The organism is Reyranella aquatilis, from assembly GCF_020880995.1.
Taxonomy (GTDB): Bacteria; Pseudomonadota; Alphaproteobacteria; order Reyranellales; family Reyranellaceae; genus Reyranella; species Reyranella aquatilis.
In genome coordinates, this window is record NZ_JAJISD010000002.1 from 449,420 (window position 1) to 493,152 (window position 43,733).

At 66.9% G+C, this 43,733-nt stretch carries 42 protein-coding genes and 2 pseudogenes (1 of these 44 cut by a window edge); 19 read left to right on the top strand and 25 right to left on the bottom strand.

What is annotated here, in order from left to right; all coding sequences use genetic code 11:
- The 4 genes from LJ725_RS07975 to LJ725_RS07990 form a co-directional block, all read left to right on the top strand.
- Positions 1–392: the 3' end of an SDR family NAD(P)-dependent oxidoreductase gene (locus LJ725_RS07975; protein ID WP_230550104.1), read on the top strand. 427 nt of this gene lie to the left of the window's left edge; the window shows 392 of its 819 coding nt (coding positions 428–819); its start codon lies beyond the left edge, outside the window; the stop codon is at positions 390–392.
- A gap of 108 nt (positions 393–500) precedes the next feature.
- Positions 501–1,055: a carboxymuconolactone decarboxylase family protein gene (locus LJ725_RS07980; RefSeq protein WP_230550105.1), complete on the top strand. Its 555-nt coding sequence runs from the start codon at positions 501–503 to the stop codon at positions 1,053–1,055.
- A 1-nt stretch (position 1,056) separates the two neighbouring features.
- A complete protein-coding gene (locus tag LJ725_RS07985) occupies positions 1,057–1,857 on the top strand; it encodes an SDR family NAD(P)-dependent oxidoreductase (protein ID WP_230550106.1) in 801 nt (266 codons plus the stop codon).
- Positions 1,858–1,885: 28 nt separating this feature from the next.
- A complete protein-coding gene (locus LJ725_RS07990) occupies positions 1,886–2,644 on the top strand; it encodes an SDR family NAD(P)-dependent oxidoreductase (protein WP_230550107.1) in 759 nt (252 codons plus the stop codon).
- On the opposite strand, the gene LJ725_RS07995 is transcribed toward LJ725_RS07990, so the two are convergent.
- Positions 2,598–3,509: a LysR substrate-binding domain-containing protein gene (locus tag LJ725_RS07995; protein ID WP_230550108.1), complete on the bottom strand. Its 912-nt coding sequence runs from the start codon at positions 3,507–3,509 to the stop codon at positions 2,598–2,600. The two genes, LJ725_RS07990 and LJ725_RS07995, sit on opposite strands and share 47 nt — an antisense overlap.
- Positions 3,510–3,627: 118 nt before the next feature.
- Between LJ725_RS07995 and psrA the strand changes: the two genes are divergently transcribed.
- From psrA to LJ725_RS08020, 5 genes are all read left to right on the top strand, one after another.
- The gene (gene psrA, locus LJ725_RS08000; protein WP_230550109.1) at positions 3,628–4,740 is read left to right on the top strand and encodes an iron-containing alcohol dehydrogenase PsrA; all 1,113 of its coding nucleotides are present in this window, start codon (positions 3,628–3,630) and stop codon (positions 4,738–4,740) included.
- Positions 4,741–4,776: 36 nt separating this feature from the next.
- The gene (gene phnD, locus LJ725_RS08005; RefSeq protein ID WP_230550110.1) at positions 4,777–5,652 is read left to right on the top strand and encodes a phosphonate ABC transporter substrate-binding protein; all 876 of its coding nucleotides are present in this window, start codon (positions 4,777–4,779) and stop codon (positions 5,650–5,652) included.
- 28 nt (positions 5,653–5,680) lie between these two features.
- Positions 5,681–6,532, top strand: coding sequence for a phosphonate ABC transporter ATP-binding protein (gene phnC / locus LJ725_RS08010; protein ID WP_230550111.1), 852 nt, complete (start codon positions 5,681–5,683; stop codon positions 6,530–6,532).
- A gap of 2 nt (positions 6,533–6,534) precedes the next feature.
- Positions 6,535–7,329, top strand: a complete 795-nt coding sequence (gene phnE, locus LJ725_RS08015; protein ID WP_230550112.1) for a phosphonate ABC transporter, permease protein PhnE — start codon at positions 6,535–6,537, stop codon at positions 7,327–7,329.
- Between the two features lie 71 nt (positions 7,330–7,400).
- Positions 7,401–8,993 (top strand): ABC transporter substrate-binding protein, encoded by a 1,593-nt coding sequence (locus tag LJ725_RS08020; RefSeq protein WP_230550113.1) that lies wholly within the window; start codon positions 7,401–7,403, stop codon positions 8,991–8,993.
- 30 nt (positions 8,994–9,023) lie between these two features.
- Here LJ725_RS08020 and LJ725_RS08025 read toward each other — a convergent pair whose 3' ends face one another.
- Entirely contained in the window at positions 9,024–9,278 is a 255-nt protein-coding gene (locus LJ725_RS08025; protein WP_230550114.1) for a hypothetical protein, read from the bottom strand.
- Positions 9,279–9,442: 164 nt separating this feature from the next.
- Here LJ725_RS08025 and LJ725_RS08030 point away from each other — a divergent pair, with 164 nt between their 5' ends.
- Positions 9,443–10,444, top strand: coding sequence for a Bug family tripartite tricarboxylate transporter substrate binding protein (locus tag LJ725_RS08030; RefSeq protein WP_230550115.1), 1,002 nt, complete (start codon positions 9,443–9,445; stop codon positions 10,442–10,444).
- A 25-nt stretch (positions 10,445–10,469) separates the two neighbouring features.
- Here the strand turns inward: LJ725_RS08030 and LJ725_RS08035 are convergent, their stop codons facing one another.
- Entirely contained in the window at positions 10,470–11,198 is a 729-nt protein-coding gene (locus tag LJ725_RS08035) for a DUF1194 domain-containing protein (RefSeq protein WP_230550159.1), read from the bottom strand.
- Positions 11,199–11,284: 86 nt separating this feature from the next.
- Entirely contained in the window at positions 11,285–13,837 is a 2,553-nt protein-coding gene (locus LJ725_RS08040; protein ID WP_230550116.1) for a hypothetical protein, read from the bottom strand.
- Between the two features lie 349 nt (positions 13,838–14,186).
- On the opposite strand from LJ725_RS08040, the gene LJ725_RS08045 reads away from it, so the two are divergent.
- From LJ725_RS08045 to LJ725_RS08065, 5 genes are all read left to right on the top strand, one after another.
- Positions 14,187–14,957, top strand: coding sequence for a ferredoxin--NADP reductase (locus LJ725_RS08045; protein ID WP_230550117.1), 771 nt, complete (start codon positions 14,187–14,189; stop codon positions 14,955–14,957).
- A 107-nt stretch (positions 14,958–15,064) separates the two neighbouring features.
- Positions 15,065–16,204 carry a CaiB/BaiF CoA transferase family protein gene (locus LJ725_RS08050; RefSeq protein ID WP_230550118.1) on the top strand — a complete coding sequence of 380 codons (1,140 nt, stop codon included), beginning with the start codon at positions 15,065–15,067 and terminating at the stop codon, positions 16,202–16,204.
- Entirely contained in the window at positions 16,201–18,294 is a 2,094-nt protein-coding gene (locus tag LJ725_RS08055; RefSeq protein ID WP_230550119.1) for a hydantoinase/oxoprolinase family protein, read from the top strand. Before LJ725_RS08050 ends, LJ725_RS08055 begins: the two co-directional genes overlap by 4 nt.
- A 144-nt stretch (positions 18,295–18,438) precedes the next feature.
- Complete coding sequence (locus LJ725_RS08060) at positions 18,439–20,178, top strand: hydantoinase B/oxoprolinase family protein (protein ID WP_230550120.1); 1,740 nt, start codon at positions 18,439–18,441, stop codon at positions 20,176–20,178.
- A 114-nt stretch (positions 20,179–20,292) separates the two neighbouring features.
- Positions 20,293–21,255, top strand: coding sequence for a Bug family tripartite tricarboxylate transporter substrate binding protein (locus tag LJ725_RS08065; protein ID WP_230550121.1), 963 nt, complete (start codon positions 20,293–20,295; stop codon positions 21,253–21,255).
- Positions 21,256–21,258: 3 nt separating this feature from the next.
- Here the strand turns inward: LJ725_RS08065 and LJ725_RS08070 are convergent, their stop codons facing one another.
- A complete protein-coding gene (locus LJ725_RS08070; protein ID WP_230550122.1) occupies positions 21,259–21,978 on the bottom strand; it encodes a retropepsin-like aspartic protease family protein in 720 nt (239 codons plus the stop codon).
- Between the two features lie 259 nt (positions 21,979–22,237).
- Here LJ725_RS08070 and LJ725_RS08075 point away from each other — a divergent pair, with 259 nt between their 5' ends.
- A complete protein-coding gene (locus tag LJ725_RS08075; RefSeq protein WP_230550123.1) occupies positions 22,238–22,600 on the top strand; it encodes a hypothetical protein in 363 nt (120 codons plus the stop codon).
- An 84-nt stretch (positions 22,601–22,684) separates the two neighbouring features.
- Here LJ725_RS08075 and budA read toward each other — a convergent pair whose 3' ends face one another.
- Entirely contained in the window at positions 22,685–23,521 is an 837-nt protein-coding gene (gene budA, locus LJ725_RS08080) for an acetolactate decarboxylase (RefSeq protein WP_230550124.1), read from the bottom strand.
- 89 nt (positions 23,522–23,610) lie between these two features.
- On the opposite strand from budA, the gene alsS reads away from it, so the two are divergent.
- Positions 23,611–25,272: an acetolactate synthase AlsS gene (gene alsS / locus LJ725_RS08085; RefSeq protein ID WP_230550125.1), complete on the top strand. Its 1,662-nt coding sequence runs from the start codon at positions 23,611–23,613 to the stop codon at positions 25,270–25,272.
- A gap of 20 nt (positions 25,273–25,292) precedes the next feature.
- Here alsS and LJ725_RS08090 read toward each other — a convergent pair whose 3' ends face one another.
- Genes LJ725_RS08090 through LJ725_RS08105 form a run of 4 tightly spaced genes read right to left on the bottom strand, consistent with a single transcriptional unit; the run spans position 25,293 to position 29,385 of the window.
- Complete coding sequence (locus tag LJ725_RS08090) at positions 25,293–25,805, bottom strand: anthrone oxygenase family protein (RefSeq protein ID WP_230550126.1); 513 nt, start codon at positions 25,803–25,805, stop codon at positions 25,293–25,295.
- A 37-nt stretch (positions 25,806–25,842) separates the two neighbouring features.
- Positions 25,843–27,021, bottom strand: coding sequence for a 3-hydroxybenzoate 6-monooxygenase (locus tag LJ725_RS08095; protein WP_230550127.1), 1,179 nt, complete (start codon positions 27,019–27,021; stop codon positions 25,843–25,845).
- Positions 27,008–28,222, bottom strand: coding sequence for a CoA transferase (locus tag LJ725_RS08100; protein ID WP_230550128.1), 1,215 nt, complete (start codon positions 28,220–28,222; stop codon positions 27,008–27,010). Before LJ725_RS08100 ends, LJ725_RS08095 begins: the two co-directional genes overlap by 14 nt.
- 41 nt (positions 28,223–28,263) lie before the next feature.
- A complete protein-coding gene (locus LJ725_RS08105) occupies positions 28,264–29,385 on the bottom strand; it encodes an NADH:flavin oxidoreductase/NADH oxidase (protein ID WP_230550129.1) in 1,122 nt (373 codons plus the stop codon).
- 79 nt (positions 29,386–29,464) lie between these two features.
- Between LJ725_RS08105 and LJ725_RS08110 the strand changes: the two genes are divergently transcribed.
- Positions 29,465–31,171, top strand: a complete 1,707-nt coding sequence (locus LJ725_RS08110; RefSeq protein ID WP_230550130.1) for an N-acyl-D-amino-acid deacylase family protein — start codon at positions 29,465–29,467, stop codon at positions 31,169–31,171.
- Between the two features lie 84 nt (positions 31,172–31,255).
- Here LJ725_RS08110 and urtE read toward each other — a convergent pair whose 3' ends face one another.
- From urtE to LJ725_RS08175, 14 genes and pseudogenes are all read right to left on the bottom strand, one after another.
- Positions 31,256–31,951 carry an urea ABC transporter ATP-binding subunit UrtE gene (urtE, locus tag LJ725_RS08115; RefSeq protein WP_230550131.1) on the bottom strand — a complete coding sequence of 232 codons (696 nt, stop codon included), beginning with the start codon at positions 31,949–31,951 and terminating at the stop codon, positions 31,256–31,258.
- Between the two features lie 2 nt (positions 31,952–31,953).
- Positions 31,954–32,700, bottom strand: a complete 747-nt coding sequence (gene urtD, locus LJ725_RS08120; protein ID WP_230550160.1) for an urea ABC transporter ATP-binding protein UrtD — start codon at positions 32,698–32,700, stop codon at positions 31,954–31,956.
- Between the two features lie 11 nt (positions 32,701–32,711).
- A complete protein-coding gene (urtC, locus tag LJ725_RS08125; RefSeq protein ID WP_230550132.1) occupies positions 32,712–33,830 on the bottom strand; it encodes an urea ABC transporter permease subunit UrtC in 1,119 nt (372 codons plus the stop codon).
- 10 nt (positions 33,831–33,840) lie between these two features.
- A complete protein-coding gene (gene urtB / locus LJ725_RS08130) occupies positions 33,841–35,457 on the bottom strand; it encodes an urea ABC transporter permease subunit UrtB (RefSeq protein WP_230550133.1) in 1,617 nt (538 codons plus the stop codon).
- Between the two features lie 77 nt (positions 35,458–35,534).
- A complete protein-coding gene (gene urtA, locus LJ725_RS08135; RefSeq protein ID WP_408015729.1) occupies positions 35,535–36,821 on the bottom strand; it encodes an urea ABC transporter substrate-binding protein in 1,287 nt (428 codons plus the stop codon).
- A 109-nt stretch (positions 36,822–36,930) separates the two neighbouring features.
- The gene (locus tag LJ725_RS08140; protein ID WP_230550135.1) at positions 36,931–37,503 is read right to left on the bottom strand and encodes a HupE/UreJ family protein; all 573 of its coding nucleotides are present in this window, start codon (positions 37,501–37,503) and stop codon (positions 36,931–36,933) included.
- 27 nt (positions 37,504–37,530) lie between these two features.
- Positions 37,531–38,154: an urease accessory protein UreG gene (ureG, locus tag LJ725_RS08145; RefSeq protein ID WP_230550136.1), complete on the bottom strand. Its 624-nt coding sequence runs from the start codon at positions 38,152–38,154 to the stop codon at positions 37,531–37,533.
- Positions 38,151–38,567: a DUF3995 domain-containing protein gene (locus LJ725_RS08150; RefSeq protein ID WP_230550137.1), complete on the bottom strand. Its 417-nt coding sequence runs from the start codon at positions 38,565–38,567 to the stop codon at positions 38,151–38,153. The genes ureG and LJ725_RS08150 overlap by 4 nt, the downstream gene beginning before the upstream one ends.
- 8 nt (positions 38,568–38,575) lie before the next feature.
- A complete protein-coding gene (locus tag LJ725_RS08155; protein WP_230550138.1) occupies positions 38,576–39,259 on the bottom strand; it encodes an urease accessory protein UreF in 684 nt (227 codons plus the stop codon).
- Complete coding sequence (locus tag LJ725_RS08160) at positions 39,252–39,740, bottom strand: urease accessory protein UreE (RefSeq protein ID WP_230550139.1); 489 nt, start codon at positions 39,738–39,740, stop codon at positions 39,252–39,254. Before LJ725_RS08160 ends, LJ725_RS08155 begins: the two co-directional genes overlap by 8 nt.
- A gap of 3 nt (positions 39,741–39,743) precedes the next feature.
- Entirely contained in the window at positions 39,744–41,501 is a 1,758-nt protein-coding gene (gene ureC / locus LJ725_RS08165; RefSeq protein WP_408015730.1) for an urease subunit alpha, read from the bottom strand.
- Positions 41,502–41,546: 45 nt separating this feature from the next.
- A pseudogene (locus LJ725_RS29300) lies at positions 41,547–41,789 on the bottom strand (urease subunit beta); the annotation flags it as partial.
- A gap of 11 nt (positions 41,790–41,800) precedes the next feature.
- Positions 41,801–42,103 carry an urease subunit gamma gene (locus LJ725_RS08170; RefSeq protein ID WP_230550141.1) on the bottom strand — a complete coding sequence of 101 codons (303 nt, stop codon included), beginning with the start codon at positions 42,101–42,103 and terminating at the stop codon, positions 41,801–41,803.
- Between the two features lie 52 nt (positions 42,104–42,155).
- On the bottom strand, positions 42,156–42,986 hold the full coding sequence (locus tag LJ725_RS08175) for an urease accessory protein UreD (RefSeq protein WP_230550142.1): 831 nt from the start codon (positions 42,984–42,986) through the stop codon (positions 42,156–42,158).
- A 30-nt stretch (positions 42,987–43,016) separates the two neighbouring features.
- Here LJ725_RS08175 and greB point away from each other — a divergent pair, with 30 nt between their 5' ends.
- Positions 43,017–43,568, top strand: coding sequence for a transcription elongation factor GreB (gene greB, locus LJ725_RS08180; protein ID WP_230550143.1), 552 nt, complete (start codon positions 43,017–43,019; stop codon positions 43,566–43,568).
- Positions 43,569–43,631: 63 nt separating this feature from the next.
- Here the strand turns inward: greB and LJ725_RS08185 are convergent.
- Positions 43,632–43,733 (bottom strand): annotated as a pseudogene (locus LJ725_RS08185) (IS110 family transposase); the annotation flags it as partial.

Consider the following 43,733-nt stretch of genomic DNA (forward strand, 5'->3'; position numbering starts at 1 on the left):
CTGCCAAAGGCGGCGCGATCGTGAACATCTCGTCGATCTCGGCGTTGCGGCCGCGCGGCCTCACCACCTACACGACCTCCAAGGCCGCCGTGATCGGCCTCACCCAGGCGATGGCGGTCGACCATGGCCGCGACAATATCCGCGTCAACTGCATCTGCCCCGGCCCTGTCTACACGCCCATGGTCTACGCCCGCGGCAACGGCATGAGCGAGGCCGCCCGCGCCCAGCGCGCCAGCGCCTCCGTGCTCAAGACCGAGGGCACCGGCTGGGACGTCGGCCATACCGTGCGCTTTCTGCTGAGCAACCACGCCCGCTACATCACCGGCCAGGTCATCGTCGTCGACGGCGGCGTGACCCTGCAGGGCCCGGCGTGCGATTCGCAGGATCACTGACGCCCATCATCCGCGACGGTCGCCCCGTGCACCGCGGGGGATCTTCGCGGCAACAATCAAGGATCCCGCGTCCTTCGGCTCGGGATGACAATGAGGAGGAAACTGACGATGGCCCGCCTGCCCTATCTCGAGCCCGACCAGGTCGCGCCCGAGTATCGCGACATGCTCAAGCGCAACACCAACCTGCACAAGCTGCTGGTCAACTCGCCCGACATGGCGCGGGCCTTCAGCGGGCTGGGCGGCTACATCCGCTTCAAGAGCAAGCTCGACACGCGCCTGCGCGAGCTCGCCATCCTGCAGGTCGGCTGGCTGGAGAAGTCCGAGTACGAATTCACCCATCATGTGAAGATCGGCAAGGAATTCGGGGTCACCGACGAGGACATCAAGGGACTGATGGCCGAGACCGAGGGCAAGCCCTCCAATCTCGAACCGCTGACCAAGGCCGTCCTCAGAGGCGCGCGCGAGATGGTGAAGGACCTCGCAATGTCCGACGCCACCTTCGCCGAGATCAAGAAGGACCTGTCGGACGAGCACATGACCGATCTGGTGCTCACCATCGCCTTCTACTGCGCCGTCGTCCGCGTGCTCGCCACCATGAAGATCGACAACGAGCCGCAGTACAAGGAAGTGCTGAAGCAGTATCCGATCCCGGGAGTTCAGTAACATGCGCCTGAAAGACCGCGTCGCCATCGTCGTCGGCGCCGGGCAGAGCCCCGGCGAAGGCATGGGCAACGGGCGCGCCACTGCCCTCACCTTCGCACGCGAAGGCGCCAAGGTCCTGTGCGTCGATCACAATCTCGCCTCGGCGCAGGAAACGGTTGAGATGATCGGAGTCAACCAGGGTACCGCGGTCGCCTTCAAGGCCGACGTGACCAAGGGAGACGAGCTCGAGGCCATGGTGGCCGACGCGCATGCGCGCTGGGGCCGTGTCGACATCCTGCACAACAATGTGGGCGTCTCTCTGGCCGGAGGCGACGCGGAACTTCTCGACATCACCGAGGAGGCCTTCGACCGCTGCACGGCGATCAACCTCAAGAGCTGCATCTTCGCGGCCAAACACGTGCTGCCGATCATGCGCGCCCAGCAGAGCGGCGTGATCATCAACATCTCGTCGATGGCGGTGATCACCACCTATCCCTACGTCGCCTACAAGGCGACCAAGTCGGCGATGGTGTCCTTCACCGAGCAGCTGGCCTATCAGAACGCCCAATACGGCATTCGCGCCAACGTGATCCTGCCGGGTCTGATGAACACGCCCATGGCAGTCGACACGCGCGCCCGTACCTTCAAGAAGAGCCGCGCCGAGGTCGAGGCCGAGCGCGATTCCAAGGTGCCGCTGCGCAAGAAGATGGGCACCGGCTGGGATGTCGCCAACGCCGCGCTCTTCCTTGCCTCCGACGAGGCGAGCTTCATCACCGGGGTCACCCTGCCGGTCGCCGGCGGGGCCAGCGTGCGGCGCGGCTAGAGGCACGATCCTTGCGTTGCACGGCCCCATGAACAGACTTGCCGGCAAGACCGCCCTCATCACCGGCGCCTCCTCGGGCATCGGCCGTGCCATCGCGAAGAAATTCCACGCCGAGGGCGCGACGCTCCTGCTGATGGACATCACGGAGGCGGTCGTCGAGGGCGGCGAGCCGACGCACAGGATCCTGAACGTGCCCTTCTTCCAGGGCGACGTGTCGAACGAAGCGGATGTCGAGGAAGCCGTGCGCCGGGCGGCGCTGCCGACCGGCCGGCTCGACATCGTGGTCAACGACGCCGCCATCCGCTCGGCCAAGAAGCTCACCGATACCGGTCTGGAGGAGTGGAACCGGGTGATGGAGGTGAACGTCACCGGCGTCTTCCTGATGTGCCGCGCCGCCGTGCGCCGGATGCTGGCCCAGGAGATCCGCAACGAGGCGCGCGGGCGCATCGTCAACATCTCCTCGCAGCACGGCATGATCTCCTCGCCCGAGGATTTCTCCTACGGCGTCTCGAAGTCGGCGGTGGTCTACATGACCCGGCAGATCGCCTCCGACTACGGTCGCGACAGCGTCATCTGCAACGCCGTGGCCCCGGGCAAGATCCTCACTGGCAAGACCGGGCGGGCGATCGAGCCGCGCTGGATCGACTATTCACATGCCCGCACACCCCTGCCACGCCTCGGCCGCTCAGAGGACGTCGCCAACGCCGCCCTCTTCCTCGCCTCCGACGAGGCGACCTTCATCACCGGCGAGAATCTGATGGTCGACGGCGGCTGGATGGCGAGCTGACCGGCAGCAATCCGGCCAGCACCTGAAGGAAGGCGCGCACGAGGCGCGCGTTCTGTCGCTCCCGCAGGTGGACGACGTGGGCGTAGGTATAGATCTCGGCATCCACGATCGGCAGTGGCTTGATGCGCGGATCGGGGATGAACTCGGCTTCCGACACCACGCTCATGCCGATCCCCTTGGCCACGGCCTCGCGAATCGATTCTCGGCTGCCGATCTCCATCACGATCTTGGGCCGCACATTCGCCTCGCGCATAGCCTGGTCGAAAGCGCGACGGGTCGTCGAGCCCGCCTCGCGCAGGATCAGGCGCTGCCCTTCCATGTCGCGCACGCGAATGCCGCGACGCTGCGCGAACGGATGGTCGATATGGCAGAAGGCGATCACGCGGTGGCGGCGATAGGGAATGGCGACCAGCCGCGGATCGGGATCGACATGGGCGAGGACCGCGACGTCGGTCCGGTAGTCCAGCAGGTCGCGCAGCGTGTCGCGCGAATTGCCGACGGTCACCGAGACATAGAGGCCGGGATGGCGCGCGTTGAAGGCCGCCAGCATATCGGTGACGTGATAGGGGCCGACGGCGCCGACGCGCAGATGACCGGTTTTCAGTCCGCGCGTCTCGTTGAGATAGTCCGCGGCTTCCTTCTCGTCGGCGAAAAGCCGGCGCGTGATGTCGAGCAGGCCGCCGCCGGTCTCGGTGAGTTCGATGCGGCGGCCGCGGCGCACGAACAGCTCGACGCCGAACTCCTGCTCCAGCGACTTCACCTGGGTGGTGATGGTCGGCTGGCTCACACCCAGCTCACGCGCGGCGGCGGTGAAGCTCAGCCGCTGCGCCACCGCGTGGAAGGACCGGAGCTGCGTGTGCCTCATATTGATTTTCTCAATGTGACTTCGAGAATGTTTGAATTGGATAAATGTGAGAGCTGGCCGGAGGATTGTCAAAAGGCCGACAAGGCCAAGCCAGCAAAGCCAGGGGAGTGAAGCGCGGATGTGGCGCTATCGGAATCCGGTCGACGTGACGTTCGGCGCCGGCGTCTTCGAGACGCTGGGCAAGGTCCTAGCCGGCCGGCCCTACTGTCTCGTGACCTATGACGACGCCAATGGCGGCGGCGTCTTCGCCGACCTCACGCGCCGCGTCATTGCCCAGGCCGGCGCGCCTGCGGTCACGGTGAGCAACATCGGCCCCAACCCGGATTTCATCGGCCTCGCCGATTCCTGCCGGACCTACGCCGCCGCACCCCATCCCATCGAGGCCATCGTGGCGCTGGGCGGCGGCTCAGTCATGGATGCCGCCAAGGTCCTGGCCGCCGCCAGGGGCGACTTCGACACGGTGCGGCGCCATCTCGAAACCGGAAAGGACGGCGACACGCTCGGCCGCACGCCGATCATCGCCATCCCGACCACGGCTGGCACCGGCAGCGAAGTCACGTCCTGGGCCACGGTCTGGGACACGACCGCGATGAAGAAGTACTCGCTGGCGCGCGACACGCTTTATCCCGAGGCTGCGCTGGTCGACCCGCTACTCACGCTCGGCTTGCCGCGCGCCATCACCATCAGCACCGGGCTCGACGCGCTCAGCCATGCGCTGGAGAGCATCTGGAACGTCAATGCCAACCCGGTTTCGAGTTCGCTGGCCGAGGTCGCCGCGCGCGAGGTCATCGAGGCCCTGCCGTTGCTGGCCGACGATCTTCGCAGCGAGGCGCTGCGCACCCGGCTGGCACGCGCCAGCCTGTTCGCGGGCCTCGCCTTCTCCAACACCCGCACCGCGCTGGCCCACTCGCTGTCCTATCACCTGACCCTGCATCACGGCGTGCCGCACGGCATCGCCTGCTCGTTCAGCCTGCCGATGGTGATGCGGGCCGTCGCGGGCTGCGACGCCGCCTGCGACGCCTCGTTGCGCCGCATCTTCGGCAACGACCTGCTCGCGGGCGCGGCGCGTCTCGAGGCCTTCCTGAAGAAACTCGGCATCTCGCCCGACGCCACCGCCCACGGCATCGCCGCCCGCGACTGGGCGCGCCTGGTCGACGATGCGCTGGCGGGCGATCGCGGCCGTAACTTCATCGGACGCCGGGAGGCGCTGCTGGCCGAAATGGCCGCTTAGTCAGTCAAGGAAAAGAAAACCACGGAGGAAACAACGATGACCAGGATGACGCGTCGCGATTTCGGGCTCTTGACCGGCGGCTCGCTGCTGGCCGGCGGAACCGTTGCCACCGCCCAGGCCCAGCAGGTGCTCAAGGTCGGCCTGATCCCCTCCGAGGATTCGCGGGCGATGCTGGCCCAGAGCAAGGATATTCTCGACGCGGTCGAGAAGAATTCCGGCATGAAGGTCCAGGGCTTCGTCGCCACCGACTACAACGGCGTCATCGAGGCGCTGCGCGCCAAGCATCTCGACATCGCCTATCTCGGGCCGTTCTCCTACGTGCTGGCGACCACCGTGACGCCGGTCGAGGCCTTCGCCATCGCCGAAACCGCCAAAGCCGGACGCACCTACTATCACTCCAAGATCATCGCGCTGAAGTCGAGCGGCATCAAAACGCTGGCCGATCTCAAGGGCAAGAATTTCGCCTTCGTCGATCCGGCCTCGACCTCGGGCTATGCCTTTCCCCTCGCGGGGCTGCTCAAGGCCGGCATCGGGCCGAAGCGCGACTTCAAGACTGTGATCTTCACCGGTGCGCACGACGCCAACGCGCTGGCCGTCGCCAACGGCAAGGTCGATGCAGCGACCATCGCCGACCGCATCCTAGACGCCGCCATCGCCAAGGGACACATCAAGGCCGACCAGATCCAGGTCGTCTGGGAATCGCCGCCGATCCCGGAATCGCCGATGGTCTGGCGCAAGGATCTCTCGCCCGAGACGAAGGCGAAGGTGAAGGCCGCGTTCCTGTCGATCAAGGACCTCAACTGGTCCGACCAGGGCAAGCTGAACGGCTTCAAGGAAACCAGCGACCAGGCCTACGACGTCGTGCGCGAGACCGCCAAGCTCGCGAACATCGATCTCAAGAAGCAGAAGTAGCCGCAACACGAGCCCAGGGGATCGAGCCATGATCGAAATCCGCGGCCTCGCCAAATCCTATGGCGACCACCAGGCGCTGCACGATGTCAGCCTCTCGATCCGTCCCGGCGAATTCGTCGTCGTGCTGGGGCCTTCCGGCGCCGGCAAGTCGACGTTGCTGCGCTGCATCAACAGGCTGATCGAGCCGACGGCGGGCGATATCCTGGTAGATGGCACGTCGCTGTCGTCCAATCGCCGCGACCTGCGCCTGCTCCGGCGCAACGTCGCGATGATCTTCCAGCAGCACAATCTGGTGAAGCGCCTCAGCGTGCTGAAAAACGTGCTGGTCGGCCGCATGGCCGACCTCTCGCCGATCCTGAGCAGCCTGCAGCTGTTCCCTGAGGCCGACGTGAAGATCGCCATGCACTGCCTCGAGCAGGTGGCGATGTCCCACAAGGCCCGCAACCGCGCCGATGCGTTGTCGGGCGGCGAGCAGCAGCGGGTCGGCATCGCCCGGGCGCTGGCCCAGCAGCCCAAGTTCATGCTGGCCGACGAGCCGGTGGCGAGCCTCGATCCCAAGACCTCGCGCACCGTGCTCAACTACCTGAAGAAGAGCTGCAAGGAATCCAACATCGCCGTTCTCTGCAACCTCCACCAGATCGACTATGCGCTGGAGTTCGCCGAGCGGGTCGTCGGCCTCTCGGCCGGCCGCGTCGTCTATGACGGTGCGCCTGCCGGCGTGAGCGGCGACGTGATCCGCAGCATCTATCCCGGCCTCGACGATCCCAACGTGCTCGATGCCGCCCAGCGTCTCACCGAACGTCGCCGGGCTGCGGCAGAAGCCGAGATCGCCCTCGCGGCGACATCCGTCGCCACGACCTCCGTTGAAGGGAGGGCCTAGAGATGTCCCTGCAATTCGTCGTCAACAAGCCGCGCGGCCCGCTCGGCTGGTGGATCATGCTTCCGATCCTCGGTGCTGCAGTCGCAATCCTCTGGTGGTCGGCGCTCGGTACCCGCCTGAGCATCGCGGGCTTCATCGACGGCCTGCCCTGGATCGGCGACTTCATCGGCCGCATGCTGCCACCGAACTTCGCCTTCATGCAGAAGCTGGTGCAGCCCGCGATCGAGACGGTGCAGATCGCGCTTTGGGGCACCTTGCTCGGGATCGTCCTGGCGCTTCCAGTCTGCTTCTTCGCGGCACGAAATCTCTCGCCCTACGCCTGGGTATTCCATGGTCTGCGTCAGGTGCTGAACGTGATGCGCGGCATCAACGAGATCATTCTGGCGCTGATCTTCGTGGCGGCCGTCGGCCTCGGCCCATTCGCAGGCGTCCTTGCGATCGCGCTGCACGGTGCCGGTATGCTGGGCAAGTTCTTCGCCGAAGCGATCGAGGAGATCGACGAGGGTCCGCTCGACGCATTGCGCGCCGCCGGCGCGGGCACCCTGCAGCGAATCGTGTTCGGCGTGTTGCCGCAGGTCCTGCCGGCCTGGATCGGCGTGGTGCTCTATCGCTTCGAGACCAACATCCGGGTCTCGACCGTGCTCGGCATGGTCGGCGCGGGCGGCATTGGCTTCGAACTCATCAGCTCGATGAAGCTCTTCGCCTACGAGGACACGGCGGCCTGCGTGATCGTGATCTTGATCCTCGTGCTCGCCGCCGATCTCATGTCGTCGAAATTGCGCGCGATGATCCGCTAGCCGGACCGGGCCTCTCGACGGGGGACCGCCTCCGCGTCATCCTCTCTGCAACGGGGCATGGGAGGATAGAAATGCGGCTATCGATCGGACTTCTCGGCGCCTTGGCGGCGCTCGGTCTGTCAGCGGCGCCGGCGCTCGCGCAGAAGAGCGGCGGCACCCTCAAGATGTACTTTCCGGACAATCCGCCCAGCACCTCGATCCACGAGGAGGCAACGACCTCGACCGTCGTGCCGTTCATGGGCCTCTACAACAACCTCGTCGTCTTCGATCAGCAGATTCCGCAGAACAGTCTCGAGACGATCCGCCCCGATCTCGCCGAAAGCTGGGCCTGGAGCGAGGACGGCAAGAAGCTGACCTTCAAGCTGGTCGGCAATGCCAAGTGGCACGACGGCAAGCCCTTCACCTCGGCCGACGTGAAATGCACCTGGGACATGCTCGCCGGCAAGAGCGAGACCCACAAGCTGCGCAAGAACCCGCGCGCTTCCTGGTACTGGAATCTTCAGGAAGTCACGACCAACGGCGATCGCGAGGTGACCTTCCATCTCGGCCAGCCGCAGCCCTCCCTGCTCATCCTGCTCGCCTCGGGCTACAGCCCCGTCTATTCCTGCCACGTGCCGACGGCGCAGATGCGCACCAAGCCGATCGGCACAGGTCCCTTCAAGCTGGCCGAGTTCAAGCAGAAGGAGATCATCAAGCTGGTCCGTAACCCGGATTACTTCAAGAAGGGCAAGCCATACCTCGACGGCATCGAGATGCCGATCGTGCCGGCCCGCGGCACGGCGCTGCTGGGCTTCGTGTCGGGCCGCTACGACATGGCGCCGCCCTATGCCGTGACCATCCCGCTGCTCAAGGACATCAAGAGCCAGGCCGCCAACGCCGTCTGCGAAGTGGCGCCGATGAACAACAGCACCAACCTGATCGTGAACAGCGAAGCGCCTCCGTTCAACAATGCCGAGATCCGCCGCGCGATGCTGCTCACCATCGACCGCAAGTCGTTCATCGACATCCTGGCCCAGGGCGCGGGCGAAGCCGGCGGGGTCATGGAGCCGGCGCCCGGCGGCGTCTGGGGCATGCCGAAGGAGATGTTCGACACGGTCAAGGGCTACGGCCCCGATGTCGCGAAGAACCGGGCCGAGGCCCAGGCCATCATGAAGAAGCTGGGCTATGGGCCCGACAACAAGCTGAAGCTCAAGGTCGCGACCCGTAACCACCTGCTCTATCGCGACCCGGCGGTCATCCTGATCGACCAGCTCAAGGAAATCTACATCGAGGGCGAACTCGACCTGGTCGACACCGCGCTGTGGTTCAACAAGGTCGCGCGCAAGGACTACTCGGTCGGGCTCAACACCACCGGCAACGGCGTCGACGATCCCGACCAGACCTACTTCGAGCACTATGCTTGCAAGTCGGAGCGCAACTATGTCGGCTATTGCAATCCCGAGATCGAGAAGCTCTTCCCGATCCAGTCGGCGGAGCGCGACATCGAGAAGCGCAAGAAGCTCGTCTGGGAGATCGACAAGCAGATCCTGGAGGAGGGCTTCCGCCCGATCATCATGTGGAACGCCTCGGGCAGCTGCTGGCATCCCTACGTCAAGGGGTTTCGCCCGATGGTGAACAGCCTCTACAACGGCTCGCGCTTCGAGGACGTCTGGCTCGACAAGTAGGCCGAAATCGCGAACGACACGGCCGGGCCGCTACGAGCGGCTCGGCACCATGACCTGACGGTAGCCGCGCGCTTCCATACACGGCTTCTCGAACTCGTCGCGATCCATGTTCTCGACGTAGTTGCCGCCCATCGCGATCCAGCGACGCAGCTGATATTCCTGGCAGGCCTTGGTGTCGGCCTCGACCTGCTGGGGCGCGACGCCGGCCTTCTCGTAGGTGATGCTCTGGCAACCGCCGAGCATCCCCAGCACCACCATCGTCGCCGCAATCACACCGAGCTTCATGGCCGCATCTCCTTCACACAGGAGTCTACCGCCCCACGGTGGCGCGCGGCAGGCGACCTCAAGCGTAAGTGATGCCGACTGACACCGGCGCCCTCGCAGGCGTAGTGTCGCCCTCAATCAGACCCGGCCGCGAGCCGGGCAATCCACTCCGGGAGAAGTCGCCCATGGTTTCGCCACGACAGACTCTTTCACGCCGGCAGGCCATGACGGGCACGCTGCTCCTATCGCTGCCGCTGCTGGCGTCCGCGCCGGCACGGGCCGCCGACTGGCCGGAGCGCCCCATCCGCATGATCATCCCCTTCGCGGCGGGCGCCGGCGCCGACACGGTCGGGCGCACCTTCGGCGAGGAACTGGCCAAGGCGCTGGGCCAGCCGGTCGTGATCGACAACAAGGGCGGTGCCGGCGGCCTGCTGGGAACGGCCGAGGGCGCGCGCGCGCCGGCCGACGGCTACACGCTGCTGCTCACCTCGCAGGGCGCCACCGTGTTCAACATGGGCCTCTACAAGTCGCCGGGTTACGATCCGCTCAAGGATCTCATTCCGATCGCCACGACCGGCATCCTGACCAACGTCATGGTCGTATCGACCGCCAACCCGGCTAACACCGTCGCCGACGTCATCGCGCAGGCGCGCGCCAAGCCGGGCGAGCTCACCTACGGGTCGAGCGGCGTCGGCAGCAGCCTCCATATGTCCGGCGTGATCCTGGAGCAGCGTACCGGCGTGAAGCTGCAACATGTGCCCTATCGCGGCGCGCCGGCCGCCGTGCTCGCGGTGATCAATGGCGAGGTGACGATGGGCTTCTTCAACGCCCCGACCGTGGTCGGCCAGATCAAGGCCGGCAAGCTGAAGGCGCTCGCCGTCACGACCAAGGACCGATCGGTCATCATGCCGGAAGTGCTGACGATGATGGAGGCGGGCGTGCCCGACTTCGTCGTTGCGACCTGGCTCGGCTTCGCGGTGCCGAACGGCACGCCCGCGCCCATCGTGGCGCGCCTCAATGCAGAGATCGGCCGCATCGCGCAGATGCCGCAGGTGAAGGAAAAGCTCCTGGTCCAGGGTTTCGAGGTCCTGCCGCCCGACACGCCCGCGGCTGCCCGCAAGCTGATCGCCGACGATCAGGCGCTGTGGCTTCCCATCATCAAGCAGTCCGGCGCGACGGCGGAGTAGGACGGTCGCCGGATCTTGGGACTGGCTAATCCGCAGCCGCGAGGCTGTTGCGCGGCGCACCCGCGATCTCCTGGATCAGTTTCTTGGTCATGGCGCGGCCGAACGCGCCGTGGTTCTCGGCGACGATCGTGAAGGCGCCCGGCCCGCCGATGACGTTTTCCTGGAAGTACTTCTCCAGGCCGCCGGGCGGGTTGGTGTGCTCGGGGCGGAACGCCTCCTCGATCGGCGTCAGGATCACCAGCGCGTTGATCGTGATGTTGCGGGCGACGGCATCGTCCCGCGCATCCGTGACCAGGCGGCCGCCGATGTTATTGCCGTCGCCGGACACGTCGATCACCCTGCGGTCCGCCACGAATGGCGCGCGCTCGAGCTGCCTGACCGCGAAGTCGATGGCCGCGCTGATCGACGTGCTGCCGGCGAACGAGCGCGGCGTCTCGATCAGCCTGTCGCCGAACAGGCGCGCCGAGACGCCGTCGCCGATCACCATCCAGTCGATGACGACATTCTGCATGTTGGCCGAGGCCCATTCGACGAAGCAGATGGCGATGCGCCTGTTGGGGCCCGAGGTGATCGCCCTCACGACATCGGGATGGGTGATGGCAGCGGCGGCGCCTTCGCGCTGAAGCCTGAACTTGGGCTCTGTCACGCTGCGCGACACGTCCGCGGCCATCACCAGCAGCATGTCGACCGGTTGCGCCGCGCGCACGGTCGGGGAGACGAACGCCAACGTCAGGCTGAGCAGAGCCACCAGCATCTTCATCGCTCGGAACCTCGGTCACGGTTGGGCGGGAACGACGTCGCTCCGCAGTATGCAGAGATCGGGCCGTCCCGCGCCACGCCTTATGGCTTGTACCGACAATAAGCCCGCGGGTGCCCCAGCACCGGTTCGCAGCTCCAGCCCTCGGGGACCGGCCAGCCGGCCTCACTGCACCATTTCGTACCGGCGGCGTCATCCTCGGCGCGCCCCGACAGGCGGGTGAGACGCATGCAGAGGCGGAAGAACTCGAGCTTGTTGCCGCAGGGATCGGCAATGGTGCCGTTCGGTTCAGGATCGAGGCCGAGCATGCGGCGCATCGAATGCCAGGCCGTCCCCGAATCGTGCCAGCTCATGGTCGGGCTCTTTGCATCGGGCACACGGCACTGGCGGAAGTGGAAGAAGTCGGTGTGATCGTCGAGGCCGATGCGCGCCTGGACGGTGTCGGTTGCCGCCTGGATCGTCTGGTCCGTACCGGCCCGCAGCCTCGCCACCAGCCGGTCCCGGATCATGATGCGCGAGCCCTCGATGCGATCACGCAACGCCGTCGCGGCAAGCTCTCCGCGTGCCGTGCGTCCGTCGTACAGCGCCTTGATCGGGTCGACCATGAGCGTGGCATAGGAGGCGGCATCGACCGGACATTCCGGCCAGTCGTTGCCGGGGTGCGGAAGGGGCTTGGGTCCGACCGGCAGACAATCCGGCAACACGCCCTGCTTGGGCGTTCCGGGCCGCAGCTCGATCCGGTCGAGCGACGGATCGCTGCTGATGAGGATGGCGATGGGAACGACCGGCCGTTCGGTCCTCTGGGCTTCGCGGATGCGCTCGACGAGGTACCGGATGGATTCATCGGCCAGCACCGCGCCGAAGTTCTCGAAAAGGCCGCCGTCGATCACTCGGCCGATCAGCTGGCCTTTGCCGTCGCGCATGCCACCCGCAGTCGAGACGATCGGAAAGCGAGCGCTCATGGTGACTGCGGTACTGATCGGTATGTCGGCCTCCATGATGTCGAGGCCGTCGTAGCGATGGATGCCGCCCGAGATGTTCACGCCCGCGAGATGATCCTCCGTGGCGAAGCGGACGTTCGAGGTGATGATGCGTTTTCCCTTCTCCACCGAAGTGCCGTTCAGCGCGAGGATCGGCCACGGGCGACTCGCGTCGCGCGTGAAGGTACGGGTCAGTCCATCGGACCATCTGAAGCCGCCGGTCTGGCTGAGGCCGCTGTCGAGCCATGCCGTCTCCCACGCCTTTTCGAGCGCCACGGCGCGATCGTTGGGCGCCCATAAGCGGCGGAGAAAGGCGGCGGCGCTGAAAGGCCCGTCGACATAGAAGCCGACGCCGAGCGCCGGTCCCAGGAAGTCGTTGTCGATGAACTTCGCGCCGTCCGCCGCCGCCTGCGGCAACAAGGCCGATCCCGCCTGGCCGGGGGTCGCGCGCCGATCTGCCTCGACCAGCGAGCGGAAGATCGTCGTGCCGAGCGATCCACCCGACACCCCACTCATCAGGAACACGCGCTCGGCGAAGTCGGGCTCGCGCTTGGCGATCTCGCCGAGGACCTGGGTGGTGAAGTAGGCCGCGCGACTGGCGCCGCCTGCGCTCGCGACCACGATCAGCGGTGGCACCGTCACCTGCGAGGCCTTGCCCTCGATCGGCTTGGTGATTTTCGCGTTCGCATCGTACCATTTCGAGAAGACGTCGCGCACGAACGGCCGGGTCTTCGCGTCCTCCGCAAGACAGCTGCCGGTGGCGCCCGGCAGCTTCGCGAGATCGCGGCAGGTCCGGACGTCGTGGTTGTCGCCGAACATCCACGGCATCACGAGAAACGCCAGGCAGGCCAGGCCGAAGAACGGGAACTTGGTGCGAATCGACCAGATGACGAGGAAGCTCGGCGCCGCAATGGCGAGCGCAAGTCCCAGCAGGACGATGGTGACGGCGCTGCCCATGGCGGCGCTGGTATCGACGGGCGCCATTGCGAACAGCAGGAAGAAGACCGGCGAGGCCAACACGGAGCCGTAAAGAAGGGCGCGCGTGAGAGGCGCGATCTCGGCAAAGGCCTGTAAGGATTGCCGCCGCGGGACCAGCTTGCTGCGATCGGGATCTCCGCCCGCCGCGCGCACCAGCCAGGCCGCCAGTTCCCGGCGCCAGGCCACGACGAAATAGAAGACAACCGTTGCGACGAGATACGCGATGGCAGGACGGAGAAAGCCTTTGGCCGATTCGAAGTCGCCGTAGGCCGCGTAGATGTTATGCGCGCGCCAGAAGGCGAAGCAGACCGAGAAGATCGCTGCGGCGCCAATGAGGCGCGGAAGATTGTTGTTCCAGAAACGATGCCAGCGCGGCGCCCAGGCCCAGGCCGCGACATCGGGATCGACCGGTTGTTGCCACCTCGCCTGCTCGCCTTCCAGGAATTCCAGGGTGATGCGTGACCAGTACCAGGCGGTGACCGCCCACAGCAGCACGGTCAGCGGGATCGGCAGCCCGCGTTGCTGCGGCGACGCCGTGGCGATGACAATGTCGCGCGCCTGGTCGGTCGAGGCGATGAGCAGACCGCCGATGGCGACAGCCGCGAAAGGCGCGCGGCAGACCCAGACGAGATGGGCCAGGTCCGTCATTGCCCACCACGCCTGACGTAGCTTGAGCATGCACCAAGCCGAAACGCCCATGGTTGCCCTCTCCCCGTGATCGTCCGGGCCTCACAGGAACATTCAGGCTACGCGCAAACAATGTGCCGATGCGCATATCTCGGGGGAGTTGGTGCGGGCTCATGCCCGCCGTCACAGCCGATACAGGTCCAGAGGCTGCGACTGGATCCCAGCCTTCCACCATGAACATGCGTCTCGCCCCGCTCTTGGAAGGAAATCCTTCTGCCAACAGGCGCCGGGGTGAATGGATATGTTATTGCGAGTTAATCGCATATATGGAATTTAATGCTGCACTGCACTATATCCCTCCCTCCCGGCGTCGGGCCGGCCGTTGCGTAGGAGTATCCGCGTGAGCGCGTTGAGGAACGAAACCGTATTGTCGGTGCATCACTGGACCGACGAGTTGTTCAGCTTCAGGACCACCCGCGACAAGGGTTTCCGCTTCGCCAGCGGCCAGTTCACCATGATCGGCCTCAAGGTCGAGGGGAAGCCGCTGCTGCGGGCCTACTCCATCGCCAGCGCGCATTACGTCGACGAGCTGGAATTCTTCTCCATCAAGGTCCCCGACGGGAAGCTCACCTCGCGCCTCAAGGACCTGGCGCCGGGCGATCCCGTGCTGGTCGGCGCCAAGGCCACCGGCACGCTGCTGCTCGACAGCCTCACCCCCGGCCGCAACCTCTACCTGCTGGGCACCGGGACCGGCCTTGCGCCATTCCTGTCGATCGTGCGCGATCCGGAAGTCTACGAGCGCTACGAGAAGGTCGTCCTGGTCCATGGCTGTCGCCACGTGCGCGACCTCGCCTATCGTTCGGCCCTGGCCGACGAACTGCCGGCCGACGAGATCCTCGGCGACATGGTCCGCGACAAGCTCGTCTACTATCCGACCGTGACCCGCGAGCCCTTCAAGTATCGCGGCCGCATCTCGCACCTGATCGAGAACGGCACCCTGGCGAACGACGTCGGCCTGCCGCCGATGGCGCGCGAGACCGACCGCTTCATGCTCTGCGGGTCCGTCCAGATGCTGGCCGATACCCGCGCCCTGCTTGAAGGCATGGGCCTTACCGAGGGCAGCACCACGACTCCCGGTGAATTCGTCGTCGAAAAGGCCTTCGTCGAGTAAGCGGTTCCGCTTCGCGAGCCACCTGCAAGTAGCGTGCGACGGTCGCCGGCGGCTAGGATGCCGGCGATCGGAAACGCATGCCGCCAGGCTCGGGAAGAGGAACAGAAGTGACACTACCGCTCGAGGGAGTTCGCGTTATCGAAGTGGGCCAGGCGCTGGCCGGACCGCTGGCCGGCGTGCTGCTGGCCGACATGGGCGCCGACGTGATCAAGATCGAGAAGCCCGACGGCGGCGACGATGCCCGCATCTGGGGCCCGCCGTTCGGCCCCGACGGCAAGACCTCGCTCTACTTCTACTCGCAGAACCGCAACAAGCGCTCGGTCGTGCTCGACCTCAAGCTCGCAGAGGACGTCGACAAGCTGCACAGGCTTTGCGAGACCGCCGACATCCTGATCCAGAACCTGCGCCCCGGCGTGGTCGACGAGGTCGGCATCGGGCCCGAGACGATGCTCGCGCGTCATCCGCGGCTCATCTACTGCTCGATCTGGGCCTTCGGCTACCAGGGCCCGCTGCGCATGAAGCCCGCCTTCGATCCGCTGCTGCAGGCCTATGGCGGTATGATGAGCGTGACAGGCCGGCCGGAGGACCCGCCGACCTTCTGCGGCGCCTCGATCAACGACAAGGCGACCGGCATGTTCTGCACCATCGGCGCGCTGGCCGCGCTCAGGCTGCGCGACAAGACCGGCAAGGGCTGCCTCGTCGATACGTCCCTGTTCGACTCGGCCGTCCACTGGGTCGAGGGCCAGGTGAACGGCTACCTCGCAAACGGCACCGTCTCCAAGCGGCACGGCACCGGCAGCCCGGTGATCGTGCCCTACCAGACCTTCGACACGGCCGACCATCCGATCTGCCTCGCGCCCGGCAACGACCGGCTGTGGGCGCGCTGCGCGAAGGTGCTGGGCCACGAGGAATGGGCCATCGATCCCAAATTCGCCAAGAGCTCGCAGCGTGTGGCCAACAAGGCCGAGCTGCTGCCGATGATCGCCGAGGCGCTGAAAGCCAGGCCGCGCGCCGAGTGGCTGGAAGCGATGGAAAAGGCGGGCGTGCCCTGCGCCGCCGTGAACGACATCGGCGAGCTGGCGCGCACCGAGCAGATGGAAGCCTCGCAGCTCATCCAGCAGCTGCCCGGCGGACCCAAGGTCGTGGGCCTGCCGATCGCCTTCGACCATGTGCGGCCGCATTCGGCGCGCTCGGCACCGACGCTCGGCGAACATACCGACGAAGTGCTGGGAAGCCTGCCCAAGTGACGGCCCCCGCCCCTTCCGCCGCCCTTCTCGCCCCCTGGCGCATCGGCGTCGACGTGGGCGGGACATTCACCGACATGGTGCTGCGCGACGCCGCCGGCGCGGTGCGGATCTTCAAGTCGCCGTCGGTGCCGGCCGATCCCAGCGAGGGCGTACTGGGCGTGCTGCGCCTTGCCGCCCAGCAGCTCGACATCACGTTGACGGCGCTGCTGCGCGACTGCGCCCTGTTCGTGCACGGCTCGACCGTGGCGACCAACACGATCCTGGAGAAGAAGGGCGCCACGGTCGGGATGCTCACGACCGAGGGATTCCGCGATTCGCTGGAGATCCGCCGCGGCATCCGCGAAAACCAGTGGGATCACCGCTCCCCCTTCCCGCAGGTGCTGGTGCCGCGCTACCTGCGCCTGCCGGTGCGCGGCCGTATCGGCGCCGACGGTGCGGAGCTGGCGCCCGTGCATGTCGAGGACGTCGACGCCGCGGCGAAGATATTCGCCGAAGAAGGCGTCGAATCGGTCGCTGTCTGCCTGTTCAATTCCTTCCTCGACGGTGCCCACGAGCGCGCCGTGGGCGGCCAGCTCGCCAAAAGCTGGAACGGCAAATGGGTCTCGCTGTCGAGCGAGGTCATGCCGACCATGGGCGAATATGAGCGCGGCTCCACCGCCGTCGTGAATGCCTATGTCGCGCCGAAAGTATCGAGCTACCTGCGTGCCCTCGACGAGCAGCTGCGCCAGTTCGGCCTGCCGCGCTCGCTGCTGCTGCTGCAGAGCAACGGCGGAGCAGTCTCGGTCGACCAGGTGGCGGCGCGTCCAGTGATGCTCGTCCTGTCGGGCCCGGCGGCAGGCGTCGGTGCGCTCAAGGGCTGCGCGGCGCCGGGCGAGAAGGCCAACCTGATCTCGATGGAGATTGGCGGCACGAGCTGCGACGTGATGGTGATGGCGAAGGGCGACGTGCCCGTCACCGATGAACTCACGATCGACGGCTATCATCTCACGACGCCCTCGGTGGAAATCCATACCGTCGGCGCGGGCGGCGGCACGATCGCCTGGGTCGACGATGCCGGTCTCCTTCATGCCGGTCCGCAGGGTGCCGGCGCCCGGCCCGGTCCCGCGGCTTACGGGTTGGGCGGCGAGAACCCGACCGTCACCGATGCGCAGCTCGTACTGGGACGCCTGCGTCCCGGTCCCCTGGCCGGCGGTGCCGTCACGCTCGACGCGGACCTGGCGCGCAAGGCCATCGAGACCAAGCTCGCCAAACCGCTCGGCCTCTCGGTCGAGGAGGCCGCGGCCGGCGTCATCCGCCTGCTGGAGCAGAACCTGCTGCACGCCGTCGAGCGGCTGAGCATCGAGCGCGGCCACAATCCCGCGACCTTCACCCTCGTCGCCGCGGGCGGTGCCGGACCGATGCACGGCGTCGCGGTCGCGCGCGCGCTGGGCAGCCGCCGCGCCCTGCTGCCGCGCGCCGCCGGTGCCTTCTGTGCCATGGGCATGCTGCAGTCCGACGTGCGGCAGGATTACCTGCAGGTCTTCCTCGCCGATCTCGACAAGGTCGAGAGCGCAGCGCTCGATGCGGGCTTCACCCAGATCGAAGCCCGCGCGCGCGAGGCACTGGCCGGCGACGGCTTCGGTCCCAACGAGGTCGTGATCGAGCGACTGCTCGACCTTCGCTACGACGGCCAGCAATGGCCGGTGCGCGTGACGCTCGCGGCCTCGGGCTTCGACGCCGCCGCCGCGCGCCACGCTTTCGAGACAGAGCATCAGCGCCTGTTCGGCCATATCCAGCCCGGCGGCCGCATCGACATCACCGCGCTGCGAGTCGTCGGCCGCGGCCGGCTCGACTGGACACCGCCCGCCGCCCGCTCGCCCCAGACCGACGCGCCCAAGCCGCGCGAGACACGCAAGGTCTGGATCGATCCCGTGACCGGCTGGCGTGACGTGCCGATCTACGATGGCGCCGACCTGCGTCCGGGCTGCCGCCTCAACGGCCCGCTGCTGGTCGAGGAGCGCACGACGACCGCCTTCGTCGGCCCCAACGACCGCCTCGAAGTCGACGAACGCGACGATTTCCTCGTGCATGTCGGCGCCAGTGCTTCGTAGCTCGCACCCACACCACCTCATCCTGAGGAGCGCGCCGCAGGCGTGCGTCTCGAAGGATGGGCAACAGACAACGTGCTCGTGCCGACCCTTCGAGACGGCCGCTGCGCGGCCTCCTCAGGGTGAGGCAAATTGGAGGATCAGCCGATGAACCTCGATCCCGTCACCCTCGCGCTGGTCCAGAACCGGCTCGACCATATCTCGCACCAGATGGGCTGGGTGATGACGCGCACTGCGCGCTCGCCGATCTTCAGCCAGAGCCACGACTTCTCCTGCTTCATCGCCGACGCGCGCGGCACCTTGATCAGCCAGGCCGACGGCATCCCGATCCACACCGGGGGCGGAGGCTTCGCCGTGCGCGCCATCCTGCGCGACTTCAACGACGCCATCGCGCCGGAGGATGTGTTCCTGCTGAACGATCCCTATACGGCGGGCGGCAACCATCTGCCCGACTGGGTGATCACGCGGCCGGTGTTCGTGGGTGGCAAGCTCGTGGCCTTCGCCTGCAACCGCGCCCACCAGGCCGATATCGGCGGCGGCGCGGCCGGCACCTACAATTCGGCGGCGACCGAGATCTTCCACGAGGGCATCCGCCTGCCCGTGCTGAAGCTGATCGAAGCGGGCAAGGTGCGCAACGACCTGTGGCGCCTGCTGATGCTGAACACCCGCCTGCCCGACGCGCTCGACGGCGACCTGCGTGCCATGATCGGCTCGACGCGCATCGGCGCCGAGCGCATCGCGCTGCTGGTGGAGGAGCTGGGCGTCGATCAGGCCGACGAATTCTTCGAGGGCGTGCTCGACCATGCCGACCGCCGCTTTCAGACCTGCATCGATCGCCTCGCGGAGGGCGTCTGGAAAGGCGAGGAACCGGTCGACAACGACTGCTTCGAGCCGATCGACGCGAAGATCGCCGTCGCCATCACGGTGAAGGACCGCAGGCTGGTCGTCGATTTCGCCGGCACCTCGCCGCAGGTGCGCGGCTTCAAGAACAGTTCGATCGCCAATTCGACCTCGGCTGTGTTCATGTCGCTCGCCTCCTTCTTCGAGCCCGATCTGCCGAAGAACGAGGGCGCCTTCCGCAGCGTCGAGATCCGCCTGCCCGAGGGCACGCTGGTGAACGCGCGCATGCCCGCGCCGATGACCATGAACACGGTGTTCGTGGCGCACGAGATCATCCATGCGATGTGGAAGGCGCTGGCACAGGCGCTGCCCGAGCGCGCCTCGGCCGGCTGGTCGAAGGCGGTGCACGCCGTCACGGCCGGCCTGCGTGACGACAAGCACGGAGGGGGCGGCCGCTACGTCATGTATCAGTGGGCCGGCGCGCCGGCGGGCGGTGGCGTCGAGGGCCGCGACGGTTTCCATCTGATCGGCCATCTCATCACGCTGGGCGGCCTCACCCTCCCCAACCTCGAAACCTACGAGCAGCTCTATCCCGTGCGCTTCCGCCGCCAGGAACTGCGGCGCGACACCGCGGGCCCCGGCCGGTTCCGCGGCGGCGCCGGCTGCGACTACGAGGTCGAGATGTTCACCCCGGCCGACTACGCCTTCCGCGGCGAAGGCGCGGGCGCTCCGTCGAGCTTCGGCGTCGAAGGCGGCCGGGCGGGCGCGGGTGGCGAAGTGATCCTCACCCTGGCCGACGGCCGGCGGGTCCAGGCGCCCAAGTACGGCGTGGAGCGCCATGGGGTGGCGACCTACCGCGCTTTATCCCCAGGCGGCGGCGGCTTCGGCGATCCGAAGACACGCGACCCCCAGCGCGTACTGCGCGACGTGCGCGATGGAATCGTCAGCGCCGACTCGGCAGCCACGGATTACGGCGTCGCGATCGCCGCCGATGGGCGCAGCATCGACGCGGCGCGCACCGCCGAACTGCGCAAGACCCTGCCTTAGAACGGCCATCTGCCGTTCGGCTGGCGGTGCGACAGCGCGCCCGCGCCTTGCCGCGATGCGAAGCCGCGCTCTAGTTTCTGCCCCACAATGAATGAACCTAGGGAAGGTCATCACATGATCCATCGCCGTACGTTCATGGCCGGCACCGCTGCCGCCCTCACCCTGCCCTCGATCGCCTTTGGGCAAGGCGGGCAGATCCGTCTCGTCGTGCCGTATGGTCCCGGCGGATCGACCGACACGGCCGGCCGCGTGCTGGCGGAGCGCATGTCGGCCGATACCGGCAAGAACATCGTCGTCGAGAACCGTCCGGGCGGCGGCACGATGGTCGGCATGGTGAACGTCGCCAAGAGCAAGCCCGACGGCACCAGCCTCATGGTGCTCACCACGACCGCGGCCCTGCAGCCCGCCTTCGACATCCCGATGCCGATCGACCCGCAGAAGGATCTCGCGATGGTGGCGCAGCTCGCCGACATCCCCTGCGTGCTCGCGGTCAATGCCAACAACCCGGCCAAGACCTTCGCGGAGTTCATCGAATGGGTGAAGGCCCAGCCCGGCCCCGTGCACTACTCGACGTCGAGTTCGGGCGGCCTGCCGCATCTTTGGGGCGAGGTGATCGCAACGCGCACAAACGGCAAGCTGCAGCATATCCCATACAAGGCGGCGGCTGAGGCGCTGCGCGACGCGGTCGCCGGCCACGTGCCGGCTTTCGTCGACGTGACCACCCCGGTCGATGCGCAGATCCGCGCCGGCACCATGCGCGGCCTGATCTGCGGCGCGAAGAGCCGTGTCGCCAACATCCCCACCGTGCCGGTAGCCAGCGAACTCGGCGCACCCGAACTCGAGGCCGCGGTCTACTTCGGCGTTGCGACCACGGCCGGCACGCCGCGCGAGACGATTCTGGAGCTGAACGCCGCGGTGAATGCGGCGCTGAAGGCCGAAGCGGTTCGTGAAAGGCTGATGTCGCTCGGCTTCATCCCCACCGGCGGCACGCCGGAAGCCTACGCCAAGCGCCTGGCGGACGAGACTGTGCGCTGGCGCAAGGTGATCAAGGATGCGAAGATTCCCGCTCCGACCTGAGGCTTAGAACGAACCGGTGAACTCGAATTCGATCGAGTTCCTGACATTGTCGATCTTCCACGAGCTGAGGCGGCGCAGGAAGCTCTGCCCCAGCAGGGCCTTGCTGCGCGGCGGGCTGACCGACGCCATCACGTTCTCCATCGTGCGCTCGCCGATCTTGATCGAGCGCAGGCGCACGATGCGCTGCTGGAGGCCGCTGCCATCCGCGAGGGTGAAGCGCCTCTGGCCAAGCGAGTCGGCTTCCGTGAGCGTGCCGTTGCGCATCATCTCCTCCGCCAGCTCTTCCGGGATCTGGACGTTGGAAGCACCCGAATCGACGATAAAATAGGCGGTCGAGGTGCCGTTGATCGTGGCCGGCAGGACGAACACGCCGCCCATCCTCTGGAACCGTTCGGTCGCTCGCGCCAACGCCGCGTCCTGGAGAGCCTTGGCGCTGGGCTTGCCTCCCGACGGATCGCCGCCGCAGGGTGTCCAACCCGCCGGACCGCCCTCGACGGGGCCGTAGCAATAGTTCGCCGCCGACAGGAGCTTCGAGTAGGTGTCGCGCTGCTCGCACGCGCCAATCGCCTCCAGAGCGGGTGTCGCCGCGTTCCGGCAGAGGGCATTGCTGGCCTTCCATTGAGCGATGAACTGCCCCGCCTCACCGACCGGCTGAGCGTGCGAAGCCGCGGCGAAGAGGAGCAGCGACGTGACCAGCGATACTGGGAAGAGAGTCTGCATCATCGCATCGATTCCGAATCAATCCCCCAGCGGTTGGACACCCGCGCGCGCAACCTGTACGAAGTCTACACCATCGCCCACCAAATGGTCGGCCTGCGATGGCTGAGAGATGTGTGTGCTCCCGCCCGTATACCCGAGGCGCCCGCATCTGGACCGGCGGAACTCACCGGTCTCGTTCAAGAGCTCCCTCGTTCTGTCGATCGCTGGCTGCGCAATCCTGCGCGCGCCGAGCTGACGGGGCACGGCCCCGGAAGGATCTTCCATGACGATGCCGAAGAATGTCAGCACCCTGATCTGGAGCGCCATTGGCGGCGCCGTCCTCTGTATGGCCATCGGATTCACCTGGGGCGGATGGGTGACCGGAGGAACGGCGCGCAAGGAATCGGCGTCTGCGGTACGCGATGCCGTGGTGGTCGCACTCGCGCCGATCTGCGTCGACCGTTTCAAGCGCCAGGACGATGCTGCAGGCAAGATCGCCGAACTCGGCAAGGCGAGCACCTGGGAGCGTGGGACGGTCGTAGCGAAGAGCGGCTTCGCCACGATGCCCGGTTCCAAGGAAGCCGATAACGACGTGGCCCGCGCCTGTGCCGAGATGCTGGCAAGCCCGCCTACTCCCAAGACCTGACCCGAAGGCTCGGGCCTGACGGGCTCATCCAGCCCGGTACAGCCGCGGCGGAGCGGGATGGAAATACTCCATCCCGTGAGACAACTAGCGGTCCTTGGCCATCTCGGCTTTCTCCAGCGCCGCCGCAGGATCCTGGGTCAGATCGGCGTGCAGGAACTCGCGCGTCTCCGGGATGGCCAGATGGAGATTGTCGAGATCGTGGACCTGGACCTCGAGTGAGGCCGCCTTGGCGCCCAGCACATGCCCGCCGTTCCTGCGGTCGTCGGTCAGGAAATGCAGGTGCCAGCCCGCAACGCCGATGGTTCGCGAATAGGCCGGCGTCCAGAAACCCAGCATCGTCCCCCTGACGTCCTTCTGCCGGAACTCCGCCTGTGCATCGGTCGCCTTGTCGAGATGAACGCCCGCTTCGACCTTGCAGGCGACGCGCCAGTAGACCTCCTCGAAATGACCGTCGAGGCGGGCAGCGAAGAAGAGGTTGTCGGAGCGGCGAAGCTTGTCGAGCGCGGCGATCAGCGACGACATGGAATCGATGCCCTCGATCTTGCCGTGATGCTGCGGCCTGAAGTTCGTGAGTGTCGCGAACGGAACCGACGCTTTGTCGGACGGCTCGGTGATGCTGCCGTCGGCATGGGCTTGGTAGAATTTCCCGTCGAGCACGACCATTTCGCCGTCGAGCCCCTCGAAGGTTCCGAGACCGAAGTCGCCATGGGGCCTGAGGCCGCCGATCGTGACGGCCTCGTTGTAGACCCCCTGGACCAGCGCGCCCGTGGTGGAGACCTGGAAGAGCGTGGAATGGTCGAGGCCCAGCGCGTCGGACAGGGCGCGTGACACGAAATGGCGCAGCGGCTCGCCCGTCTTCTCGCAATGAGCCACCAACGCATCCATGAGGGATTGATACACTTCTACCGTCAGCCGGGGCATTGCGCCTTCCTTCCATCGCGGGCGACAAGGGTGGCCCGGACGGGCATGATCGCCCGGACGCGGTCCGGAATCGAGAGCGGAGCGAGACGATGAGCAGCGATCCGAAAAACGGCGCGCACCTTCTGGTGCGCAACCTCGAAGCCCAGGGCGTCGAGTACATATTCGGTATTCCCGGCGCCAAGATCGATCCCGTCTTTGATGCACTGGTCGATTCCAAGATCAAGCTCGTCGTCTGCCGGCATGAGCAGAACGCGACCTTCATCGCAGGCGGGCTGGGCCGCCTGACGGGCAAGGCGGGCGTGGTGCTCGTCACCTCCGGTCCCGGCGTCTCCAATCTCGCCACGGGTCTCGCCACCGCAAACACCGAGGGCGACCCCGTGGTCGCGCTGGGCGGGGCCGTGCCGATCGCGGACCGTCTGAAGCAGGCGCATCAGAGCATGGACACGGTCGCCCTGCTGCGGCCTGTCACCAAGTATGCCGCCGAAATCGATTCGCCGTCGGCGATCTCCGAAGCCACGGCCGCGGCGTTCCGCGCCGCCGAGTCCGGCCGGCCGGGCACCGCCTTTCTCGGCCTGCCCAAGGACGTGATGAAGGCTCCCGCGCCCGGCCCGGTGCTGACGCCGGCGACCGTCCCGCGACTGGGCGCCGCGAACACCGAAGCGATCGCCGAAGCCGCCCGCCTGATCGATGCGGCGGAACGGCCGGTCGTCCTGCTGGGCATGCTCGCCAGCCAGGGGCCCGTGGCCGAGGCCGTACGCTTGCTGCTCGCCCGCACACGGCTGGCCGTCGCCGGCACCTACCAGGCGGCCGGCGTGGTGCCACGCGACCGGCTGGACTGTTTCGGCGGCCGGGTCGGGCTGTTCCATAACCAGCCAGCCGACCGCTTGCTCGACGAGGCCGATCTCGTGATCACGATCGGCTTCGATCCGGTCGAGTACGATCCGTCGCTCTGGAATGCCGGACGCCAGCGCAAGCTCATCCACATCGACTGCATCCCGGCCGACTACGACCAGTGCTACCGGCCCGACATCGAGCTGATGGGCGACAGCGCCGCAACGGTCCGCGCACTTTCGGTGCTGCTGAAGGCGAAGGACCGGCCGGCGCAGTCGGCATTGCTGGCCGAGATCCATCGCGAGCGCACGACCGTCGCGGCCGAAGCGGCCAAGCGGACCGGCGCGCCGGTTCATCCGCTGCGCCTCGTCCACGAGCTGCAGAAGCTGATCGACGAGGATGTGGCCCTGTGCTCCGACATGGGCTCGTTCCACATCTGGATGGCGCGCCATCTCATCAGCCACCGGCCGCGGCAGATCATGATCAGCAACGGCCAGCAGACCCTGGGCGTCGCCCTTCCCTGGGGCATCGCGGCGTGCCTCGCCGAGCCTGGCCGGAAGGTGATCTCGGTTTCGGGCGACGGCGGTTTCCTGTTCTCCGCCGTCGAGCTCGAGACGGCGGTCCGCCTCAAGTGCAACTTCGTGCACATCGTCTGGATCGACGGCAGCTACAACATGGTCGGCATCCAGCAGGTCGCCGCCTACGGCCGCGATTCAGCCGTGCATTTCGGCCCGGTCGATCTGGTAAAATTTGCCGAGTCGATGGGCGCACAGGGCCTGATGATCAAGGACGCCGACGCGATCGAGTCGACCCTGCGCAAGGCCATGGCAATGGAGGGGCCCGTGCTGGTCGGCGTGCATGTCGACTATCGCGACAATCCCGGCTTGATGGCCGCGATGCACGAGGACGTCATCATCTGACGCCCGGCCGAAGCAGCGTCTCAGCGCAGCCCGTAGGAGCGGCGGTTCACCGACGTGAGGTCGACCGCCCACGCGGCCAGCAGGCATAGCAGCGCCAGGATCGCACCGAGGGTGCGCACATGGTTCCAAAGGGCCCACGGGCCGGCGAACTCCTTCCAGTTCGCTGCATTGGCGTCTGTGCCCGCCACGGTGAAGGAGGCGAGCGTCTCGTTCAGGGGCACGTTGACCTGCAGAGTGACGCCGATCACGGCGGCGGCATAGATCAGCGCCGCCAGGCCGGCGAGCCGCGCCGCGCCGCGATGCCCGGCCGAGCGGGAGCCGAACGCCGCGAGAAGCGGCATGACCAGCGCGCCGAAGAACACGATGGCGAAGATCGGGCTGCGCACGATGGTGTTGATGCCGTGCATGGCATTCACGGCCGAGGCCGCACCACCGAGATCGAGCCCGGGCATGACGATGGTCGAGAAAGAATAGAAGATGCCGGCGTTCAGGGCCGTGCACAGCAGGGCAAGGACGAAGAAGACGTGGCGCATTCCTGGAGCTCCGCTGAGGCAGCCTGAGCCAGCAGCCCTAGCCGAGCCCGTTGCCGCCGTAAAGCCACTGCAGCGTGTCGAGCCACTGATCCTGTGTCCGTGCGCCCATGATGCTGTTGCGCAGGGCCGCATGCGGGCCGGCCGGATGATAGACGTGATCGCCCATGGCGCGGGACATCAGCTGCGTGCGCGCCGTGCGCAGCACCCGCCTGTTCCGATAATTGGCCAGCCCCGCCTCTACCGTATCGTCGCGGGACAGCGAATCGGCCAGGCAAACCGCGTCTTCCATCGCCATGCAGCCACCCTGTGACATGTACTGCAGCATGGGATGTGCAGCGTCCCCCAGCAGTGCCACGCGTCCGTCGACCCAGCGATCGACCGGGTCGCGGTCGCACAGAACCCACATGTGCCAGTTCTGGCCGCGGCGGATGATGTTCTGCGCCCGTTCGCAGACATGGGTGAAGCCTGCGAGCACTTCCTCCGTCTCCACCGGCTTTCCCGCCACCGGCTCGGGCGCGTGGTTGTGGTAGGTCACGACCAGGTTGAACACCTTCCAGCCCGACAGCGGGTAATGGACGATGTGGCACTTCGGTCCCGCCCACAGCGTGGCCGCGTTCCAGCGAAGCTCCTCCGGCATCTGCTCGGTCGGGATCACCGACCGGTAGGTCGTATGGCCTGACACGCGCGGCGGACCGTCGGCGGTCACCTGCGCGCGCACGTTAGACCACAGGCCGTCGGCGCCGATCAGCGCGCTGCCGCTCACCGTCTCGCCGCCGCGCAGACGGGCCGAGACGGACGCACCGTCCTGGTCGTAGCCCGTCACCTCCGCGCTGGTACGCAGCTCGATCAGCGGATGATCCTGGCAGCCCTTCAGCAGCACGCCGTGCAGGTCGCCGCGATGGACGACGGCATAGGGATTGCCGAAACGGGCGCGGAACCTCTCGCCGAGGTCGATGTGACAGATCTCGCCGTCGGCCAGCGCGTCCATGAGCCGAAGCTGGTCGATGTAGACCGCCATGCCGCGCGCCGCTTCGCCGACGCCGAGATGGTCGAAGCAATGGAAGGCGTTGGGCCCGAGCTGGATGCCGGCGCCGATCTCGCCGAGGCGGCTGGCTTTCTCCATGACCAGCGAGGCGATGCCCTTCTGGGCGAGCGCCAGCGCCGCCGCCAGTCCGCCGATGCCGCCGCCGGCAATGAGGATCCTATCTGGGCCCACCGATGACCTTGTCGTCGTGAAGCCGGGCGATCTCGTGCCCGGGCAGGCCGAGGATACCCGAAAGGATCTCGTCCGTATGCTGGCCGAGTAGCGGCGCCGGCTGCGGCGGCTGGCGCGGAACCGCGCCGAACTGCATCGGCGAGGCGGCCACCGGATAGCGGCCGATGCCCGGCTGGTCGAGCACGGCGAACATCGGATTGTCTCCGACGTTACCCTTGTCCGCCGCGAGTTCGCGAAACGTCTGATAGGGTGCCCAGAGGGCACCGGCCTTCTTCAGCGCAGCCCCGACGTCGGCAGCATCGTGCGCGGCGACCCAGGGCTCGATCACGGCGATGAGTTGTCGGCGCGCATTCCATCGGCCGGCATCGGTCTTCAGATCGACACCGGTCTCGACTTCGATCTTGCGGAACGCCTCGGCGAATCCGCCGGCAGCCGCCAGCGCATCGACATGGCGGTTGGAGAAGATGCAGATCATCACGAAGCGGCCGTCCCTGGTGCGGAAGTCGCGGCCGAAGGTGCCGAAGATCTCGTTGCCGTAGCGCGGACGGTCGACGTCGTTCACCACCGCTTCGCCGATGTAACCCAGCGCCGACGTCGTCGCGAGCGCGACGTCCTGCAGCGGCAGCACGATCTTCTGGCCGTTGCCCGTCATGCGGCGATGGCGCTCGGCCGCCAGGATCGACAGGGCTCCGGCATAGGCCGCCGCCAGGTCCCAGGGCGGGCACACCGCGTTCACCGGTCCTTCATGGCCGACCGGGCCGGTGACCATCGGAAAGCCGGTGATGGCGTTCACCGTGTAGTCGACATGCGCCGAGCCGTCGCGTGCGCCGATGATGTTGAGCGCGATCAGGTCGGCGCGCTTCTTGGCCAGCTCCTCGTAGGCGAGCCATCCGCGCGCCGGCATGTTGGTCGTGAAGATGCCCGCGCCCTCGCCCGGCGCGGTGATCAGCGCCGCGAGAAGCTCGCGGCCTTTCGGGCTACGCAGGTCCACCGCGATCGACCGCTTGCCCTTGTTGAGGCCAGCCCAATAGATCGAGCGGCCCTCCGCCGTGATCGGCCAGCGATCGTTGTCGAGCCCGCCGCCGATATCGTCGAAGCGGATCACGTCGGCGCCCATCTGCGCGAGCGTCATGCCGCCCAGCGGCGCGGCAATGAACGCCGAGCCCTCGACGATGCGAAGGCCCGCAAGAATACCCGTCATGTACGTTTCCCGTGTCTTGTTTCGTTGGGTCGTCGGTCTCGCTACTTCCGTCCGAGCGTGTGCTCGCGCTTCTCCAGCCACCAACCGTATTCCGGCGTCCACAGATCGAAGTCGGGATCGCACCCCAGTGCCTGCGCGGCGTGCAGCGCCCAGAAGGGCTCGTAGAGCGCCTGCCGCCCGATCGCGATCAGATCGGCGTCGCCGGCCTGCAGGATCGCTTCTGCCTGCGGCCCGTCGAGGATGAGGCCCACGGCCATGGTCGAGATGCCCGCCTGCTTCTTCACCGCCGAGGCGAACGGCACCTGGAAACCGAGGCCGCGCTTCACGCCGGCCGCGGTGGCCGCACCCGCGATGCCGCCGGAAGAGCAGTCGATCACGTCGACTCCGATCGCCTTCAGTTCCTGCGCGAAGGCCACCGTGTCGTCGACGTCCCAGCCGCCGCCGCCATCGACCGCCGAGACCCGCACGAACAGCGGCTTGTTCTCGGGCCAGGCCTGGCGCACGGCGCGTGCCACGTCGAGCGGGAAGCGCATGCGGCCGGCGCGGTCGCCGCCGTAACGGTCGTTGCGCGTGTTGCTGATCGGCGAGAGGAACTGCGCCAGCAGGTAGCCGTGCGCGCCATGCACTTCGAGGACGTCGTAACCCGCGGCGTCGGCGCGCTTGGCGGCAGCGGCGAACTTCTGCACCAGCTCCTCGATCTCGGCGGCCGAGAGCGCGCGCGGCTTCAGCCAGCCTTCGGCGGCGGCCAGGTCGGTCGGCCCGACCACTTCCCATTTCTTCCAGCCCGCGCCCTCCGGCCCGAACTGGCCGCGCTTGTCGAAGGTGCGCGCCGTCGAGCCCTTGCGGCCCGAATGAGTGATCTGAGTCGCCGAGAGCACGCCCTCGCCACGGATGAAATCGGTCAGCCGCTTGTGGCTCGCGATCTGGCTGTCGTCCCACAGACCGAGATCGCCCTGCGTGACGCGGCCCCGCGGCTCCACCGCACAGTTCTCGGTGAACACCACCCCGAACTTGCCCAACGCAAACTTGCCGAGATGGACGAGATGGAAGTCGTTCACCAGCCCGTCCGTCGCGCGGAACTGGACCATGGGAGAGACGACACAACGGTTGGGCGCGGTGACGCCGCGCATCTTGAGCGGCGTGAAGAGAAGCGGTTTCTGCAAAGGTCGGTCCCCCGGACGGGATGGCTTTTCGAGACGACGAACATAGACCGGGGCCACGGCCCGGGCCTATCCTCCCGGCATGTTTGACCTCGTCATCCGAAACGGAACCGTGATCGACGGCTCGGGCGCCCCGCGCCGCATCGCCGATGTTGCAGTGCAAGGTAACCGCATCGCCGCCGTAGGGCCCAAACTGGGCGCGGGACGGCGCGAGATCGACGCCGAGGGGCTGATCGTCGCCCCGGGCTTCGTCGACATCCACACGCACTACGACGGCCAGGCGACGTGGGACCCGTTCGTCACGCCCTCTTCGTGGCATGGCGTGACGACGACGGTCTTCGGCAATTGCGGCGTAGGCTTTGCGCCCGTGCGCCCGGGCGCCTCGGGCTATCTCATCAATCTGATGGAAGGCGTCGAGGACATTCCCGGCACCGTCCTCAGCGAAGGCGTGAAGTTCAACTGGGAATCCTTTCCCGACTATCTCGACGCGCTGGCCTCGATGGACCGCGCCGTCGATGTGGCCGCCCAGCTGCCGCACGGCGCGCTGCGCTTCTACGTGATGGGCGATCGCGGCGCCGACCATGCCGAGGTTCCGACCGAGCGCGAGATCGACGAGATGGCGCGCCTCACCGAGGAGGCGCTGCTCGCCGGCGCCATGGGCTTCACGACCTCGCGCACCACCAAGCACAAGGCGCGCGACGGCCGTTTCACGCCGTCGCTCAGCGCGCGCGAGGCCGAGCTGCTCGGCATCGCCCAGGGCATGAGGCGGGCCGGGCGTGGCGTGCTGCAGGTCAACTCGGACTTCGGACCGGGCGAGTTCGAGGCGCTCGATTCAGCAGCCAAGCTGGCAGGACGCCCCCTCTCCTGCCTGCTGGTGCAGGTCGACGCCCAGCCCCAGCTGTGGCGCGAGACGCTCGACCAGATCAACGCCGTGCGCCGAACCGGCCGCGTCGCCAATGCGCAGGTCGGATCGCGGCCAATCGGCGTCATCATGGGCCTCGAGACGACGGCGCATCCGTTCGCCGGCCATCGCGCCTGGCTCGACATGCGCAGGCTGTCGCCGCAGGAGCGCTATGCGCGGCTCCTGGCCGATGCGGAGCTGCGCCGGGTCCTGACCGAGGGCCAGCAGGATCCCAATCCGCGCGCCTTCATGGCCGAGGCCTTCCACAAGATGTTCCCGATCGGTGAGCGTCCGGACTACGAGCCCGACAGCAAGGATTCGATCGCGGCCATCGCCCAGCGCACGGGACGGACGCCGCAGGCCGTGGCGCTCGAGGAGATGATGGCGCGCGGCGGCAAGGGCCTGCTGATGCTGCCCTTCGAGAACTATGCGTACGGCAATCTCGACGTCGTGCACGAGATGATCACCGATCCGGGCTCGGTCCTCGGTATTGCGGACGGCGGCGCCCATGTCGGCGTGATCTGCGACGCCTCCTCGCCGACCTCGCTGCTGACCCTGTGGGGCCGCGACCGCACGCGGGGGCCCAAGCTCGATCTCGAATTCCTGATCGCCAAGCAGACGCGCGGCACGGCCGAGGCCTACGGCCTGATGGATCGCGGTCTGCTGGCGCCCGGCCACAAGGCCGACATCAACGTGATCGACTTCGACAGTCTCGCCCTGAAGCGCCCCGAGGTCACCTACGACCTGCCGACCGGTGGCCGGCGCCTGGTCCAGCGCGCCTCGGGCTATCGGCACACGTTCAATGCCGGCGTCGAGACGATGCAGAATGACGAGCTGACCGGCGAACGCCCGGGCCGGCTGGTGCGCGGCGCGCAGGCGGCGAAGTAAGAGCACATCATTGGAGCGCGCCACTCCAGTGGCGCTCATGCCTTGCTGTGAGCGCCACTGGAGTGGCGCGCTCCATTGATGCCGTCACACTGTCATATGCTTGCGCACGGCCTCGACGTCGAAGGTCTCGCGGGTGCCCGACAGCACGACCTCGCCGCGGTCCATGACCGCGAAGTCGTCGGCCAGTTCGTGGGCGAAGTCGAGATACTGCTCGACCAGCACGATCGCCATGTCGCCGCGCTGGCGCAGGAAGGTGATCGCGCGGCCGATGTCCTTGATGACCGACGGCTGGATGCCTTCGGTCGGCTCATCGAGCAGCAGCAGCTTGGGCCGCATGGTGAGCGCGCGGCCGATCGCGAGCTGCTGCTGCTGGCCGCCCGACAGGTCGCCGCCGCGGCGCTTCAGCATCGACTGCAGCACGGGGAACAGCTCGAACACCTCGTCCGGAATCTTCTTGTGCTCGCGGCTGACCGGGGCGAAGCCGGTCTCGAGATTCTCCTTCACCGTCAGCAACGGAAAGATCTCGCGGCCCTGCGGCACCAGCGCCACGCCGCGGCGCGCCCGCTCGTAGGGCGGCAGCCTGGAGACTTCCTGACCGTCGACCTGGATGGTCCCCGAGCCGATGGACTGCATGCCGGAGATGGCGCGCAGCAGGCTGGTCTTGCCGACCCCGTTGCGGCCGAGCAGGCAGGTCACGCGGCCGATCGTGGCCGACAGCGACACGCCGCGCAGCGCCTGGGCCGCGCCGTAGTAGAGATTGACGTTCTGGACTGAAAGCATCGTCATCGCCCGAGATACACTTCGACGACACGCGGGTCGGCGCTGACCTGGTCGAGCGATCCCTCGGCCAGGGTCGAGCCCTCGTGCAGCACCGTCACCTTGACACCGAGCGCGCGCACGAAGCTCATGTCGTGCTCGACCACGACGACCGAATGCGACTTGTTGACCTCGCGCAGCACCTGCGCTGTGGTCTCGGTCTCGACGTCGGTCATGCCGGCCACCGGCTCGTCAACGAGCATCAGCTTGGGATTCTGGGCCAGCAGCATGCCGATCTCGAGCCACTGCTTCTGCCCGTGGCTCAGGCGCGCACCCAGCATGTGCTGCTGCGGCCCCATGCGGATGATCGAGAGGATCTCCTCCAGCCGCTCGTTCTCGGCCTTCGTCGGCGCGGCCGTGAGCAAACGGTACCAGCTCCGCATGCCGGCCAGCGCCAGCAGGAGATTGTCGCGCACCGTGTGGTTCTCGAACACGGTGGGCTTCTGGAACTTGCGGCCGATTCCCAGCGTCGCGATGCTGGCCTCGTCGAGCTTGGTGAGGTCCGCCTGGCCGTCGAACACGACCTCGCCCGTGTCTGGCCGGGTCTTGCCGGTGATCACGTCCATCATGGTGGTCTTGCCGGCGCCGTTGGGACCGATGATGGCCCGCATCTCGCCCGGTTCGATCAGCAGCGAGAGATTGTTCAGCGCCTTGAACCCGTCGAACGAGACGGTGACGCCGCTGAGATAGAGCAGAGCGGAGGTGCTGCGCATCGTCGGAGCGTTCATGCCGGCGCCCTCGCCTTGCGCGACTGCGACCGGCTCTTCATCTGCCCCCACAGGCCCACGATGCCCTTGGGCAACAGCAGCGTGACGACGATAAAGAGTGCGCCCAGCGCGAATAGCCAGACCTCCGGTAGCGCGCCGGTCAGCCAGGTTTTGCCGAAGTTCACCAGGACGGCGCCGATGATCGGGCCGATCAGCGTGCCCCGCCCGCCGACCGCCACCCAGAGCACAGCCTCGATGGAGTTGCCCGGCGCGAACTCGCCGGGGTTGATGATGCCGATCTGCGGGACGTAGAGGGCGCCCGCGACGCCGGCCATCGCCGCCGACAGGACGAAGACGAAGAGCTTGAAGCCCTCGACACGGTAACCGAGGAAGCGCATGCGGCTTTCGGCATCGCGCACGGCGGTGAGGGCCTTGCCGAAGCGCGAGCCGACGACTGCCGCCGAGATGATGAGGCCGAGCGCCAGCGCAACGGACGAAGCGAAGAAGAGCGCCGCGCGCGTGCCGTCGGCCTGCACCGAATAGCCCAGGATGTCCTTGAAGTCGGTCAGGCCGTTGTTGCCGCCCAGGCCCATGTCGTTGCGGAAGAAGGCCAACATGAGCGCAAAGGTCATCGCCTGCGTGATGATCGACAGATAGACGCCGGTGACGCGGCTGCGGAACGCGAACCACCCCAGCGCGAAGGCAAGCACGCTCGGCACCAGCACGACCATGATGGCTGCGAACCAGAAATGGTTGAAGCCGTGCCAGAACCAGGGAAGCTCCTTGTAATTCAGGAACACCATGAAGTCGGGCAGGATCGGGTTGCCGTAGACGCCGCGGCTGCCGATCTGGCGCATCAGATACATGCCCATGCAGTAGCCGCCGAGCGCAAAGAATGCACCGTGGCCCAGCGAGAGGATGCCGCAGAACCCCCAGACGAGGTCGACCGCCAGTGCCAGCAGGGCGTAGCAGAGATACTTCCCGACGAGCTGGAGCACCCACGACGGCACGTGCGCCGGATTGGTGGCGGCGAGGATCAGGTTGGCCAGCGGCAGCGAGATGCCGACGGCCAGGATGAGCAGGACGAACAGTCGCAGGTTGCGGTCCATGCCCTGCCAGAGGAAACGCGTGATCATTCGACCGCCCTCACTCGACCGATCGGCCCTTCAGCGCGAACAGGCCGCGGGGGCGTCGCTGAATGAACATGATGATGAAAACCAGCACGAGGATCTTGCCCAGCACGGCGCCGGCATAGGGTTCGAGGAACTTGTTCACGACGCCGAGCGTCAGGGCGCCGATCAGCGTGCCGAACAGGTTTCCGACGCCGCCGAAGACCACGACCATGAAGGAGTCGATGATATAGCCTTGCCCGAGGTTGGGGCTGACATTGTCGATCTGGCTGAGCGCCACACCGGCCAGCCCCGCGATGCCCGAACCGAGCCCGAAGGTGAGCGCATCGACGCGCGGCGTGCGGATGCCGACGGCCGAGGCCATTGGCCGGTTCTGCGTCACCGCGCGCATGTACAGACCCAGCGGCGTCTTCCGCAGGATCAGAATCAGCGCGGCGAAGACGACCAGCGAGAAGACCACGATCCACAGACGTCCGTAGGTGATGTTGAGTTGGCCAAGCTGGAAGGCGCCCGACATCCAGGACGGCGCCCCCACTTCTCGATTGGACGAGCCGAAGATCGAGCGTACGGCCTGCTGCAGCACGAGCGACAGCCCCCATGTGGCGAGTAGCGTGTCGAGCGGGCGGCCGTAGAGGAAGCGGATGATCGTGCGTTCGATCAGGATGCCAATCGCACCCGAAACGACGAAGGCGAGCGGCAGCGCGATCGCCAGAGAGACGTCGAACAGATGCGGCGCCGATGTACGGATGACCTCCTGAACGACGAAGGTCGTATAGGCGCCCAGCATGACCATCTCGCCGTGCGCCATGTTGATCACGCCCATGGTGCCGAAGGTGATGGCGAGGCCGATGGCGGCCAGCAGCAGCACCGAACCCAGCGAAATGCCGTACCAGACGTTCTGCGCCATTTGCCAGGCGGCGAGCGTCTGTTCGATCGAGCCGGCGGCGGCAAGGGCGGCCGCCTTGACCTCGGCATCGGAAGCGGCGGAAGCGGCGGCATTGAGGACACCGAGCGAATCGCGGTCCGCCCGATCGCGCAGCACGCCTATGGCCGCGAGCTTCTGCGCCGCCGGAGCGTCGGCGGTCGCGAGCACGACCGCGGCGCGTGCCTCGGTCATTGCCCGCTTGATGCGCGGATCCTTCTCGGCGGCAAGCGCCTGATCCAGGGCCGGGAGGGCGGCCGGATCGCGGCGCTTGAAGAGCGATTCGGCAGCGCTGAGCCGGACTTTGGCGTTGGGGCTCATCAGGGTGAGCGAACCGACCGCGGCCTCGATCGTGCCGCGGAGGCGGTTGTTGACCCGTACGCGCTCGAGGTCGGCTTCCACGGCATTGCCTGCCGGACTGCCGGAGATCGCGTCGACCAGCGCCAGCCTGTTGCCGTCGGCCTTGCCGATGACGGCGACCTTGTCGGACGTGCGGACGTAGAGTTGGCCCGCCGCGAGGGCCTCGAGGATCGGTGCGGCACGCTCCTCGCCCGAAGCCGCAAGCGCGGTGATCGCCGCCTCGCGCTCGCTCAAACCGCCGGAGGTGAGATTTCCGACCAGGGTGGCGAGGTCCGCGGCGAGGGCCGCACCGGCCAGGGCCAGCGACGCCACCACGGAGAGGAGGACCGAGAACGGCCGAAGAGACTGCATGTGCTGAGACTTAACCCGGGAGATGGAAACGGGGCGACTCGAAAGTCGCCCCGCCCTGTTTGTCCTGCTGGTCGACCTTACTTGGCCGCCTTGCCGATGCACTTGTTGGCGACCGTATCGAAGTTTCCGCAGTTCACGGGCTTCGTCCAGTCGGCCTTCAGGTTCTTGGAGTCGTCGAGGATCGGCGACCAGGCCTCACCCGGAACCAGGCCGGGCGTCTTCCACACCACGTCGAACTGGCCATTGGCCTCGATCTCGCCGATCAGCACCGGCTTGGTGATGTGGTGGTTCGGGAGCATCTCGGAGATGCCGCCGGACAGGTTCGGGACCTTGATGCCGATCAGAGCATCGATCACCTTGTCCGGATCCGTCGTGCCGGCCTTCTTGACCGCCTCGACCCACATCCGGAAGCCGATCACCGACGCTTCCATCGGGTCGTTGGTCACGCGCTTCGGGTTCTTGGTGAAGGCCTGCCAGGTCTTGATGAACTCGGCGTTGGCCGGGTCCTTGACCGACTGGAAGTAGTTCCAGGCCGCCAGATGGCCGACCAGCGGCTTCGTGTCGACGCCAGCGAGCTCTTCCTCACCAACCGAGAAGGCCACGACCGGGATGTCCTTGGCCTTGATGCCCTGGTTGCCGAGTTCCTTGTAGAACGGGACGTTGGCGTCGCCGTTGATGGTCGACACGACAGCGGTCTTCTTGCCCGCCGAGCCGAACTTCTTGATGTCAGCCACGATCGACTGCCAGTCGGAATGACCGAACGGCGTGTAGTTGATCATGATGTCTTCCTTCGGAACGCCCTTCTGGATCAGGTACGCTTCGAGGATCTTGTTGGTCGTGCGCGGATAGACGTAGTCGGTACCGGCCAGGACCCAGCGCTTCACTTCGCCGCCGTCCTTGCTCATCAGGTAGTCGACAGCCGGGATGGCCTGCTGGTTCGGGGCGGCGCCGGTATAGAAGACGTTACGCTGGCTCTCCTGGCCCTCGTACTGGACCGGGTAGAAGAGGATGCCGTTCAGTTCCTCGAACACCGGCAGCACCGACTTGCGGCTGACCGAGGTCCAGCAGCCGAAAACCACGGCGACCTTTTCCTTCTGCAGCAGCTCGCGCGCCTTCTCGGCGAACAGCGGCCAGTTCGACGCCGGGTCGACAACGACCGGCTCGAGCTTCTTGCCCAGAAGACCGCCCTTCTTGTTCTGCTCCTCGACCATCATCAGCACGACGTCCTTCAGGGTCGTCTCGCTGATCGCCATCGTGCCCGACAGCGAATGGAGGATGCCGACCTTGATCGTATCCCCCGCCTGCGCGAACGCGCTGGTCGCCGCGCTGGCCGCGAGGCCCGCGGCGACGAGACCCGTCCGCATGAGTGTTCCCAATTTCATCCCGCTCTCCTTGAACTTCGACGGAATCTCCCCGCCGAAATCAAGGAAAGCGAAAGTCGTGCCAAACTGTCGGATGCCCTTGGGGAAAGGATTAGTTGGCGATCAGCACCAGCGCGCCGCCGGCCATGACGGCGCCGCCCATGGCGCGGATGGCGAGGTCGCCCAGCGAGCGCCGCGCAACCCATCCGAGTCCCAGACCGGCAGCCTGCAGGAGGACGGTCGCCGCCAGAAAGCCCAAGATGTAGAGACCGGCCCCGCTGCTCGGCGCCTCAATAGCGTGGGCATAGCCATGGAACACTGCAAAAAGACCGACCACGCCCATGGCCGCCGCCGACGGAAGGCGCACCGCAGCCATGATGAGGCCGCCCAAGATCACGACGGATGCGACGATCGCCGCCTCCGTGAGAGGCAGTTTGATGCCCGCGAATCCGGCAGCTGCCCCGACAAGCATCATCGCGAGGAAGGTAGCCGGCACGAGATAGGCGGCTGCAGGACGCTTCACCGCCAGCACCGAAGCCCAGACGCCGACGCCGAGCATCGCCAGCAGATGGTCGAGGCCGGTGAACGGATGGGCAAATCCCGACATTTCGTGGCCCGAGTGAGCCACGGCCGGCGTGGCGCCCAAGACGAGCAGGGCCGCCAGGTGAATCGATCGCGTGTTCATTGAACTCTCCTCTTCATATGCGGGGTTTCAGCCCAGCCGTGCCGGCAGGCCGCCTTGACGAACGATGAAGGCCGCGATGTCTTCCAGGCCCTTGTTCTCCTTGAGATTGGAGAAAATGAAGGGCCGCTGGCCGCGCATCCGGCGGGCGTCGCGGTCCATGACCTCGAGGCTGGCGCCGACCAGGGGCGCGAGATCGATCTTGTTGATGACCAGCAGGTCGGATCGCGTGATGCCAGGCCCGCCCTTCCGCGGGATTTTCTCGCCGGCGGAGACGTCGATCACGTAGATCGTCAGATCGGCCAGTTCGGGAGAGAAGGTCGCCGCCAGGTTGTCGCCGCCCGATTCGACGAAGATAACCTCGAGGTCTGGCCACTTTCGCACGATGTCGGACACCGCGGCCAGGTTGATCGAGGCATCCTCGCGGATCGCGGTGTGCGGACAACCGCCGGTTTCCACCCCGACGATGCGCTCCGGCGCCAGCGCGCCCGCCCGCGTCAGGAACTCCGCATCTTCCTTGGTGTAGATGTCGTTGGTGACGACGGCGATGTCGTAGGTCTCGCGCATGCGCTTGCACAGGCGCTCGACCAGCGCCGTCTTTCCCGAGCCGACGGGGCCACCGACCCCCACCCTCAGCGGACCACGAGCGTTCATCTGTCCAGTTCTCCGGCCACCAGGGCAATGTATCCCACGCCCAGCAGAAGGCAGTAGGGCGAATAGTACTTCCGGTTGCGCGTGGCAAACGGCTCGATCGTAAAGTGCGCCTTCCAGCGGTGACTGAAGCCCGCGATCCCGCGAGCGACGAAGATGCCGGCGATCATGTAGGTGCCGGCCAGCACCTCCGGCTGCGAGATTCGGCCGATCACGTACCACGGCCACAGCGCCATCAGGGAAAGGACCAGGGCGACGGCAAAGCACTGCCAGGCAGGCGGCATGCGCCGCCGCCCGTCGCCGACGACGCTGCGCGCCAACGCCTCCTCGCTGGCTTCCGGCCAGTGGCTCCCCAGCCCCCACATCCCATGGAGGACGGCGACGGCACCGACGCCGACCGTCAGAAGAAGAGCCATCAGGGCAGTCATGAGCGAAAGAGCCGTGTATATTGGGTTTCGTGGCGGAGCGAGCACCAGTCGAGGAGCGGCGTCGCCGTCCCGACCTCGTCCAGCGATTCGACCGCGATGGCCGTGCGGGTAGCGTCATGCACCGCCGCTTCGAGTGCCGCCAGCGCAATCTGGCCATCAGTCTGCCCGAGGGGCACGGCGCGCAGCGCTGCCGAGATCAGGTTGGCGGTAAAGGCATGGAGATACCCCGCCAGCGCCTGTTCAAGCGCGATGCCATGCACCGAGGCAGCCAGCGCGACGGCGACAGGCAGGGCCAGTTCGCCCCCGAGCCGCCGGTGCGCCTCGTCGAGAGCCGCGTGCGGCCAGGCGGTGCGCGTGATGGAAAGAAACGAGCCGCCCTGCTGGCGCGATTCCAAGGCCATCTCGGCGGTACCGCGCCAGGCGGCGGCGCGCTCGGCAACGGCGTCGAACGCCAGCCAGTCACTGGCGGACGCGGTCCGCCAGCCCGCCGCGAACAATGCGCCATCGACGGTCCCGGTGCCGTGCCTCAGCACGCTGTCGAGCCATGCGACCAGCGAGACGCGATCCCGGATGAGCCCCTCTTCGACCGCGGTCTCGACGCCGTGACTGTAGCTGAAGGCACCAACCGGATAGGCCGGCGAGAGCCAGGCGAGCAGACGATACAGCGGGTCGTTAACCATGACGCTCCGCGTGCAGGCCGCCATGCCGATGGCCGGTATCGTGATTGTGCTGGCCGTAGGCGCCGCCTTCCGGGTCGAACGGCACGCGCACCTTGCGCACGTCGGCGCCCAACCCCTTCAGCATATCGACGATGACGTGGTCGTCGCGGATCAGGATGCGGTCGCTGTCGATCTGGGTCGGCAGGTGGCGGTTGCCGAGATGCCAGGCGAGCCGCGCGAACGATGCGGCATCGCGGCCCCGCACCTCGACCAGATCCTCGTCGGCGGCCTTCACCTCGACGAAGCCACCCTCCTCCAGTCTCAGCCCATCGCCGGTGTGCAGCACAACGGGCTCGACCAGGTCGAGCAAGAAGTCGAGACCGCCATCGCCCAGCATGCGCAGGCGCCGGCGATAGCGATCGTCGAACAGGAGGGTGACGGTATCCGTGCGCTCCGCCACCGGCCAGCGGCCGGCGCGCACGACTTCGATGGCGCGCTTCATGGGCTAGAAGAGAAAATAGCGTTGGGCCATGGGCAGCGACGTCGCCGGCTCGCACGTCAGCAGCTCGCCGTCGGCCCGAACCTCGTAGGTCTCGGGATCGACGTCGATCTTCGGACAGGTCGAGTTGTGGATCATGTTCTTCTTGCCGATCTTGCGCGTGCCCTTCACCGGCAGCAGCGGACGGCTCAATCCCCATTTCTTCGCGACGCCCTTGGTGATCGACGCCTGCGAGACGAACAGGACGGGGCTCTTCACCAGGGCGCGACCAAAGGCGCCGAACATCGGCCGATAGTGGACCGGCTGCGGCGTCGGGATCGAGGCATTGGGATCGCCCATGGGCGCCGCGATGATCGAGCCGCCGATCAGCACCATGTCGGGCTTGGCGCCGAAGAAGGCCGGCGACCACATCACCAGATCGGCGCGCTTGCCGACCTCGACCGAGCCGACATGCTTGGCGATGCCGTGGGTAATGGCTGGATTGATCGTGTATTTGGCGACGTAGCGCTTCACGCGGAAGTTGTCGTTCTCGCCCTTCTCCTCCTTCAGCCGGCCGCGCTGCTTCTTCATCTTGTCGGCCGTCTGCCAGGTGCGGATCACGACCTCGCCGACGCGGCCCATGGCCTGGCTGTCGGAAGACATCATGGAGAAGGCGCCCATGTCGTGGAGGATGTCCTCGGCGGCGATGGTTTCCTTGCGGATACGACTCTCGGCGAAGGCCACGTCCTCGGGGATGGCGGCGTCGAGATGGTGGCAGACCATCAGCATGTCGAGATGCTCGTCCACGGTGTTCACCGTGTAGGGCATCGTCGGATTGGTCGAGCTGGGCAGGACGTTCTTCTCGCCCGCGAGACGGATGATGTCGGGCGCATGGCCGCCGCCCGCGCCCTCGGTGTGAAAGGTCGCGATGGTGCGGCCCTTGAAGGCGGCGCGCGTCGTCTCGACGAAGCCCGATTCGTTGAGCGTATCGGTATGGATCGCCACCTGCACGTCGTAGCGGTCGGCGACACTCAGGCAATTGTCGATGGCCGCCGGCGTCGTGCCCCAGTCCTCGTGCAGCTTGAGGCCGCAGGCGCCCGCCTCGATCTGCTCCTTGAGGCCGGCGGGCTTGCTGGTGTTGCCCTTGCCGAAGAAACCGAGATTCATCGGCAGGCCTTCGGCGGCCTGCAGCATGCGGCCCATGTGCCACGGCCCCGGCGTCACCGTGGTCGCGAGCGTGCCGTGCGCCGGCCCGGTGCCGCCGCCCATCATCGTCGTGACGCCGCTGTAGAGCGCGTCGTCGATCTGCTGCGGGCAGATGAAATGAATGTGGCAGTCGATGCCGCCCGCGGTGATGATCTTGCCCTCGGCTGCGATCGCCTCGGTGCCCGGGCCGATGATGATGTCGACGCCCGGCTGGATGTCGGGATTGCCGGCCTTGCCGATGGCGACGATCAGCCCGTCCTTGAGGCCGATATCGGCCTTCACGATTCCCCAGTGGTCGACGATGAGGGCATTGGTGATGACCGTGTCGACGGCGCCCTGCGCGCGGGTGCGCTGGCTCTGGCCCATGCCGTCGCGGATCACCTTGCCGCCGCCGAACTTGACCTCCTCGCCGTAGATCGTGTGGTCCTTCTCGACCTCGATAAAGAGATCGGTATCGGCCAGCCGCACCTTGTCGCCGACGGTCGGCCCGAACATGTGGACGTAGGCCGAGCGCGAGATGCGTGTTGGGCCTTCGTTCGACGGCCCGACTTTGGCGACCGGCCCGAGCTTGCCGCCCACCCGGCCCTGGAAGCCGTGGCTTTCGCGGCCGCCCATATAGGGCGTTAGCCGCACGGTGCGCGACTGGCCGGGCTCGAAGCGCACGGCGGTGCCTGCGGCGATGTCGAGTCGCATGCCCTTGGCGCGCTTGCGATCGAACTTCAGGGCGTCGTTGGTCTCGAAGAAATGGTAGTGGCTGCCGACCTGGATCGGCCGGTCGCCGGTGTTGGCGACCTCGATGGTGATCGGGTTGCGGCCCTTGTTGAGCTCGAGTTCACCGGCGCTGGGGAGGATTTCACCCGGGATCATGGCGTCTCTCCTCAGCGGATCGGTGCGTGGACGGTGACGAGCTTGGTGCCGTCGGGAAAGGTCGCCTCGACCTGGATCTCGGCCAGCATGTCGGCGATGCCGTCCATCACCTGCGCCCGCGTGATCACGTGCGCGCCGTCGCGCATCAGGTCGGCGACCGAGCGGCCGTCGCGCGCGCCTTCGACAACGAAATCGGTGATCAGCGCCACGGCCTCGGGATAGTTGAGCTTCACGCCGCGCTCCAGGCGGCGGCGCGCCACGACCGCTGCCATGGCCACCAGGAGCTTGTCCTTCTCACGCGGCGTCAAATTCATCGACCGTTTCCCCCTGCCGGTTGGCCCCGACTATAGCGCGACCGAGTTTGCATCAAACATGCCAAACGCGGGGCAACCGCCGGCCGCGAAACTCGGTCAGAAACCGGATGGTCGCATGGCGCACCGCGGTCGCTTCGCCGAGCAGGCGCGCCACCAGAATGCCGTTCACGACGGTGACGCCGGCCCGCACCGCGTCTGCAGTCTCGAGCAGGGCCCGGGCCTTCTCGAAATGAGGCAGCGGCACGTCCCAAACGCCGATCACCGTCGCCAGCGCATTAGCCGTGCCGAAACCGGCACCGTCCGGCGTCTCGCCCTCGACCCGCAGCGTGTCGGTCCAGACGAGGCGCCCGGGACGGCGCACCGACCAGGCGTCGAGCAGCAGGCCCGAGGCGAAGCGTTCACCCGACGCGCCACGGCCCAGCACCACCATTTCGCAGGCGAGCAGCGAGCCGCCCTCGACCACCTCGGCCACCGTGCGGCGCTTGAGCCGCGCGCCCTCGAAGACGATGGTTTCCTGCGGCAGCCAGTCGAGCACCGCGCCCTCGGCCACCCGGACGTCGACGTCGATGGTGCAGGCAACGCTTCCGCGGGAGGCGCGATAGATCTTCTCCGCCGCCTGGGTAGTGGCGACCGCCTCCGCCCCCGGTCCGATCTCGACCGACATCCTGAGGGCATCGCCCCCGGTGACGCCGCCCGAGGTGGTGATCATCACGGCCTGCGGGGGTTCGCCCAGCTCGGGTTTGGGGAACAGGACCCGGCAGGGGTCGCGTTGATAGAGGTCGCCCAGGCGCGTCTTGCCGTCCCGCAGGTCGAACGTGACGCGGCTTTCGCCGGACGCGCGCTGCATGCGGCCGGGTGGGCCAGGGGATGGGCTGGTAGTCATCGGCCCCGACTTGATAGATTAAGGATTGAAATGAGCAAGGCCTTCACCAAGGAAAGCGACGACGGCGACGAGGACGACCTGCCCGACGATGTCGGCGGACTTCCGGCCGGCGCCAAGAACTACATGACCCCGCAGGGCTTTGAGCGCATGCGCGAGGAACTCATGACGCTGATGCGCAAGGAGCGGCCGGAGGTCGTGCAGGTCGTGTCGTGGGCGGCAGCCAACGGCGACCGCTCCGAGAACGGCGACTACCTCTACGGCAAGAAGCGCCTGCGCGAGATCGACCGTCGGCTCCGCTTCCTCAGCAAGCGGCTCGAACGCTCGGAGGTCGTCGACCCGGCCAAGCGCCCCAAGACCGACCAGGTGTTCTTCGGCGCGACCGTGACCTACGTGAATTCGAAGGACGAGGAACGCACGGTCAAGATCGTGGGCGTCGACGAAGTCGATCCCGGCCGCGGCCATGTCAGCTGGATCTCCCCCATCGCCCGCGCCCTCATGCGGGCCCACGAGGGCGACGCGGTGCGCATGAACACGCCCGGCGGCGAGGAAGAGCTCGAGATCCTGAAGGTCGAGTACATCTAGTTTCGACGGCCTCTGCCCCCAAGCCTCCAACAACTACCTCACCCTGAGCGACCGTCGTGAGGGTCAAGCGTTTGCCCATGGCTTTTTGTCCCTGAGGATTGCGTTGAGGATGGTCACGAGCTTGCGCATGCAGGCGACGATGGCGACCTTTGCGGGCTTTCCGGC

Bases quoted from the DNA above. Each gene is read 5' to 3' on its own strand.
- LJ725_RS08075 (WP_230550123.1), top strand. From the start codon at position 22,238: ATGACGATGCCGAAGAATGTCAGCACCCTGATCTGGAGCGCCATTGGC.
- LJ725_RS08140 (WP_230550135.1), bottom strand. From the start codon at position 37,503: ATGAACACGCGATCGATTCACCTGGCGGCCCTGCTCGTCTTGGGCGCC.
- LJ725_RS08110 (WP_230550130.1), top strand. From the start codon at position 29,465: ATGTTTGACCTCGTCATCCGAAACGGAACCGTGATCGACGGCTCGGGC.
- LJ725_RS08160 (WP_230550139.1), bottom strand. From the start codon at position 39,740: ATGAAGCGCGCCATCGAAGTCGTGCGCGCCGGCCGCTGGCCGGTGGCG.
- greB (WP_230550143.1), top strand. From the start codon at position 43,017: ATGAGCAAGGCCTTCACCAAGGAAAGCGACGACGGCGACGAGGACGAC.
- LJ725_RS08030 (WP_230550115.1), top strand. From the start codon at position 9,443: ATGGTTTCGCCACGACAGACTCTTTCACGCCGGCAGGCCATGACGGGC.
- LJ725_RS08155 (WP_230550138.1), bottom strand. From the start codon at position 39,259: ATGGTTAACGACCCGCTGTATCGTCTGCTCGCCTGGCTCTCGCCGGCC.
- LJ725_RS08065 (WP_230550121.1), top strand. From the start codon at position 20,293: ATGATCCATCGCCGTACGTTCATGGCCGGCACCGCTGCCGCCCTCACC.
- LJ725_RS07980 (WP_230550105.1), top strand. From the start codon at position 501: ATGGCCCGCCTGCCCTATCTCGAGCCCGACCAGGTCGCGCCCGAGTAT.
- LJ725_RS07985 (WP_230550106.1), top strand. From the start codon at position 1,057: ATGCGCCTGAAAGACCGCGTCGCCATCGTCGTCGGCGCCGGGCAGAGC.
- urtB (WP_230550133.1), bottom strand. From the start codon at position 35,457: ATGCAGTCTCTTCGGCCGTTCTCGGTCCTCCTCTCCGTGGTGGCGTCG.
- LJ725_RS08090 (WP_230550126.1), bottom strand. From the start codon at position 25,805: ATGCGCCACGTCTTCTTCGTCCTTGCCCTGCTGTGCACGGCCCTGAAC.
- LJ725_RS08175 (WP_230550142.1), bottom strand. From the start codon at position 42,986: ATGACTACCAGCCCATCCCCTGGCCCACCCGGCCGCATGCAGCGCGCG.
- urtD (WP_230550160.1), bottom strand. From the start codon at position 32,700: ATGCGCAGCACCTCCGCTCTGCTCTATCTCAGCGGCGTCACCGTCTCG.
- LJ725_RS07990 (WP_230550107.1), top strand. From the start codon at position 1,886: ATGAACAGACTTGCCGGCAAGACCGCCCTCATCACCGGCGCCTCCTCG.
- phnE (WP_230550112.1), top strand. From the start codon at position 6,535: ATGTCCCTGCAATTCGTCGTCAACAAGCCGCGCGGCCCGCTCGGCTGG.
- ureG (WP_230550136.1), bottom strand. From the start codon at position 38,154: ATGAACGCTCGTGGTCCGCTGAGGGTGGGGGTCGGTGGCCCCGTCGGC.
- LJ725_RS08170 (WP_230550141.1), bottom strand. From the start codon at position 42,103: ATGAATTTGACGCCGCGTGAGAAGGACAAGCTCCTGGTGGCCATGGCA.
- alsS (WP_230550125.1), top strand. From the start codon at position 23,611: ATGAGCAGCGATCCGAAAAACGGCGCGCACCTTCTGGTGCGCAACCTC.
- phnD (WP_230550110.1), top strand. From the start codon at position 4,777: ATGACCAGGATGACGCGTCGCGATTTCGGGCTCTTGACCGGCGGCTCG.
- LJ725_RS08100 (WP_230550128.1), bottom strand. From the start codon at position 28,222: ATGACGGGTATTCTTGCGGGCCTTCGCATCGTCGAGGGCTCGGCGTTC.
- LJ725_RS08040 (WP_230550116.1), bottom strand. From the start codon at position 13,837: ATGCTCAAGCTACGTCAGGCGTGGTGGGCAATGACGGACCTGGCCCAT.
- phnC (WP_230550111.1), top strand. From the start codon at position 5,681: ATGATCGAAATCCGCGGCCTCGCCAAATCCTATGGCGACCACCAGGCG.
- LJ725_RS08025 (WP_230550114.1), bottom strand. From the start codon at position 9,278: ATGAAGCTCGGTGTGATTGCGGCGACGATGGTGGTGCTGGGGATGCTC.
- urtC (WP_230550132.1), bottom strand. From the start codon at position 33,830: ATGATCACGCGTTTCCTCTGGCAGGGCATGGACCGCAACCTGCGACTG.
- LJ725_RS08020 (WP_230550113.1), top strand. From the start codon at position 7,401: ATGCGGCTATCGATCGGACTTCTCGGCGCCTTGGCGGCGCTCGGTCTG.
- LJ725_RS08150 (WP_230550137.1), bottom strand. From the start codon at position 38,567: ATGGCTCTTCTTCTGACGGTCGGCGTCGGTGCCGTCGCCGTCCTCCAT.
- LJ725_RS08035 (WP_230550159.1), bottom strand. From the start codon at position 11,198: ATGCTGGTGGCTCTGCTCAGCCTGACGTTGGCGTTCGTCTCCCCGACC.
- budA (WP_230550124.1), bottom strand. From the start codon at position 23,521: ATGCCCCGGCTGACGGTAGAAGTGTATCAATCCCTCATGGATGCGTTG.
- LJ725_RS07995 (WP_230550108.1), bottom strand. From the start codon at position 3,509: ATGAGGCACACGCAGCTCCGGTCCTTCCACGCGGTGGCGCAGCGGCTG.
- urtE (WP_230550131.1), bottom strand. From the start codon at position 31,951: ATGCTTTCAGTCCAGAACGTCAATCTCTACTACGGCGCGGCCCAGGCG.
- LJ725_RS08060 (WP_230550120.1), top strand. From the start codon at position 18,439: ATGAACCTCGATCCCGTCACCCTCGCGCTGGTCCAGAACCGGCTCGAC.
- LJ725_RS08070 (WP_230550122.1), bottom strand. From the start codon at position 21,978: ATGATGCAGACTCTCTTCCCAGTATCGCTGGTCACGTCGCTGCTCCTC.
- psrA (WP_230550109.1), top strand. From the start codon at position 3,628: ATGTGGCGCTATCGGAATCCGGTCGACGTGACGTTCGGCGCCGGCGTC.
- urtA (WP_408015729.1), bottom strand. From the start codon at position 36,821: ATGCGGACGGGTCTCGTCGCCGCGGGCCTCGCGGCCAGCGCGGCGACC.